Origin of the sequence: Streptomyces microflavus (assembly GCF_014650075.1) — a bacterium.
GTDB lineage: Bacteria > Actinomycetota > Actinomycetes > Streptomycetales > Streptomycetaceae > Streptomyces > Streptomyces microflavus.
Window position 1 is genome coordinate 56,211 of record NZ_BMUG01000017.1, and the last position, 56,635, is coordinate 112,845.

Here is a 56,635-nt window from a genome sequence, read left to right on the forward strand (position 1 = left end):
CTGACCCGCCCCGGGCCCGGTGCGCACCTTCCCCGCACCGGGCCCGGACAGCCCCAGAAACGAGGTCCCATGGCCACCGTCCTGTCGGTCTCCGGCAGCCCCTCCGCCACCTCCCGCACCGCCCGGCTGCTGCGCCACCTTGACGCCGACCTGAGCGCCCAGGGCCACGAGGTGATACCCCTCGACGTCCGTACGCTGCCCGCCGAAGCCCTCCTCGGCGCCGACTTCGCCCACCCCGAGATCGTCCGAGCCACCGAGCTGTTCGCCCGCGCCGACGGCATCGTCATCGGCACACCCGTCTACAAGGCCGCCTACTCGGGCCTGCTCAAGACCCTCCTGGACCTGCTGCCCCAGTACGCGCTCACCGGCAAGACCGTGCTCCCGCTGGCCACCGGCGGCTCCACCGCCCATGTCCTGGCGCTCGACTACGCCCTGCGCCCGGTGCTCTCGTCGATGGGGGCCGCGCACATCGTGCAGGGCTGGTTCGTCCTGGACCGGCACATCACGACGGGCGAGGACGGTTCGGTCGTCCTCGACCCCGCATCCGCTGCCCCGCTCGACCAGGTGGTCGCCCAGTTCGCCGCCGCCCTGGACCGGACCGCCCCGGTCCCCGCCACCCGCTGACCCCTGTCCGTACCGCTATCCGTACCGCTCCTGGAGGCAGGCCGTGACCGCGCCGACCCGACGACCACCCATCACCGCGCGGGTGATCCGCGACGACGCCGAGGCCCTGCGCACCGCCGCCGGACTCGCCGGGGAGTTCCGCGCAGGAGCGTCCGGGCGGGACGCCCGCCGTGAGCTGCCCCGCGCCGAACTCGACCGCCTCACCGCCACCGGCCTCCTCGCCATCACCGTCCCTGCCGAGCACGGCGGGGCCGACGTCTCCGCCGTCACCCTCGCGGAGGTCTTCCGGCTGCTCGCCTCCGCCGACGCCAGCCTGGCGCAGATCCCGCAGAGCCACTTCGCGTACGTCAACGTGCTGCGGCAGCAGGGCAGTCCGGAGCAGCAGGCCTTCTTCTTCGCCGAGGTGCTGGCCGGCCGCCGCTTCGGCAACGCCCAGTCCGAGGCCGGGACCAAGCACCTCCAGGACATCCGCACCCGGCTGGCGGACGCCGGGGACGGCTCGTACCTCCTGACCGGGGTGAAGAACTACTCCACCGGCGCCCTGTTCGCCGACTGGATCCCCGTCCTCGCCCGCGCCGAGGACGACCTGCTCCATGTCGCGTACGTCCCCGCCGACGCCCCCGGCCTCACCGTCGTCGACGACTGGGACGGCATGGGGCAGCGGACCACCGCGAGCGGCACGGTCCGCCTGGAGTCCGTCCCGGTCCCCGCGGCCCACGTCGTCCCCCACCACCTCACCTTCACGGGCCCCCAACTCCACGGCGCGATCGCCCAGTTGCTGCACACCGCCATCGACGCGGGGATCGCGGCCGGGGCGCTGGCGGAGGCGGTGGACTTCGTACGGACCCGGAGCCGGCCCTGGTTCGAGAGCGGATACGCGAGCGCCGCCGAGGACCCCCTCCTCATCCAGCGTTTCGGTGAACTCGCCGTCCGCCACCGGGCCGCCGACGCGCTGCTCGTGGCCGCCGCGCGGGCCGTGGACACCGCACGGGCCGGTCTGGACGACGACAGCGCGGCCGAGGCGTCGATCGCCGTGGCGGCGGCGAAGGCGTACGCCGGGAGCGCGGCGCTGGAGATCGCGGACGCGCTGTTCGAGGTCTCCGGGACGCGCGCCGCCCTCGACAGCCTGAACCTGCACCGGCACTGGCGCGACGCCCGCACCCACACCCTGCACGATCCGGCGCGCTGGAAGATCCAGCACATCGGGCGGTACGTCCTCAACGGCACCCGCCCGCCCCGCCACGGCCTGCTCTGAACCACCATCCCCTGCGGCTTCCTTCGGAGAAACGATGTCCCTCACCTTCCACTGGTTCCTGCCCACCAACGGCGACAGCCGCCATGTCGTCGGCGGCGGCCACGGCACCCCGGTCACCGCGGCGGGGGGCGACCGGCCGCCGACGGTCCGCTACCTCGCCCAGATAGCCCGCGCCGCCGAGGACGTCGGCTTCACGGGCGTGCTCACCCCCACCGGGGCCTGGTGCGAGGACGCCTGGCTCACCACCGCGATGGTCAGCCAGCACACCGAGCGGCTGAAGTTCCTGGTCGCCTTCCGGCCCGGCTTCATCTCGCCGACGCTGGCCGCCCAGATGGCCTCCACCTACCAGCGGCAGACCGGGGGCCGGCTGCTGCTCAACGTCGTCACCGGCGGCGAGAGCCATGAGCAGCGCGCGTACGGGGACTTCCTGGACAAGGACGCCCGCTATGCCCGCACCGGCGAATTCCTGCAGATCGTCCGGCAGTTGTGGGACGGCAAGACCGTCGACCTGGACGGCGACCACCTCCATGTCGAGCAGGCCCGGCTGACCCAGCTCCCCGACCCCGTACCGGAGGTCTACTTCGGCGGCTCCTCCCCGGCCGCCGGACGCGTCGCCGCCCGCTACTCGGACGTCTACCTCACCTGGGGCGAACCGCCCGCCCAGGTCGCGGAGAAGATCGCCTGGATCAGGGGGCTCGCCGCCGAGGAGGGCCGTACCGTACGGTTCGGGATCCGGCTGCACGTGATCACCCGGGACACCTCGGAGGCGGCCTGGGCCGAGGCGGACCGGCTGCTCGCCGGCTTCGACCCGGCGGCCGTGCGGTCGGTCCAGGAGGGCCTGGCGCGCAGCGAGTCCGAGGGGCAGCGGCGGATGCTGGAGCTGCACGGCGGCGGCCGGGACGGCCTGGAGATCCACCCCAACCTGTGGGCGGGCATCGGCCTCGTCCGGGGCGGCGCGGGCACCGCCCTGGTCGGCAGCCACGCGGAGGTCGCGGACCGGATCAGGGAGTACCACGCCCTGGGCATCGACGAGTTCGTGCTCTCCGGCTACCCGCACCTGGAGGAGGCGTACTGGTTCGGCGAGGGCGTCCTGCCCCGGCTGGCCGAGGAGGGCCTGTGGACACACCCGGCGGGCCCGGTCCGGCCGGGCGGCGCCACGGAGATCCCGTTCGCGGGCGGGGCGCGGTGAACGGCCTCCCGGCCGCCGGAGCATGCGCGTGCCGGGGCACGCGAGCCCGCCCTGATCCGAACGAAGGGCCCTAGGGCCTGTCGTCAAACTGCCGCCTGCCGGGCGACGCCTGGCACGCACGCTCGCGGCGTTGCCGAAATGGCCAAGTAGCTCCTTCCCCAAGCTCTCAACTGCGTTCGAGCAGGGGAGACCCCATCCGAGACCATTCCGGCGCCTTGCGATCGCACGCACCAGACGCCGCCCGGCCGCCCTTCGGGCGACGACGGCAGTTTGACGACAGGCCCTAGAGGCTGACCACCAACCTCCGTACCTCCTCCGCCAGTTCCGCCGCCGAGGTGGTCAGCACCATGTGGTCCGCCTCCGGCAGCACCACATGCCGGCCGGGCGGTGACTGCCGGGCCCGGAACGCGTGCGAGACCGTCGCCCGCTCCCGTACGGACTCCGGCATGCCCACCGACGTCCGCCCCGCCGACACCACGGTCACCGGCAGCCCCGCGAGGCCGGGCGGGTTCTCCAGCAGCGCCCGCAGGTCGCCCGCCGCGTCCTCCAGCTCACGGCCCCGGGTGCGGGTCATGGCGACCGTGTACCCCTCGGCCCGCATGTCGGCGGCGGCGTCGGGCGGCAGGGCGGCGGTGAGGGAGCGGTAGGCGCGGCCCAGCAGCCCCAGCCGGGCCATCAGCACCGTCGCCAGCTGCCCGACCCGCTCGGCCCGCCGCATCGAGGGCTGGAACAGCAGGTCGCACGCCTCGTCGGAGGGGTCGACGAGCACCAGCCCGGCCACCCGCGCGGGCCGGGCGGCGGCGGCCAGCCGCACCAGGGGGCCGCCCCAGCTGTGGCCGACCAGGACGTAGGGGCCCTCGGGGCCGAGGTGGTCCAGCAGATCGCCCAGGTCCTCGGCGAGCGTGTGCAGCCGGCGCGAGACCCCGGCCGGGGCGGCGGGGCTGCGGCCGAGGCCGCTGCGGTCGTACACCACCGTGGGCGCGACATCGGTGAGCGCGGCCTGGACGGGGGCCCAGTACGAGCGTCCGGCGGCGAGCCCGCCCTCGAAGACCACGGTGGGTACGGCCTCCGCTCCGGCCGGGCCCGCCAGCCGCTGGTAGTACAGCTCCCGCCCGTCGCGGGTGCGCGCGATCCCCGGTTCGCCCTGGCTGTGGGCGGGGGTGACGGCTCCGCCGCGTCCCGTCCCGTGCTCTGTCGGACCCATTCCCGCGCCTCCCGCACACACTCGGTCGTGGACGCACCGCCGGGCGTCAAGTAAGGCAAGGTTAACCTAAGTTGGCATGCGAGGCGCTCCTGGCTTCCGGGCAAGGCGTAACACGATGAAAACCTGAACTCCCCTCCCTGACGGAACAATCCAGCTACCCATCACCACCGGATGTCCGTCATTGAGGAGCGCCATGCCCGACCCGACCCCGCCCACCCCGGACGAGCCCACAGCCCCGGACGAGCAGCCGACCACCCCGCCGGACGGGCCCACCGCCCCCAAGGCGCCAACTCCTGCTCCGGGCAGTGCCGTCGACCGCTACTTCGCCATCACCGCCCGGGGCTCCACCTTCGCGCGCGAGATACGCGGCGGATTCGCCACCTTCTTCACGATGGCCTACATCCTGGTGCTCAACCCGATCATCCTCGGCTCGGCCGAGGACAAGTTCGGCGCCCAGCTCTCCGGACCCCAACTGGTCACCGCCACCGCCCTGGTGGCCGCCGTGATGACCGTCATCATGGGCGTCGGCGGCAACCTGCCGCTCGCCCTCGCCGCCGGACTCGGCCTCAACGCCGTGGTCGCGTACCAGATCGCCCCACTGATGAGCTGGCCCGACGCCATGGGCCTGATCGTCCTGGAAGGGCTGCTGATCTGCGTCCTGGTCGTCACCGGCCTCCGCGAGGCGGTCATGCACGCCATCCCGCCCGCCCTCAAGCAGGCGATCAGCGTCGGCATCGGCCTCTTCATCGCGTTCATCGGCTTCGTCGACGCCGGATTCGCCACCCGCATCCCCGGCGAGACCGGCTCCGTCCCCGTCCAGCTCGGCGCCACCGGCCACCTCTCCGGCTGGCCGGTCCTGGTCTTCTGCCTCGGGGTGCTGCTCACCGTCGCCCTGCTGGCCCGCAAGGTCCGGGGCGCGCTGCTCATCAGCATCGTGGCCATGACCGTGGTCGCGATCGTCATCAACGAGATCGCCGACATCGCCCCGGGCGCCTGGGGGCTGACCGTCCCGGCCGTACCCGGTGACATCGTCGCCGCCCCCGACTTCGGGCTGCTCGGCGCCTTCAGCCTCTTCGGCGCGTTCCAGCAGGTCGGGATCATCACCATCGTCCTGCTCGTCTTCACCCTGCTCCTCAGCGACTTCTTCGACACGATGGGCACCGTCGTCGGCGTCTCCAGCGAGGCCGGACTGCTCGACGAGAACGGCAAGGTGCCGAACCTCGGCCGGGTGCTGCTCATCGACGGGGCCGCCGCCGTCGCCGGAGGGGCGGCCTCCGCCTCCTCCAGCACCTCCTACATCGAGTCCGCCGCCGGGGTCGGGGAAGGCGCCAGGACCGGGTTCGCCTCGCTGGTCACCGGCGGCCTCTTCGCCGTCGCCCTCTTCCTCACCCCGCTCGCCACCGTCGTCCCCGCCCAGGCCGCCGCCCCCGCGCTCGTCGCCGTCGGCTTCCTGCTGATGGCGCAGGTGCGGCACATCGACTGGGAGCGGTACGAGATCGCGATCCCGGCGTTCCTGACGATCGCGGTGATGCCGTTCACGTACTCGATCACCAACGGCATCGGGGCCGGATTCCTCGCGTACGTCGTCATCCAGACCGCCCTGGGCCGGGCCCGCCGGGTCCACTGGCTGCTCTGGGCCTCCTCGGCGCTGTTCGCGCTCTACTTCGCGATCGACCCGGTCGAGCAGCTGCTGGGCGTGAAGTAGCGGTGCGCCGTACGGGGGCCGGTGCGCGCGGTCACCGGCCCCCGTCATCGGCTCACCGCTCCAGCGCCGCCTTCATCATCTTCTGCGCGATCGGCGCCGCCAGGCCGTTGCCGCTGACCTCGGAGCGGGCCGAGCCGGAGTCCTCGACGATCACCGCGACGGCGACCTCCTTGCCGCTGCTGTCGTCCTTCGCGTACGAGGTGAACCAGGCGTACGGGGTGTTGCTGTTGTCCACGCCGTTCTGCGCGGTCCCCGTCTTTCCGCCGACCTCGGCCCCGGCGATCCTGGCGTTGGTGCCGGTGCCCTCCTCGACGACGGTCACCATCGCGCTGCGGAGCTGCTCGGCGGTCCTCTCTCCCACCACCCGCTTCGTCTCCCCGTCCTCGGTCTCCTCCAGCGCGGAACCGTCCCCGTCGGTCACCGACGACACCATGTGCGGCGCGGCCAGCTCACCGCCGTTGGCGAGGGCCGAGGTGACCATCGCCATCTGGAGCGGGGTGGCGGTGACCTCGAACTGGCCGATGCCCGTCAGCGCCGTCTGCGCCTTGTCCATGCCGGTCGGGTAGACGCTCTTCGACGCCCGCACCGGGACGTCCAGCTTCTCGGTGTCGAAGCCGAACGCGTCCGCCATCTCCTTGACCTTGTCCTGGCCGAGGTCGGCGGCCGCCTTGGCGAAGACGTTGTTGCAGGAGTACTGGAGGGCGGTGCGCAGGGTCGCGTTCTCGCAGGGGGCGGAGGCGTTCTCGTTGCGCAGGACGGTCCGGGTGCCGGGGAGGGTGTACGGGTCGGGGCTGTCGGTCGCCTCGTCGACGGAGCCGTACAGCCCGTTCTCCAGGGCCGCCGCCGCGACCACCAGCTTGAACGTGGAACCCGGCGCCAGCGGCTGCCGCAGCGCCCGGTTGACCAGCGACTTCTCCTTGTCGTCCAGCAGCTTCTTCCAGGCGTCGCCGTTGTCCGTACCGCTGATCTTCGAGGGGTCGTACGAGGGTGTGGAGACCATGCCCAGGATGCGGCCGGTCTTCGGGTCGATGGCCACGGCCGCGCCCTTGTCGTCGCCGAGCGCCTCGTAGGCCGCCTTCTGGACGCCCGGGTCGATGGTGGTGAGGACGTTGCCCGGGGAGGCCTGCCTGCCGGTGATCAGGTCGGCCGGGTTCTTCAGCCGGTCGTCGGTGCCGTCCAGGACGTCGCTGTAGATGCCTTCGAGCTGGGTCGCCCCGTACGCCTGCGAGCTGTAGCCCGTCACGGCCGCGTAGAGCTCGCCCTGCGTGTAGGTCCTCTTGTACCGGAGGTCGCCGCCACTGGTCCCCTTCGATCCGGTGACCGGCGAACCGGCCACGATGATGTCCCCGAGCGGCTGCGCGTACTGCGCGATGGTGTTCCGCCGGTTGTGCTCGTCGTCTGCGAGCGCCTTGGCCTCGTAGCCCTGCACCCACGTCGCCCGCACCAGCAGGGCGAGCACCATGAGCAGACAGAAGACCGAAGCGCGCCTGATTGTCTTGTTCATCCCGCTGGAGGGACGAGCGGGGGCGTTCCGCCCGTTCCCGGTTGTGCCGCTTCTCACCGATTTCTCACGTGGCCCACAGGGCTGTGAAGGCCGGGTTCGGGGCCCCGGGCTCAGCCCGGCGTGATGAACCCGGACTCGTACGCCGCGATGACCGCCTGCGTACGGTCCCGGGCACCGGTCTTCGCGAGGACCGCCGCCACATGGGACTTCACCGTCGCCGGGCCCACCGCCAGCCGCCCCGCGATCTCCGCGTTGGTCAGCCCCGCCGCCATCAGCCGCAGCACGTCCGCCTCCCGCCCGGTCAGCCGCGCCACCCACGCCGGGGCGCGCGCCTCCCGCCGGCCGGCGTGTTCGGCGGCCAGGGTGCGTACCGCCGCCGGGTAGAGGAGCGAGTCGCCGCACGCCACCAGGCGCACCGCCTGCACCAGCTCCTCGGCCGCCGACCGCTTCAGCAGGAACCCGGCGGCTCCGGCGTGCAGGGCGTCGTACACGTACGCGTCGTTCTCGAAGGTCGTCACGACGACGATCCGCGGCGGGTCCGCCAGGGTGGCGAGGATCTGCTCGGTGGCCCGGATCCCGTCGATCTCCGGCATCCGCACGTCCATCAGCACCACGTCGGGCCGCAGGGCGCGCACCACGGAGACGGCCTCCGCCCCGGTGGCGGCCTCCCCGACCACCTCGATGCCCTCCTCGGCGCCCAGGATCGCGCGCAGCGCCGTACGCACCATCTCCTCGTCGTCCGCGACCACGACCCGGACGGGCGTTCCGCTCACGATCCCTCCTCGCCGCGTGCCGTCAGCGGCAGCCGGGCGGTCAGCCGCCAGCCGCCGTCGTACGGCCCCGCCTCGCTCCGGCCGCCCAGCAGCGCCGCCCGCTCCGCTATGCCGCGCAGCCCCCGCCCGCCGCCGGGACGGACCACCGCAGGCCGCTCGCCCAGGGGGTTCTCCAGCACGATCTCCAGCTCCCTCTTCCGTGCCGCGATCAGCAGCCGTACGGGGGAGATGCCGCCCCCGCCGTGCCGCAGGACGTTGCTCAGCCCTTCCTGCACGATCCGGTACGCCTCCCGCGAGACCACCGGCACCACGCTGCCCGGGTCGCCCTCCCGCTCGTACGCCACCGGCACCCCGCAGTGCTTCAGCAGCCCGTCGAGCGCGTCGAGCCCGGGTCCGTACGCCGCCCCCTCACCCTCCGTCTCCCCGCTCCCCGGCTCCCCGTCCCGGCGCAACAGCCCGACCACGGAGTCGAGTTCACCGACCGTCCGCCGCGTCGTCTCCTCGATCGCGGTCAGCGCCCGGCGGACGAACTCCGGATCGTGGTCCAGGACCCGACGGGCCGCCCCCGCCTGGAGGGTCACCGCGCTCAGGGCGTGGCCCACCGAGTCGTGCAGCTCCCGGGCGAGCCGGTTGCGCACGGCCAGGTCCGCCGCCCTGCGCTCGGCAGCGGCCAGCCGGTCCTCGGGTGCCGGTCCGAGCAGCGCCGGCACCCACCGGGCCAGCAGCTCCCCGGCGGCTGCCGCGACCAGCGCCATCGCCGCCAGCATCGCGAGCCCGGCGAACGGCGCGAGGGCCAGGGCCCAAGGCTCCAGCAGCATTTCGGGACCGGCCGCCCGCCAGGAGTCGCGCAGCGCCGCCGAGAAGGGGAGCCCGGCCACCGCGACGGCGAACGGCGTCAGCGCCAGCGTGATCCCGCTGATGATGCCGCCGAGCGCCAGATGCACCGTGAACCAGGCGGCGGCCCGCACCCGGGCCTGCCGGGTCCGGGCGGGCCCCTCGGCCAGCAGCGCGGGCGGGACCCCGCAAAGGGCCCGGGCCGCGGCCACCGACAGCGGCCGGACGAGCGGGAAGAACCCGCTGACCGCCACCATCGGCAGGGCGCAGGCGAACGCGGCGAACTGGGCGCGCGGGGACGAGAAGAGCTGCTCCCCGCCGCCCAGCATGCTCACCAGGACCGTGCCGACCAGGAAGTACGGCATCAGCAGCGCGCCGCCGATGATCAGATGCAGCCAGCGCAGCCGCGCCCGCCGCCCGATCAGCGGTGCGAGCGGCCTCACGCGCGGGTGCCGGAGGTCTTGGGGGCCGCCGCGCGCTCCGCGAGAAGGTGCGCGACCGGCAGCGCGATGAGGGTCCCGACCAGCATCTGCACAGCGTAGATCAGCACCATCGCCGTCGTCGGCCGATCGGAGACGTCGCCCGCCCCCACCAGAGCGGCCAGGCTCAACCACCCTCCCCAGCAGGCCACTTGCGCCGATCCGGCCCAGACCAGGACGAGCGGCACCCGCAGCGGAAGCCGGCCGCCGCGCCGGAACGCGAGCAGCAGCGCCCCGGCGACGGCGACGGCCACGAAGAGCGCGTTGACGGCTTCGACCACGTAGAAGTCGCTGGTGCGCTCGGCCACCAGGCCCGCATTGAGCCCGGAGGTCCACCCGGCGGCCCAGAACAGATGGGCGAGGCCCGGGGCGAGGGCGACCAGCGCCGCGGCCACGGCGGTGACCCGCAGCACGGGGGGGCCGGAGTCCCGGGAAGGTCCCGCAGCCGGCCCTGCCAGAGGTGGCCCCAGCGCTCCTTGGCGTACAGAACGAAGAGGGTGCCCAGCGCGACCCCCTGGATGATGAAGCCGCCGTAGACGACACCGAAGACCCACGGGTCGAGGAACGGATCACCGCCGCCCCCGGTGCCCCCACCGCTTCCGCCGAGCAGCCGGACGGCCATCTGCAACGGATAGGCCGTCATGACCGGCAGCAGCAGACCGCTCGCCACCCACATCGGCACCACCAGCAGCCAGGCGGGCACCCGCAGCCCCCAGGGCCGGGTGAGCAGCAGGGCGAGGACGACGACGCAGGCGTCCATCAGGACCGTGACCCCGTTGCCGACGACCAGCAGGGCGCCGCCGTCCAGCAGCGGGCTCCCGTCCGGGATGCCGACCCGACTCCCCGCCATCCAGGCGGCCTTGAGGCCGACGTAGGGCACGCAGGACACGATGGCGAGCACCCGCGCCACGGTCCGGACCCGGCCGATGCGGTACGGGGGTGGGTGCGGGGCGGAGGTCCGGTTCGCTGTCATGGCGCCCACGCTTCCGCGGAACCCGGCCCCGCACGTCCTGCTGGCCGACGATCCGTCTCCGCCGCGCGGGGGAGAGGAGGCGCTCCGTGGATGATCTGTTCCAAGGGGTCGGTGAGCGTTGCTCGTCTCCGCAGGCCCCCCTTGGACCACACCACCAGGAGGATTCAGTGGCATACCCGCAACAGCTCACCCCCGAGGAGAAGCTCGCCGACGCGAAGAAGCTGTTGAGCCTCCCGCGTATCGTGGTGATCTGCGGCTCCACCCGCTTCATGCCGGAGATGAACGAGGCCGATCTGCGGGAGACCGAAGCCGGAAGGATCGTCGTCAAACCGGGCTGTGACCTGAAGTCCCCGCACGAACTCTGGTCCGATCCTGTCGAGGCCGAGGCGCTGAAGGCCCGACTCGACGATCTGCACCGGGCGAAGATCCGGCTCGCCGATGAGGTGCTCGTGGTCGGCGACTACATCGGAGACAGCACCCGGTCCGAAATCGCCTACGCCCGGTCGCTGGCCAAGCCCGTGCGGTTCACGCACCCCGAAGTCGACCCTGACGCCTGATCGCGCCAAGACGCCGCCGGGCACTGCGCGGATCCGCGCCCCGTGGGCGTCGAACGCGGCGCGCTTGCAGGAGCAGGGCCGACCCGCGACGTGCGGGAGCTTGCGCGCGCTCGCCGGTGTCCGGGTCAGAGCCTGCGCGTGGCGAGCGTGAGGCGGTCGCGGGCGTCCAGCAGGGCGTCCTTGACCGTCTGTTCGTGGCCGGGGGTGAGGCGCGCGACCGGTACCGAGCAGCTGATCGCGTCGCGGGCGGGGGTGCGGTAGGGGATCGCCACGCCGAAGCAGCGCAGGCCGAGGGTGTTCTCCTCGCGGTCCACCGCGTACCCCTGCTCGCGGACCAGGCGCAGCTCCTCGATGAGCTTCTCCCGGTCGGTGATGGTGTGTTCGGTCAGCGCGGGCAGCGTCTCGGGGAGCATCTTGCGGACCTGCTCGTCGCTGTGGGTGGCCAGCAGCGCCTTGCCGAGCGAGGTGGAGTGGGCGGGCAGCCGACGGCCGACCCGGGTGAAGGGGCGCAGATAGTGCTGGGACTGGCGGGTGGCGAGGTAGACCACGTTCGTCCCGTCGAGCCGGGCCAGGTGGATGGTCTCCGTGGTGTCGTCGGAGAGCCGGTCCAGGGTGGGCCGGGCGGCGGCCACGACCTCGTCGCCGTCGATGTAGGAGGTGCCCACCAGCAGGGCGCGCACCCCGATCCCGTACCGCGTGCCCGTCGCGTCCGTCTCCACCCAGCCGAGCTCGACCAGGGTGCGCAGCAGCATGTAGAGGCTGGACTTGGGGTAGCCCACGGCCTCCTGGACGGCGGCGAGCGAGTGCATGCCGGGGCGCCCCGCGAAGTATTCGAGCAGCTCCACCGTCCGTACCGCGGACTTGACCTGTGCCCCACCGGACTCGGCGACCGACATCGCCCCACGCTCCTTCTTCGGCCTTCGGCCATTGCCAACACGGAAGGCCCGGAAATAGAGTCCGAGCACGTTCACGATCAGGAACTCTGTTCAGAATACCGAACGTCTCTGGCCGGTGTTCCAGGACCCGAGGGGAATCATGGTGAGTGCAGCACCAGTCTGGAGTGTCGACCCCCGAAGCGGGAAGCCGCGCGAGCAGGTTGCGGTGGAGGCTACCGCCGAGGAGGTCGACCGCGCGGTCCGGGCGGCCCACTCCGTACGCGACGCCCTGGCCGACCGCACGGCACGCGCCGCGTTCCTGCGTACGGCGGCGGAGCTGCTGGAGGAGTCCGGCCCGCACATCATCGAGGCCGCCGACGCGGAGACCGCCCTCGGCCCGGCCCGGCTCACCGGGGAACTCGCGCGCACCGCAGCCCAGTTGCGGGCCTTCGCGGAGGTCGTCGACGAGGGCGCCTACCTCGACATCCACATCGACCACGAGGACGGCTCCCGCACCCCGCCCTGGCCCGACCTGCGCCGCTACAAGATCCCGCTCGGGGTCGTCGCCGTCTACGCGGCCAGCAACTTCCCGCTCGCCTTCTCCGTCCCCGGCGGCGACACCGCCAGCGCCCTCGCGGCCGGCTGCCCGGTCGTCGTCAAGGCCCACCCCGGCCATCCGGCCACCTCCGAACTCTGCGCCTCGGTGCTCCGCCGCGCCGCCGCCCGCACCGGGCTGCCCGAGGACGTGGTGACCCTGGTCCACGGGTTCGACGCGGGCGTCGAGCTGGTCCGCCACCCGCTGGTGAGCGCGGCGGGCTTCACCGGTTCCGTACGCGGCGGACGCGCCCTGTTCGACGCGGCGGCCGCCCGCCCCGCCCCCATCCCCTTCCACGGCGAACTCGGCTCGCTCAACCCGGTCGTCGTCACCGCGGCGGCCGCCGCCGAGCGGTCCGAGCAGATCGGCGCCGGGCTCGGCGCCTCCATGACCCTGGGCGTCGGCCAGTTCTGCACCAAGCCCGGCTTCGTCCTCGCCCCGTCCGGCGACGCGGGCGACCGGCTGGTGAAGGCCCTCACCGGGACGGTCAGCGACACCGGCTCCGGCGTGATGCTGGACCACCGGATGCGGGACGCCTTCCTCGCAGGCGTACGCGAACGGGCCGCACTCCCGGGCGTCGAGGCCCCCGTCACCCCCGGCGCGGGCAGCGAGCACACGGTCTCGGCCGGCTTCCTCACCGTCCCGGCCGCTCTCCTCACCGCCGAGGGCCCGCACGACGCGCTCCTGGAGGAGTGCTTCGGCCCGGTCACCGTGATCGCGCGCTACGACTCCGAGGACGAGGTCACCGCCGTCCTGTCCCGGCTCCCCGGCAACCTCACCGCCACCCTCCAGACCGCGACCGGGGGCGACGACCCGGAGGCGGCCGCCCTCCTCACCGCCCTCACCCCGCTCGCCGGCCGCATCCTGGTCAACGGCTGGCCGACCGGCGTCGCCGTCGCCCCCGCCCAGCACCACGGCGGCCCCTACCCGGCCACCACCTCCCCCTCCACCTCGGTCGGCGCGACGGCCATCGAGCGCTGGCTGCGCCCGGTGACGTACCAGAGCACCCCCGACCCGCTCCTCCCGCCGGAACTGCGCGAGGCCAACCCCCTGGACCTGCCCCGCCGCGTGGACGGCCGCCGCGCATGAGCCTGCACTTGGACGGCCGCCCTACATGACCCTGCACCTGGACGGATTCCGCGTATGACCCTGCACCTGGACGGGCTCCCCTTCGCCCTGGCCCCGGAAGGCCCCGACGGCCGCTGGACCCACGCCGATGGCATCCTGACCGGCCGCGCGGGCCCCGGCCAGGACCTCTTCGTACCGCCGTCCGGTGAAGCCCTGGATTCGGCGACCGACGCGCCACGCCTGCTCGGCGCGGTGGGGGACAGCGACTTCCGCCTCCTCGCCCGCGTCCGCCCCGGCCTGGTCGCGGCGGGCGACGCCGGGGCGCTCCACCTCCACCTCGGGGACCGCGACTGGGCCAAGCTCTGCCTGGAGCACTCCTCGGGCCTGGCGACGATCTGCAGCGTCGTGACCCGGGGCCACTCCGACGACGCCAACGCGTTCGTGGTGGAGGAGGACAGCTACTGGCTCCGGCTCAGCCGCACCGGCAACGTCTACGCCTTCCACGCCTCCGCCGACGGCGAGACCTGGACCTTCGTCCGCGTCTTCACCCTGGGCACTGAAAAGGAACGCGCGGCCGCCCGCGTCGGCTTCCTGGTGCAGTCGCCGACCGGCGAGGGGTGCGGCGCGGTCTTCGACCGGATCGCGTTCGCGGCCGGGGGAGTGGAGGACCTGCGCGACGGGCGGTGACGTACGGGAGCTGTCGAGGCAGGGCGCTGCCCGGGTTCCGAGAAGGCGTCGCGAGGACGGAACCGGTGGCGGGCGGACCACCCGTACGGGCCGTAGCCCGAACACGTGAAGATCGTTTCCAGGGCATGAATCGTACGCGCCGTATCGCAGCGGCCATGCTGCTCGCCCTCGCCGGCCTCACCTACGCAGCCCCCGCGCAGGCTGCCGACCAGCCTCCGGCCTGCACTCAGGAGGGGTTCCACCCCCACCCGGACGACAAGGCCCGCTTCTACCGCTGTGTGGACTTCTCGGGCGAGGGCGAGGAGTTCACGCGCTTCGACTTCCAGTGCGGGCCCGGCACGCTCTACCACCCCGAGCTGGTGACGTGTGTCCACCCGTGGCAGATGCCTCCCTCCTGACGCGCCCGCTCCGGGCAGGAACCGGGGAACTTCGCGGATGCGTTCCTGACCGCCCCACGGGGGGCGGTGTCGCGCGCACGTCCAGCCGCCCGATGCGGCCGGACGTGCGCGCCTTCGTCGTTCCGGCTCCGGGAATCACCTGGTCAGGTTCGGTGTTCGACCGAGAGGTCCGTCCCTGTGGGGCGGCCCCCGTAACCCGTCCCTGCGGGGCGGCCTCCGCACCCGTCCGTGACCCCTGGAGAGAAGAAGAGTCATGCGCGTCGAGATCTGGTCCGATATCGCTTGTCCCTGGTGCTACATCGGCAAGGCCCGCTTCGAGAAGGGCCTCGCCGAGTTCGCCCACCGGGACGAGGTCGAGGTCGTGCACCGCTCCTTCGAGCTCGACCCCGGGCGGGCCAAGGGCCAGACCGAGCAGGTCATCGACATGCTGGCCACCAAGTACGGGCGGACCCGCGAGGAGGCCGCCTCGATGGAGGCCAATGTCGCGGCCAACGCGCAGGCCGAGGGGCTCGGTTACCGCACCGAGGGCCGGGACCACGGCAACACCTTCGACATCCACCGGCTGCTGCACCTGGCGAAGGCCCGCGGCCGCCAGGACGAGCTGCTGACCCTCGCCTACCGGGCCAACTTCGCCGAGGAGCGGTCCGTCTTCGACGACGACGTGCTGCTCGCCCTCGCCGTGGAGGCCGGGCTCGACGCCGACGAGGCGCGTGCGGTGCTCGCCGACCCCGAGGCGTACGCCGACGAGGTCCGGGCCGACGAGCGCGAGGCGTCCGAGCTGGGCGCCAACGCGGTGCCGTTCTTCGTGCTCGACCGGCGGTACGGGATCTCCGGGGGCCAGCCCTCCGAGGTCTTCGTCCAGGCGCTGGAGCAGGCCTGGAAGGACCGCCCGGTCACCACGCTGACCACCGTCGGCGGCGACGCGGCGGCCTGCGACACGGACGGGGCCTGCGAGGTGCCCAAGGGCTGAGCGCTCGTATAAGAAAGCCTTGGGTGTCCCCCGCGAATTCTGGCAATTGACTATGAGACACGGGGGCTCCAGGCTGGGCGCATGACGATCTCTCCGCTCAGCCAGGCGGCCGCCGCCGAGTTCGCGCCCGAGGTCACGTACCTCAACACCTCCAGCTGGGGGCTGCTGCCCCGCCGGACCATCGCCGCCGTCAAGGCCCTCGCCGACGAGAACGCCGCCGGCCGCCGGATCGGCGCGGGCAGCTTCGACGCGGTGGAGGCGGCCCGGGTCGGCTTCGCCCGGCTCGCCGGGGTCCGGCCGGACCGGGTCGCCACCGGCAGCTCCGTCACCGTCCATGTCGGGCTGATCGCCGCCTCACTCCCGGCGGGGGCCGAAGTCCTGGCGCCCGAGGGTGAGTTCACCTCCGTCGTCAGTCCGTTCGCGCTCCGCGGCGACCTGCGCATGCGGTACGTGCCGCTCGCCGGCCTCGCCGAAGCCGTACGGCCCACCACCGCGCTCGTCGCCTTCTCCTCGGTCCAGTCCGCCGACGGCCGGGTCGCCGACCTCGCCGCCGTCCGCGCTGCCGCCGCCGCACACGGCGCCCGGACCCTCCTGGACGCCACCCAGTCGGCGGGCTGGTTCCCGCTGGACGCCGGGGCGTACGACTACACCGTCACCGGCGGCTTCAAGTTTCTGCTCTGCCCCCGGGGTACGTCGTTCCTCACCGTGACCGAGGAGGCGCAGGCCACCCTGCCGAACCTCTTCGCGGGCTGGGTCGCCGCCGGTGCGCCTTGGACCAGCAACTACGGTGCGCTGGAGCGCGTCGCCCCCGGCGCCCGGGGGTTCGACGAGCCGCCGGCCTTCCTCTCGTACCACGGGGCCGAACACTCCCTCGCGCTGCTCGGGGAGATCGGCACCGAGGCCCTGTACACCCACGCCACCTCCCTCGCCGCCCGGCTGCGCTCGGGGCTGACGGAGCTGGGGCACACGGTGGTTCCGGGGGAGTCGGCGATCGTCTCCGTGCCGGGGCTCGACGGCCGCGAACCTGAGCTCGCGAAGGCCGGGATCGCGGTCTCGACGCCCGCCGGGAACCTCCGGATCTCCTGCCACCTCTACAACACCGAGGTGGATGTCGACCGGGTGCTGGACGTGCTGGCCGCGTAAGCCACACGTACCGGGACCACCGGGACCACCGGGACCGTAACCGCACGTACCGGCCGCTCGGGGCCGAGAGCCCCTCAGCCCCGTTCCGGGCACCCCTCCGTCTCCTGGCAGAGGTTCGCCTCCACCTTCGCCAGCAGCCGCGTCAGCTCCGTACGCTCATCGCTCTCCAGCCCGGCGAGCGTGTGCTCCTCCAGGCTGCCCCACGCGTCCCGCACCGCCGTGTGCAGCTCGCAGCTCCGGTCCGTCGCCTCGACCAGCACGGCCCGCCGGTCGTCCGGGTCGGGGCGGCGGCGTACATGACCGGTCTGTTCGAGGCGCTGGAGCATCTTGGTGACCGTGGACGGGTCCAGGTCCAGGGTCCTGATCAGCTCCGACTGGCGGACCGGCCCCGCGTCCCACAGATGCATCATCAGGAGCTCCTGCCCCGGGTAGAGCCCCAGCCCCTTGAGGAGCTTCCCCGCCGCGATCCGGTGCAGCCGGGCGACGCGCGAGACGGCATGGCTCACGGGCCCGCTGAGCGCTGCTCCGGGCAGCGCGTCGGTACAGGCGGCTTCCGCGGTGGTGGCGTTGCCGGTGTTCATGGCGGGGCTCCTCGGTGCTGCTCCGGGTGGGGCTTCGATGATGCCCGGCGGCTCTTGCCCACACTTTACCTTGGTCGGCCAAGTAATGAGCTACAGTGACGCCAGCGCCAATGATTGGCCGACCACATACTTTGTCGGCCGGTCCCGTACGCCTTGCCCCATATTCTTTGGAGAGCCCGCATGACCACCGCTTTCGACCCGATCGACCTGTCCGGCACCCCGCTGGCCAACCGCATCGTGATGGCCCCGATGACCCGGAGCCGGGCGGGCGATGGCGGTACGGCCACCGAGCTCACGGCCGCCTACTACGCCCAGCGCGCCTCGGCCGGGCTCGTCATCACCGAAGGCATCCAGCCCTCCGTCGTGGGCCAGGGCTACCCCTTCACCCCCGGGCTGCACAGCCCCGAGCAGGTCGCCTCCTGGCGCAAGGTCACCGACGCGGTGCACGCCGAGGGCGGCCGGATCTTCGCCCAGATCATGCACGCGGGCCGCATCGGCCACCCGGTCCTGCTGCCCGAGGGCCTGACCCCGGTCAGCGCTTCCCCGGTCAGGGCCGCGGGCCAGATCTACACCCACGAGGGACCCAAGGACTTCGTCGAGCCGCGCGAGCTGACCGACGACGAGATCCGGCAGACCATCGCCGACTTCGCCGCCGCCGCCCGCAACGCCATCGACGCCGGGTTCGACGGCGTGGAGCTGCACGGCGCCAACGGCTACCTCATCCACCAGTTCCTCGCGCCCAACACCAACCTGCGCACCGACGAGTGGGGCGGCTCGGAGGCGGCGCGCATCCGGTTCGCCGTGGAGGTCGTCAAGGCGGTCGCGGCCGAGATCGGCGCCGCCCGCACCGGGCTGCGCATCTCGCCCTCGAACCCGTACAACGACATCGACGAGCCCGCCCCGGACGCCGTCTACACCGCGCTGGCCCAGGAGATCGAGCCGCTCGGCCTCGCCTATCTGCACATCCTGGAGGACGCCCCGATCCGCGAGCTGACCCTCGCGCTGCGGAAGGTGTTCACCGGCACCGTCCTGATCAACGTGCACTCCGACGGGCCGACCGGGCCGGACGACCACACCGTCATCGACGACGGGATCGCCGACCTGATCTCGTACGGCGTGCTCTTCCTCGCCAACCCCGACCTCCCCGCCCGGCTCAGGGCCGGGGGCCCCTTCAACACCCCCGACCCGTCGTCCTTCTTCGGCGGCGACGCCAAGGGCTACACCGACTACCCGGCGCTCGACGCCGTCTGATCCTCCACCGGCCGCCCGTCCCACCGCCACGACGTGCGGCGCGGGTGGTCCGGCAGTGCGGTGCGGCCGGTGGCCCAGAGCAGAACGGTCCACCGGTCGCCGCCCGCCGGGGCGTCGGGGAAGAGCCGGGCCAGCACCCGGTCGCAGAGCGCGCCGGGCGGCGTCCACTCCAGCCCGAGGCCCTCGGCGAGGTCATGGGTGTGCACCAGGGTCTCCAGCACGCCCATCGCGGCGAAGCCCTCCGGGTCGGAGATGCCGAACCCGTGGTACGAGCGGACCCCGGGCGGTGTCGTCCGGGCCATCGAGGCCAGCAGCGCACCGCTCGCCTCCAGGGTCGCCAGCAGCCCGGCTGGTCCGGCAGCGCGGTCGGCGAAGACCGCGTTGTGGGGCCCGCCCTGCCTCTCGGGCGCCCACCGGTAGGGGACCTCGCCGTCCAGCGGAGGCGTACGCGGGCCCAACTGGACGGCGTACGCGAACAGGTCGTCGCTCAGGTGCTCGACGGTCTCCCAGCAGGTCCACTCCAGGGTCCCGGCGGGCGCGTCCCAGCGGTCCTCCGGGGCTCCGGCCAGCACATCCGCCGCGAGCCCGACCGCGCGGGTCACATCGTCGGCGGTCACCGGCAGCCGGGTCCCGGTCAGCGCGGCCCGCTCGGCGGCGGAGCACTCCACACAGAACTCGTTGCCCTCGGGGTCCGCCAGGGTCGCCCAGCCCCGCCCGTTCGGCTTCCGGTGGTCGCCCACCAGGGTCGCGCCGAGTGCGAGCAGCCGCTCCACCTCCTCGTCCCGGGTGCGGTCCTGCGGCTGGACATCGAGGTGGACCCGGTTCTTGGCCGTCTTCGGGTCGGGCCCCTGGACGAAGAGGATCGCCGCGCCGGGCGTTTCGAGCAGGGCTTCCGGATCGCCGGGGAAGTCGTCGTCGGCGAGCGGGGCGCCGAGCACCTGGGACCAGAAGCTGCCGAGCGCGTGGGCGTCGGCGCAGTCGACGGTGATGTGACGTACGTGGGAGGTCATGGCCGCCACCCTCTCCGGTGGCGGGTCCCGGGTCCAGCGAGTTACGCGACGGGGGGCCGTCGAGATACACGGCGGGGCCCGGGACGGCGTACCGTCCCGGGCCCCTCAATACCTGTGTGCCTGCGCCTGCCGTTACTTCACCGGGGTGAAGTCCCGCGCCCCGATGAACTCGGGGCGGCGGATCGGCGCCGCGAACGGCTCCTGCGCCGCGTTCTCCACGCTGTTGAAGACGATGAAGACGTTGGAGCGCGCGTACGGGGTGATGTTGTCGCCCGATCCGTGCATGGCGTTGCAGTCGAACCAGGTCGCCGAACCGGCCTTGCCCGTGAAGAGCTTGATGCCGTGGCGGTCGGCCATCTTCGTCAGCGCCTCGTCGGACGGGGTGCCGGCGTCCTGCATCTGCAGCGACTTCTTGTAGTTGTCCTTCGGCGTCTCGCCCGCACAGCCGAGGAACGACTTGTGCGAACCGGGCATGATCATCAGCCCGCCGTTGGTGTCGAAGTTCTCGGTGAGCGCGATCGACACGGAGACGGTCCGCATGTTCGGCAGACCGTCCTCGGCGTGCCACGTCTCGAAGTCCGAGTGCCAGTAGAAGCCCGTGGCCCCGAAGCCCGGCTTCACATTGATACGGGACTGGTGGACGTACACGTCCGAGCCGAGGATCTGGCGGGCCCGGCCCACCACCCGCTCGTCGCGGACCAGCGCGGCGAAGACCTCGCTGAGCTTGTGGACCTCGAAGACGGAACGCACGTTCTGCGACTGCTTCTCGATGATCGAGCGCTCGTCGGCGCGGACCGCCGGGTCGGAGACCAGCCGGTTCAGCTCGGCCTCGTGGACGGCGACCTCGTCCGGGGTGATCAGCTGGTCGACGGTGAGAAAGCCGTCGTGCTCGTATCCCTGGAGATCCTTGGCGGCGATCGGGCCCGGCGCGCCCGGCGCGGACCAGATGACCGGGTCCTGGCGGGGAGTGGTCATCTCGGCGGCGCCGCGCGAGGGGTACAGATCGGCGCGTACTTCGGTGGTCATACGGTTCAGGCCTCCTCGGTCAGCAGTGGGTAGACACCGTTCTCGTCATGGTCCTCCCGTCCGGTGACGGGAGGGTTGAAGACGCACACGCAGCGGAAGTCGGTCTTGGGCCGCAGGGTGTGGCGCTCGTGCCCGTCCAGCAGGTACATCGTGCCCGGGGAGATCCAGTGGGTCTCGCCGGTCTCGTCGTTGGTGAGCTCGGCCTCGCCCTCGGTGCACAGGACCGCCTCGATGTGGTTCGCGTACCACATGGAGGTCTCGGTGCCCGCGTAGAGCACGGTCTCGTGGAGCGAGAAGCCCACCTTCTCCTTGGCGAGCACGATGCGCTTGCTCTCCCAGGTGCCGGACGCTGACTTCACATGCCGGTCGGTGTTCTCGATGTCACTGAACGATCGGACGATCACGGTGAGCGGTGCCTTTCTCTGGTGCTCCGCCCGGGCCTCGCGGCCCGGGCTTCTCTTCTCGCCTGCCCCGGCAGCGCCGGGTCAGGCCGTCTCGCGGACGCAGCGGGCCAGCGTGCGCAGGCCCTCGTCCAGCTCCTCGGTGGTGATGGTCAGCGGCGGCAGCAGCTTGACGACCTCGCTCTGCGGGCCGGAGGTCTCCAGCAGGAGCCCCAGCTGGAAGGCGCGGGCGCAGACCGCCGAGGCGCGTGCCGGGTCCTGGAACTCCATGCCCCAGACCAGACCGCGGCCACGGAACTGCGCGGTCGGCTCCTCGGCGCAGATGGCCAGCAGCGCCTGCTCGACCTGCTCGCCGCGGGCCCGGGTCTGCTTCTCCATCTGGCCGTCGGCCCAATAGGCGTCCAGCGCGGCGGCGGCCGTGACGAAGGCCGGGTTGTTGCCGCGGAAGGTGCCGTTGTGCTCGCCCGGCTCCCAGATGTCCAGCTCGGGCTTGAACAGGCACAGCGACATGGGCATGCCGTAGCCGCTGATGGACTTGGAGAGCGTGACGATGTCCGGGACGATCCCGGCCTCCTCGAAGGAGAAGAAGCCGCCGGTACGGCCGCAGCCCATCTGGATGTCGTCGACGATCAGCAGCATGTCCTGGCGGTGGCACAGCTCCTGCAGCGCCCGCAGCCACTCGGCGCGGGCGACGTTGATGCCGCCCTCGCCCTGGACCGTCTCCACGATCACGGCGGCGGGCTTGTTGAGGCCGGATCCCTGGTCCTCGAGGAGACGCTCGAACCAGAGGAAGTCGGGGACCGTACCGTCGAAGTAGTTGTCGAACGGCATCGGGGTGCCGTGCACCAGCGGGATGCCGGCCCCGGCCCGCTTGAACGCGTTGCCGGTGACGGCGAGCGAGCCCAGCGACATGCCGTGGAAGGCGTTGGTGAACGAGACGACGGACTCGCGGCCCTTGACCTTGCGGGCCAGCTTCAGCGCCGACTCGACGGCGTTGGTGCCGGTGGGGCCGGGGAACATCACCTTGTACGGAAGGTCGCGCGGGCGCAGGATGACGTTCTGGAACGTCTCCAGGAAGGCGCGCTTGGCGGTGGTCGCCATGTCCAGGCCGTGGGTGATGCCGTCGCGCTCGATGTAGTCGATCAGTGCTCGTTTCAGCACCGGGTTGTTGTGGCCGTAGTTGAGCGAGCCGGCCCCGGCGAAGAAGTCCAGGTAGGTGTGGCCGTCCTCGTCGGTCAGCCGGGCGCCCTGCGCGCGGTCGAACACGGCGGGCCAGCCGCGGCAGTAGCTACGGACCTCCGACTCCAGGGTCTCGAAGACGCTCAGTGCGGGCGGGGTGATGGTCACAGCGGATCTCCTGCGTGAGGGGGTGTGACGGGCAGTGGTCGGTGCTCCCTGCCGCACGGAGGCGGCCGGGACCGCGCCGGGTGGTCGGCCGGCGCGAAAAGTCGTGGGTGACCGGGCGGCGAGGAACCGGACGGCGAGGAACCGGGCGTACGGGTCAGGTACGCCGGGCCGTGAACGGGGGGCTCACAGTGCCGCTCAGGCGGCGAACGGGCCTATCCGGTACAGGACCTCCGGCAGGTGCGTCCCCTCCGGGAACAGCCCCCCGTCGAAGAGGACCTCCTGCTCCAGCGCGACGTCGTGCCGCTGGGCGTAGGACGTGAACAGCCGGTCGGACGCGGTGTTGTCCGGGGTGATCGTCGTCTCGACGCAGGAGAGTCCCTGTTCGGCGGCGACCCGGGCGGTCAGCGCGTCCAGCAGGGTGGCGGCCAGTCCCTTGCCCCGATGCGCCTGGTCGACGGCCACCTGCCAGACGACGAGGGTCTCGGGGCGGTCGGGCCTGATGTAGCCGGTGACGAAGGCGATCGGCTCGCCGTCCTCGCCACGGGCGACGGCGGACGTGGCGGCGAAGTCACGACACCACAGCAGGTAGCTGTACGAGGAGTTCAGGTCCAGGACCTCGGAGTCGCGGGCGATGCGCCAGATCGCGGCTCCGTCCTCCACTCGTGGCGTGTCGATACTGAGGAATTCGCTTCGGGCACGGGCAAAATCTGCTGGTGCGGCGGTCATGCGAATTGAATTTACCCAGCAAATTTCTAAATTGCATCGAGCTGAAGGGTTGGGTGGCGCGCCTCTCTGTGTTATCAGGCGTGCGCGAGAATCCCCCCGATCCGGGCACGATTTCACGCTCTTTGTACCGAATTTTTCGGGCATAACGCTGCCCGTGTGGAGTCGGTCACAGGGTTGTAACTCCTCTGAGACGTGTCCGAATCATGGAGTTCGAGCCCCGAAAAAACTTCTGCGTTTACGGGGCGGGAAAGCGGGCAGAAGAATGCGGGGAGCTGCTTTCGATAAAGCAGCTCCCCGCATTATGAATATCAGCGGCCCGGCCAGGTTTCCGCAACCGCGCGGCGGGCAGCTTCGAAGTCGACCTGCCGGCCCGTATCGGCCAGCGCCGCCCCCAGAGCCGCGAGCGAGGACAGCACCGCGTTCCGCGTCGCATCCGCCCCGTAGTGATTGACCCGGATCATCTCCTTGGAGAGCGCCCCGCCGCCCGCGATCAGCGGCAGCGAGGGCTCCAGCTCCAGCGCCCGCGCGACCAGCGCGGCGGCGTCGGTCCCCGCCGGGGCGCGCAGCGTCGTGGCCACCGGAGCGGCGTCCCGCGCCTGCAGGACGTACGGCTCCAGACCGCCGCCCAGCGCCACCGCGCCCGCCCGGGTCGCCGCGGCCGCCGAGGCGTGGCGGGCCATCACGGTGTCCGGGCCGTTCGCCTCGATCCGCTCCAGACACGCCTCCAGGCCCAGCATCTCCAGCTGCGCCGGGGCGTGCGGCAGCGCCTTGCGGCCGCCGTCGATCCAGCGCTCCTTCCAGTCCAGCAGCGAGAGGTACGAGCGGCGCGGGGCGGCCGGGTTGGCGGCGATCCGCTCCCAGGCCCGCTCGCTGACCGACACCGCCGACACCCCGGCCGGACCGCCCATCGCCTTCTGCGCGCCGATCACGCACAGGTCGACGCCCCAGACGTCCGGCAGCAGCGGCTCGGCGCCCACCGAGGCGACCGCGTCCAGCATGAACAGCGCCCCGTGCGCCCGGACCACCTCACCGATCTCCGCGACCGGGTTGGTGTTGCCGGTCGCCGCCTCCGCGTGCACCAGCGAGACGAAGTCGATCTCCGGGTGCTCGGCGAGCGCCTCGGCGACCTGGGCGGCCGTCACAGCGGTGTGGAAGGGGACCGTGAGGTCGACGACCGTGGCCCCGCAGTCCCGCAGCCAGTTGCCGAAGGTCTGCCCGTACGGTCCGGTGACCACGTTCAGCGCGGTCGATCCGGGCCGGGCGCCGCCGCGGATGCAGCCCTCCAGCGGCAGCAGCGCCTCGCCCTGGGTGATGACGACGTCCTGCTCGGTGGCGAGGAGCGCGGCCACCCGCCGCTCGATGGCCGCGAAGTGCGCGGCGGTCAGCGGGGGGAGGTCGAGGAAGGGGTGCGTCACGGTGGGGCTCTCTCCGGGTCGGGTCGGGCGGGGGCTTCCTTCTGGCCGGGCGGCGGGTCCCGCTCGCGGCCGACGCCCCCCTCGCAGCCTACCGAGGGCCTCGTACAGTGCCGCCTATGAGTGATCAGGTGCGTGACCGGGACGGGCAGCGGGTGCTGCGGGTGAAGGGACGGGTCCTCGTCGGCCCGGACGAGGTGCGCGACGAACTGTGGGCCGTCGACGGGCGGATCACCTACGAGCGCCCGCCCGGCGCGGACCGCGCGCAGACCGTCACGGGCTGGGCGCTGCCCGGCCTCGTCGACGCGCACTGCCATGTGGGCCTGGACCGGCACGGCCCGGTCGACGCGGCGACCGCCGAGAAGCAGGCGCTCACCGACCGGGAGGCCGGGACCCTGCTCATCCGGGACGCGGGATCGCCCTCCGACACCCGGTGGATCGACGAGCGCGAGGACCTGCCGAAGATCATCCGGGCGGGCCGCCACATCGCCAGGACCCGCCGCTACATCCGTAACTACGCCCACGAGATCGAGCCCGGCGACCTCGTCGCGTACGTCGCCCAGGAGGCCCGGCGCGGCGACGGCTGGGTCAAGCTGGTGGGGGACTGGATCGACCGGGACGCCGGGGACCTGACCGCCTGCTGGCCGCGCGGCGAGGTCGAGGCGGCCATCGCCGAGGCGCACCGGCTGGGCGCCCGGGTCACCGCGCACTGCTTCGCCGAGGAGGCGCTGCGCGATCTGGTGGAGGCGGGCATCGACTGCATCGAGCACGCGACAGGACTCACCGAGGAGACCATTCCGCTCTTCGCCGAGCGGGGCGTGGCGATCGTCCCGACGCTGGTCAACATCGCCACGTTCCCCGACCTCGCGGCGGGCGGCGAGGCCAAGTTCCCCCGCTGGTCGGCCCATATGCGGCAGCTGTACGAGCGCCGCTACGACACCGTGCGCGCCGCGTACGACGCCGGCATCCCCGTCTACGTCGGCACCGACGCGGGCGGCTCGCTCGCGCACGGCCTGGTCGCGGGGGAGGTCGCCGAGCTGGTGAAGGCGGGCATCCCGCCCCTGGAGGCACTCTCCGCGACCGCGTGGGGGGCCAGGCGGTGGCTGGGGCGGCCGGTGCTGGAGGAGGGCGCTCCGGCGGACCTGGTCGTGTACGACGAGGATCCGCGCGCGGACGTCCGGGTGCTGGCGGCTCCGCGCCACATCGTGCTGAACGGGCGGGTGACCGGGTGACCGGGTGGAGCGGTGCTGTGTTGACCGGCAGTTACGGACCAGGCCCCGGCTCGTTGATGCACTTCTGCGCACGCTCCGGCGCAGTCGTACGGCGTTCGGCTCGCGCCGTGTGAAACGGGTGACGCCAGGGAACGCACGTGCCGAAATATTCGAATGTGCGCGCGGAAACCCCCCTTTGGGGTGAACTCACGTCAGGTATCCGCCAGTTCACCCTCAGTGCGTAAAGATTCACGGAGTCGAGGCCACCGGTGCACGCGATGTCCCCCATTGACGGCATCCGGTGGCTCCATGTCTCTTGTGGGGGTTCCACCATCTTGAACAGCAACACCTTCCGTCGCGCTGCCCTGGCGGCCGTCGCCGCTCCCGTCGCCCTGTTTGCCGCCGTCCCCGCGCAGGCAGCCCCGGCGACACCCGCCACCGGCGGTGAGGGCAGGGCGAGCGCGGTCGTGCTCCGCACCGGGCTCGACGTCTCGCTCCTCAACAAGTCCGTCCACGTGCCCCTCAAGGTCACGCTCAACGAGGTGCAGGCGCCGGCCAGCGCCGAGAAGACCGCGCTCACCGTGAACCTGGACGGGGTGGCGGGCGGCCGTCCGGTCAGCGTCCTGCGCGCCGATGTGGCCACCGCGAACGCCACCGTCGACAAGAACAAGGCCGAGGGGTACACCAACCTCGCCAAGGCCCGGGTCCATGTGCCCGGACTGCCGCTGCTCTCGCTCATCGAGGTCGAGAAGGTGACCTCCAAGGCGCTCTGCGAGGTCGGCAAGGAGCCCGTGGCGGAGTCGAACGTGCTCGGCCACGTCAAGGTGCTCGGCAAGAAGGTGACGCTCTCCGCGGGCGGGCCCACCCGGGTCGCGGTGCCGGGCGTCGGTGAGGTGAGCCTCGACCTCTCCAGCACGGAGACCACCTCGCGTACGGCCGCCGCGACGGCACTCCGGCTCAAGGTCTCGGTGAACCCGCTCAACCTCAACGTGGCCGAGGTGGAGGGCGACATCACCCTGGCCGAGGCGACCTGCGAGACCCCGAAGGCGCCGAAGACGCCCGAGAAGCCCGAGAAGCCCGAGCAGCCGGGCGGCAGCGACGGCGGTTCCACGGACGGCGGTTCCACCGGTGGTGACACGGGCGGCGACGCCCCCGATGTGAAGCCGCAGACCGGATCCGACGCCGGTAAGGCCCCCACCACGGCCAACCTCGCCGAGACCGGCGGCAGCTCCACCACCCCGTACCTCGCGGGCGGCGCGGCCCTGCTGCTGGCGATCGGGGCGGGCGCCACGGTGGTCGCGCGCAGGCGCGGCAGCCAGGGCTGATCCCGGCCCACCCACAAGGCCCGGGGGCGGCGTTCGTACGACGGAACGCCGCCCCCCGGGGCTCCCTCAGCGCCCGGTCCGCGCGGGCAGCGCCTGGACGGCCTGGTCCAGGGCCTGGAGGAAGCGGTTGGTCGTCGCCCGGTCGCGCACGGCGAGCCGCAGCCACTGCGGCCCGAGCCCCGGGAACGTATCGCCGCGCCGGGCCGCGAAGCCCAGCAGCCGCAGCCGTTCACGGATCTCCGCCGCCCGCTCCAGCTGGACCAGGACGAACGGACCCCGGGCCTCCTCGACCGCCCGCACCTCGCTGAACTCCGCGAGCCCGGCCAGCAGATGGGCCCGGTCCACGGTGATCCGGTCCGCCGCCTCCGCCGCCTCCACCAGCGCCCTCGGCTCCATGCACGCCTCCGCCGCCGCCAGCGCCGGGGACGACACCGGCCACAGCGGCTGCGCCTCGGCGAGCAGCGCGACGGTCTCCGGGTCGGCCAGGACGTAGCCGATCCGCAGCCCGGCCAGCCCCCACGTCTTGGTGAGGCTGCGCAGTACGACAAGCCCCGGGATGTCCGTCCGTCCGCACAACGCCTCGCGCTCGCCCGGCACGACGTCCATGAACGCCTCGTCGACCACCAGCGTCCGCCCCGGTCTGGCCAGCCGCTCCAGCAGGGCCGCCGGGTGCAGCACGGACGTCGGGTTGGTCGGATTGCCGACCACCACCAGATCCGCCTCGTCGGGGACCGCCGCCGGGTCCAGCCGGAAGCCGTCCTCCTCCCGCAGCAGCACCCGCCCCACCCCGTGCCCGGCCGCCCGCAGCGCCGCCTCCGGCTCGGTGAACTGCGGATGCACGACCACCGGACAGCGGGCCGGCAGCGCCCGTGCGATCAGGACGAACGCCTCGGCGGCACCGGCCGTCAACAGGACGCGCTCAACAGGCAGTCCGTGCCGCTCGGCGACGGCCGCCCGGGCCGATGTGCCGTCGGGATAGGCGGCAAGTGAGACCAGGGACGCCGCTATCCGCTGGCGCAGCCACTCCGGTGGTGTGTGGGTACGGACGTTCACGGCGAGATCGGTGAGGTTCTCGCCGCGCACCTCCGCGTCGCCGTGGTGGCGCAGGTCGGGCCCGGCACTCTCGATGTCTCGCGTGGGGGGATGCGTGGGGGGATTCATGGCTGTCATGGTGAACGGCCGGGGGCCTTCCGTCACGAGTGGGGTGGAAGTTTTCTCGCCGGAAACAGGGAATGGCGTGAGGACGGCCGGAAACCGGCGTGCCACCGCGCACGTCGCGAGCCCCTTGCCGCCGGACTTCTCCACCACCAGCTCGTCCGCCTCGATCAGAGCCGCCGCCTCAGCGACCGAGGGCGTCCCCACCGCCCTGTCCGCCGCGTCCGACGGATTCGGCACGCGCACCCCGGCCAGCGCCGCCGCCGGATACGTCACCACCGGGACCCCGAGCCGGGCGGCGGCCCCCACGATCCCCGGCTCGTCCGCCTTCGCGTCGACGGTCGCCACCTCCACCACATCGGCGGTACGCAGCCCCGCCCCGCGCAGCGTCTCCTCGATCAGGCCGAGCACCTCGTCGAGCGGGGCGCCGCGCCGGGCGCCGACCCCGACGACCAGTTTCCGCGCGCCGGGTTCGGGTGTGGGGGTCGTCATGGCGGAGCCTGCCTTTCAGATCACGCGGTGGGGGGTGGAGCTGTGCCGTATACGGTCACGGACCCGGCGGCCGTACGGCTCACGGACCCGGGCGTACGGGTGGGTGCGGGCGACCCCGGTAAGGACACCCTGAGATGCGGCCGGAGGGGTCGATCGACTAGCAAGAGCCCATGGCGGTGTTCGTCGCGCTCGGCGCGTTCCTGATGACTCTGGCCGGCGGCTGGGTCGCGCAACGCGTCACGGACCGCCGCCACCTGGTGCTCGGCTTCGCGGGCGGGCTGATGCTCGGCGTGGTCGGCCTGGACCTCCTGCCGGAGGCGATGGAGGCCGCGGGCGACCCGGTGTTCGGGGTGCCGGCCGCCCTGCTGCTCTTCGTCGGCGGCTTTCTGGTGGCCCATCTGGTCGAGGGGCTGCTCGCCGTACGCCAGGTGGCACACGGGGCGAGCGGCGAACGCGTACCGCAGGTGGGGCTGACGGCGGCCGCCGCGATGGTCGCCCACAGCCTGATGGACGGCATCGCGCTGGGCGCCGCCTTCCAGGTCAGCGGGGCCATGGGCCTGGCCGTCGCGCTGGCGGTGATCAGTCATGACTTCGCCGACGGATTCAACACGTACACCCTCACGAGTCTTTACGGGAACGCCCGCCGCAAGGCGCTCCTGATGCTGTTCGCGGCCGCGGTGGCGCCGGTCGTGGGCGCCGCGACGACGCTGCTGTTCACCCTTCCGGAGGTACTGCTCGGCGGCTATCTCGGATTCTTCGGCGGAGCCCTGCTCTACCTGGCCGCTGCGGAGATTCTTCCCGAGGCACACCACACCCATCCCGCCCGTTCCACCCTTCTCTGCACCATCGGGGGCGTGGGCTTCATCTGGCTGGTCGTGGGCATCGCCGAGTGAGCCCGCGTACGCCCTCGCGTGCCTCTGTGCGCCTCACCGCGCCCGGCAGTGCTCCACGAAGCGGTGGGCCACCGAGGGGGTCGCCGCCCAGTGGGTGTGCAGATAGCTGGCGTGCACGCCCCGCTGGACGTACCCCTCCACCCGCCGCTCCGGCTGGTGCATCCCCCAGGCGGGCGTGGTCCCCGCCCCCGGCTCCAGCACCGTCCGGTGGAACTCGTGGCCCCGCATCCGGGTCCCGGCGGCCGCGAGCGGGCTGTCGGAGACCGCCACCGCCTGCCGGTACCCGAGCGTGAGCCGCTCCGACATCCGGGCCTCGGCGTCCAGCACCCCGCACATGGGCTTCCCGTCCAGCTCCCGCGCCAGATACAGCAGCCCCGCGCACTCGGCCGCCACCGGGGCGCCGCCGACGGCCAGTTCGGTGACCGCCCGCCGCAGCGGCTCGTTGGCCGACAGCTCGGGGGCGTACATCTCCGGGAACCCGCCGCCGATCACGAGCCCCGCCGTACCCGTCGGCAGCTTCTCGTCCCGCAGCGGGTCGAAGACCACGACCTCCGCACCGGCCGCCGTCAGCAGTTCGGCGTGCTCCGCGTACGCGAAGGTGAACGCCGCCCCGCCGGCCACGGCGACGACGGGCTTCATAGCGCCGGGCTCCGGGGCGTACGCCGGCTCCCACGCCTCGTCCGCCAGCGCCGGCGCACTGCGGGCCAGCGCCATCAGCGCGTCCAGGTCGCACCCGGCGAGCACCCGCTCACCCATCGCCCGTACGGCGTCCACCGCGTCGCCCTGCCGCTCGGCCACCGGCACCAGACCCAGGTGGCGCGAGGGCGTGGCGACCTGGGGCGCCCGGCGCAGCACGCCCAGCACCGGCAGCCCTGACTCGTCCAACGCGTCCCGCAGCAGCGCCTCGTGCCGGTCGGAGGCCACCTTGTTCAGGATCACCCCGCCGATCCGCACCTCCGGGTCCCAGGAGGCGAACCCGTGGACCAGGGCCGCCACGGACCGGGACTGCGAGGAGGCGTCCACCACGAGCGCCACCGGCGCCCGCAGCAGCTTGGCCACCTGAGCGGTGGACGCCAGCTCCCCCTGCCCCGAGGCACCGTCGTACAGCCCCATCACGCCCTCGACCACGGCGAGGTCGCACCCCGCCGACCCGTGCGCGAAGAGCGGGGCGATCAGATCCGTCCCGCACATGTACGCGTCGAGATTGCGGCCGGGGCGGCCCGTCGCCAGCGAGTGGTAGCCCGGATCGATGTAGTCCGGGCCCACCTTGTGCGGCGAGACGGCGAGCCCGCGCGCGGCGAAGGCGGCCATCAGGCCGGTGGCGACGGTGGTCTTGCCGCTGCCGGAGGCCGGAGCGGCGATGACCAGACGGGGCACATTCACCACTCGATGCCCCTCTGGCCCTTCTGCCCCGCGTCCATCGGGTGCTTGACCTTCGACATGTCGGTCACCAGGTCGGCGGCCTCGATCAGCTGGTCGGGCGCGTTGCGGCCGGTGATCACCACGTGCTGGGTGCCGGGCCGGTTCCGCATCACCTCGACGACCTCGTCGGTGTCGATCCAGCCCCAGTGCATCGGGTAGGCGAACTCGTCGAGCACGTACAGCTTGTACGTCTCGGCCGCCAGGTCGCGCTTGACCTGCTCCCAGCCCTCGCGGGCCTTCTCCTCGTTGTCGAGCTGGCCGTCCCGCTGGACCCAGGACCAGCCCTCGCCCATCTTGTGCCAGTCGACGGTGCCGCCCTCGCCGCTCGCGCCCAGCACCTTCAGCGCGTTCTCCTCGCCGACCTTCCACTTCGCCGACTTCACGAACTGGAACACCCCGATCGGCCAGCCCTGGTTCCAGGCCCGCAGCGCGAGCCCGAAGGCGGCGGTCGACTTGCCCTTGCCTATGCCCGTGTGGACGAACAGGAGCGGGCGGTTGCGCCGCTGACGGGTGGTGAGCCCGTCGTCCGGCACCGATGTCGGCTGTCCCTGCGGCATTAAGCGGCCCTCCCGGCTGCGGTGACGTCCTTGACGAGCCCGGCGATCGAGTCGGCCCGCAGCTCGTCGAGCGTGACGGCGGTGCCTCCCAGTTCCCGGGCCAACTCCCCGGCGAGACCGAGGCGTACGTACCCCGACTCGCAGTCCACGACGACCGAGGCCGTCCCCTCGGCCCGGTGCAGCCGCGCCGCCCGCCCCGCGAGCGCCACCGGCTCCGGACCACCGGTCGCCCGGCCGTCCGTCACCACGACGAGCAGCGGCCGCCGCGACGGATCGCGCAGCCGCTCCACCCGCAGCACGTCATGGGCCTTGAGCAGCCCGGCGGCGAGCGGGGTGCGCCCCCCGGTCGGCAGTGACTCCAGACGGGAGGCGGCCGCGTCCACGGACGAGGTCGGCGGCAGCGCCACCTCGGCGTCCTTGCCCCGGAAGGTGACCAGACCGACCTTGTCCCGCCGCTGGTAGGCGTCGAGCAGCAGCGACAGCACGGCCCCCTTGACCGCGCTCATCCGCTGCCGGGCCGCCATCGACCCGGAGGCGTCCACGACGAACAGCACGAGGTTGCCCTCACGCCCCTCCCGGGTCGCCTGCCGCAGATCGTCCCGGCGCACCACGAGCCCCCGCCCGGAACGCCCGCGCGCCCGCTGGTGCGGGGCGGCGGCCTGCACGGTCGCGGCCAGATGCAGCTTGGTCAGCGCCCCCTGCGGCCGCCGCGCACCGGTCGTACGCCCGTGCTCGGTACGGGCCCGGGAGCGCCGCCCGGCAGCCCCCTCACCGAGCCCCGGCACGCTGAGCATCTTCGTACGGAACGGCTCGGCGGACGCCACCGGCTGCTGCTCGGCCCCGGCGGACCGCCCGGGCGCGTCGGGAGCGCCCTCGGGAGCCTGGGACGGCGTGTCGTCCGAGCCGCCTTCCCCCTGGGACGGCGTACGGTCCCCGTCGGCCTGCGGCGGTACGCCACCGCCGCCACCTCCGTCGTCGTTCCCGCCCCCATCAGGATCGGGATCGTCGTCGTTCCGCCCCTCGTCGCTCCGCCCCTGGTCCCCGGCGGCCTCGTCCAGGGTCTGGTCGAGCTTGTCCTCGTCCAGGCCCGGCGCGTCGAACGGGTTGCGGCGGCGCCGGTGGGGGAGCGCCAGCAGAGCGGCCTGCCGTACGTCGTCGGCGGTCACCTCCTCGCGCCCGGCCCAGGCCGCGAGCGCGGTCGCGGTACGGGCCATCACGATGTCGGCCCGCATCCCGTCGACCTCGAACGCGGCGCAGGTGGCGGCGATCTGGCGCAGCACGCCGTCGCCTAGGAGTACCTGGGGCAGCAGGGCGCGCGCGGTGGCGATCCGCTCCCGCAGTGCCGACTCCTCCGCGGCCCAGCGCGCGGCGAAGCCCTCGGGATCGTCGTCGTACGCGAGCCGGCGCCGCACGACCTCGACCCGCTCGTCGGTGTCCCGGGACGCGGCCACCTCCACGGTCAGCCCGAACCGGTCGAGCAACTGCGGCCGCAGCTCGCCCTCTTCCGGGTTCATCGTCCCGACCAGCAGGAACCGTGCCGCATGCCGTACGGAGACGCCTTCGCGCTCGACGTACGAGGCACCCATGGCGGCCGCGTCCAGCAGCAGGTCCACCAGGTGGTCGTGGAGGAGGTTGACCTCGTCGACGTACAGGATCCCGCGGTGCGCGTCGGCCAGCAGCCCCGGCTCGAACGCCTTCACGCCCTCCGAGAGCGCCCGCTCGATGTCCAGCGCCCCCACGAGCCGGTCCTCGGACGCCCCGACGGGCAGCTCCACGGTCCGCGCGGCCCGCGACACACCGGCGGCGTCCGCGTGCGGCCCATCAGGACACGCCGGATCGGGGGAGCCGGGATCACAGGAGAACCGGCACCCCGGCACGACGGAGACCTCGGGCATGAGCGCGGCCAGCGCCCGGACGGCGGTGGACTTGGCGGTCCCCTTCTCGCCCCGCACGAGCACACCGCCGACGGCCGGACTGACAGCGTTCAGCAACAGCCCGAGCCGCAGGTCGTCCTGCCCGACGATCGCGGTGAAGGGATACGGCGTACTCACTTGGCCTCCTGGTCGACATGAACAACAGCAATCTCAGGCCCGGCGGACCGGCCCACATCAAGCCCCTGGGGCTTCGCTTCCGCATCAGGCCCGTGGGACTTCCGGGCTTCTCCCAGTGCCTCCGGGCGAGCCATTTCAAGCCCCTCCGGCGATTGAGGAGCGGGGTCCGGGGCAGCGCCCCGGCTCTCCGCCGCACCCGGCACGGCGGGCGGCGCCCCCGGCGGCACGAACGGCAACCCCCCAGGCGCACCCCCCTCGATCAACCGCCACAACGCATCCGTATCCGCATGCTCCTCCACCAGATCCCCCAGCCGATCCAGCTGCTCCTCCCGCAACACCCCGAAACTCGTGTCCGGCGCAGGAACGAACCGCCGCCCGGCGGCCCGCGCCACCTCCACCAGGAACCGCCGCCGGAACCCGTCGCTCTCCAGCGACCCGTGCCAGTGCGTCCCCCACACTGCCCCCACCCGGCACCCGTCCAGGAACGGCTCCCCGCCCCGCACATCGGCCACCCCGTGATGGATCTCGTACCCCTCCACCGGCTCACCCAGCGCCGAACCCACCGGCCGCGCCAGCGTCTTGGCCCGGTCGAAGCGCACCCGTACCGGCAGCAGCCCGAGCCCGTCCACGACCCCGGCCCGCGACTCCACCTCGTCCTCGATCCGCTCCCCGAGCACCTGGAACCCGCCGCAGATCCCCAGCACCGGCCGGCCCTCCGCCGCCCGCCGCACCAGCGCGTCCGCGAGGCCCCGCTCCCGCAGCCAGGCCAGCGCCTTCACCGTGCCGCGCGTGCCGGGCACGATGACCAGGTCCGCGTCGGCCAGCTCGTCGGCCCGGTCCACGAACCGCACGACGACACCCGGTTCGGCGGCCAGCGCGTCCACGTCCGTGAAGTTCGACATCAGCGGCACCGCGCAGACCGCCACCCGCAGCACCTCCTCGCCGTGCGGGGGAGCCACGACCGACTCCCGCACCGCACCCCGCATGGAGACCCGCAGGCCGTCCTCCTCGTCGATGCCGAGCCCGTGGGTGAACGGCAGCACCCCGTACGTCCGCCGCCCGGTCAGCCCGTACAGCATGTCCAGGCCCGGCTCCAGCAGCGAGACGTCACCCCGGAACTTGTTCACCAGGTACCCCGCGACCAGCGACTGGTCCTCGGCGCTCAGCAGCGCAGTCGTCCCGAAGAACGAGGCGAAGACCCCGCCCCGGTCGATGTCCCCGACCACCAGCACGGGGAACTTCGCGGCCCGCGCGATCCCCATGTTCACGATGTCCGTGCGCCGCAGATTGATCTCGGCGGGGCTTCCGGCCCCCTCGCAGATCACCGCGTCATAGGTCGACCGCAGCTGCTCCAGGCAGTCGGTGACCGTCCCGAGCAGCGCCTCCTGCCGGCCCCCGTGATAGCCCCGGGCGCTCATCTCTCCCACCGGCTTGCCCATCAGGACGACCTGGCTGGACCGGTCGCTGCCCGGCTTCAGCAGCACCGGGTTCATCAGCGCGGTCGGCTCCACGCGGGCGGCCTGCGCCTGCATGGCCTGGGCGCGCCCGATCTCCGCGCCCTCGCGGGTGACGAAGGAGTTGAGGGACATGTTCTGCGCCTTGAAGGGCGCGACCTTCACGCCCCGGCGCACCAGCCAGCGGCAGATGCCCGCCGTGACGACACTCTTGCCCGCGTCCGATGTGGTCCCCGCGACCAGCAGCCCGCCACCCATGCCCGCTCCCGTTCCCGTACCGCGTTCTCCGGACCCGCTCATTCCCGTCCCCGCTTCCGTCCCGCGACCAGGTGCCCCACGGCCGTCCGGCCCACCACGCACACGCCGAGGGCCAGCAGACTCACCCGGCGCGACAGCCGCACCGCGCGTTCGATGTCCGCACTCCGCACATCCCGCCCGGACTCCCCGTTCAGGACCGGCCGGTGCTCGACGCGCCCCGCGTACGCCAGCGTCCCGCCCAGCCGTACACCGAGCGCCCCCGCGAACGCGGCCTCCACCGGCCCCGCGTTCGGGCTGGGGTGGCGCCCTGCGTCCACCTTCCAGGCGCGTACGGCCTCCGAGGGCCGCCCGCCCGCCACCACGGCCAGCGCGGCCGTCAGCCGGGCACCGGGCCACCCCGCGAGGTCGTCCAGGCGGGCCGAGGCCCAGCCGTAACGGCGGTGGCGGGGCGACTTGTGGCCGACCATCGCGTCGAGCGTGTTCACTGCCCGGAAGCCGACGAGCCCCGGCACCCCGCCGATCGCCCCCCACACCAGCGCGCCGACGACGGCGTCCGAGGTGTTCTCCGCGACCGACTCCACGACCGCGCGGGCGATCTGTGACCCGTCCAGGGAGTGCGGATCGCGCCCGCACAGATGCGGCAGCCGCTCCCGGGCCAGATCGAGGTCCCCGGCGGCCAGCGCGCCCCCGATGGCACGGGCCTCCCGGCCCAGCGACGTACCGCCGACCACCGACCAGGTGGCGGCGGCGGTCAGCGCGACGGCGAGCGCGGGGCGGTTCCGTACGGCGCGGGCGGCCAGCGCGGCGGCCCCCACGGCGCCTCCGGCGCACAGCAGGGTGTGCAGCGCGCCCCGGCCCCGGTCGTCACGCCACAGCAGGGACTCCACCCGGGCGGCGGCCCGGCCGAAACCGGCGACGGGATGGCCCCTGCGCGGGTCGCCGAGAGCGGCGTCGGCGATCAGCCCGGCGGTGGCGCCGTACGCGAAGACGCGGTCGACACGCACGGATCAGCCCGCCGCGGGGAGAGGCGTTCCGGCATGGAGAGGCACAGGATGCGGCGCACGGCGGCCGGGCATGGCTCATGTCCTCACTCAGGGTCCGCGCCCTGGTTCGACGTGACCGGCGACGAGAGTCTCCTGGCTTCCGGATCCGCACTTCCCCCGGCCTTCCAGCCCGTGTGACGAGGGCCGTGACATCCGGTGTGGGGGAGTGCTCCCCGGTGACAGTGGCGGGACCGCGCCGGATTCGCACCGGCTTCCTCTGCTGTCGCCGTAAATGGCTCCGGCAGTCCACCACGCTGCGAGAACAGCCGTCAACTTGCTGTTGACCTGCGGAGCTCCAGTGTGCGCAGACGCACATCGGGCCGGACACACGGTGGTGTGTCCGGCCCGAGGGAGTGCGGTGGGTGCGTCAGGCGACGATCAGATAGATGCCGTACGCGACCGCCGCCACGCACGCCGCGAAGCAGGCGTACGCGCCGGTGCGCGCCAGTGCGGCCGATCCGCCGGAGGCGCTGCCGCCGGCCGTGGCCGACAGCTTGGAGAGGGAGACGATGCCCACGGTGAAGAGGCCGACCAGCGCGACGGTGACCACGAGACTGACACCGAAGACGGAGGCGAGAGCTGCCCAGTCGATTTTCATACGGATCTGTCCTTACACCGTGGCCGAGGGCCGCGCCGTGTCGTCGGGCGCTGCGGCCGGAGCCGGGATGGTGGTCATGAGGTCGGTGGGGTGGGTGCCGATGGGCGGCGGCTGGACCGCCGCGATGGCGGTGGTGACGACACCCTGGGGCTCGTCTCCACCGGCCGTCTCGTTGACGTTGGTGTGGTCGACCGGCTGGCGGCGCGAGGCCAGCCAGATGGCGAAGGAGCCGCCGACCAGCAGGGTCGCGGTGACGGCGATGCCCCAGGGGCCCTGCTTGGTGAGGAACTCGGCACCCGCGCCGACCAGGCCCGCGGCCGGGAGCGTCAGACCCCAGGCGACGAACATCCGGGTGGCGGTGGACCAGCGGACCACGCCTCCCTTGCGGCCGAGGCCCGCGCCCATGACGGCGCCGGAGCAGGACTGGGTGGTGGAGAGCGAGAAGCCGAGGTGCGAGGAGGCCAGGATGACGGTCGCCGCACTGGTCTGGGCGGCGAAGCCCTGCGGCGGCTTCAGGTCGGTCAGGCCGCTGCCCATGGTGCGGATGATGCGCCAGCCGCCGAGGTAGGTGCCGAGCGCGATGGCCAGACCGGCGGAGACGATGACCCACATCGGCGGGTTGGAGCCGGGGGCGAGGACGCCGCCGGTGACCAGGGCCAGGGTGATGATGCCCATCGTCTTCTGGGCGTCGTTGGTGCCGTGGGCGAGCGAGACGAGACCGGCCGAGGCGATCTGCCCGGCCCGGTAGCCCTTCGCCGTCGACTTGAGCTGGTTCGGGTCGGTGACGTTCCGGTTGATGCGGTACGTCAGCCGCGTGGCCAGCATCGCGGCGAGACCGGCGACCAGCGGGGCGGCGATCGCGGGCAGCAGCACCTTGGTGACGACGGTGCCGCCGTTGATCGAGGACCAGCCGGCCGACATGACGGCGGCGCCGATCAGGCCGCCGAACAGGGCGTGGGAGGAGCTGGAGGGCAGGCCGACCAGCCAGGTCAGCAGATTCCACAGGATGGCGCCGACGAGCGCCGCGAAGATGACCTCGGTTCTGAGGCCGTCCTCGTTGACGATCCCGCCGGAGATCGTCTTGGCGACCTCCACCGACAGGAACGCGCCGATCAGGTTGAGAACGGCGGACATGGCCACCGCTGTCTTGGGCTTCAGGGCGCCGGTCGAGATGGTGGTAGCCATCGCGTTGGCGGTGTCGTGGAAACCGTTCGTGAAATCGAACACGAGAGCTGTCACGACCACAATCGCGAGCAGCAGCGTGATGTGTTCCATTTACCCAGGCAATCGTTCGACGTCAGTGGCTCGTGGACCGTAGGCAACCTGGGTGAACGGAAGATGAACTGAGCGGGGCGCTGTGGTGACCCCAATCGGGGCTGAGTGATTCCGCTTGTGTGCGGGTGGGGTTGGAGGAGGCCCGTGGGGCACCGGCTGGGCTGCCCTTTGCCCCTCATTGGCGAAGTTTTTGACGGGCACATTCACCCCGGAAGAGATCCCGGTCACTCCGAAGGTGACGTTCCGGTTTCGGGCCCCCGCGCCTACGCTCGCCCCATGAGCGAGCAGCAGCCGGAATCCGTCGCCCGGGCCTGGCGGGAGGTGGTCGACACCGCCCGCCGGAGCGCCGCCGACGGCCTCGTCGTCGGCACCTCCGGCAATGTGTCGGCCCGCGTCGGGGAGCTGGTCCTGGTGACCCCCAGCGGGGTGCCCTACGACCGGCTCCGGCCGGACGACGCCGTCGGGGTCGACCTGACCGGGCGCCAGGTCCTCGGAGAGCTCAGGCCGACCAGCGAACTCCCCCTCCACCTCGCGGTCTACCGGGAGACCGGCGCCGCCGCCGTGGTCCACACCCACGCCGTGCACGCCACCGCTGTCTCCACCCTCGTCACCGAGGTGCCGCTCGTGCACTACGCGGCCGCCATCCTCGGCGGCCCCGTCCGCACCGCCGCCTACGCCCGCTACGGCACCCCCGAACTGGCCGACGCCATGCTCGCCGCCCTCCGGGGCCGCACCGGCTGCCTGCTCGCCAACCACGGCACCGTCACCTACGGCGCCACCCTCGACCAGGCCTACGAGCGCACCGCCCAGCTGGAGTGGCTCTGCTGCCTCTGGCTCACCGCGAGCGCCGTCCCCGGCCACCGGCCGGCCCTGCTGACCCCCGCCCAGCTGGACGAGGTGACCGAGGCGCTCAAGGGGTACGGGCAGCCGGGCTGAGCACCCGGCCCCAGGGCCCCGGCCAGGACCGTCGCCGGCCCCGCGTCTGCTCCCCGCCCCACCGGACGGCCCCCGCCCACTGGCACCGCGCCGCCCGCCCCACGACACTGAAGCGGTGCGCCCGGCAACTGCGACGGCAACGGCCGTCACCACCCTCCTCGGCGCCGGTGCGGCAGCGGTCGCGGCCGGCCGGTACGCCAGCGACGCCGCCCTCAAGGCGGCGCCCGGACGTCCCCTCCCCACCGACCGCAGACTCACCGTGCACGCCACGGCGGTCCGACAGATCACCCTGACCCGCTCCCTCACCGCGCTCCGCCCCGGCACGTACGGGATCGAGGGCCCCGGCGTCCACGCCGTGGTCGGCCCCGTCGTGGAAGGGGCCGAGTCCACCGCCGACACCGTCGTACGCAGCCTGGAGCGGATCACCCACGGCACCCTGGAACCGGGCGCCAAGGTCCGCCTCACCCCCGAGCTGTACCGCGGGGACCCGGGCAGCGCCCTCGGCCTGGAGTACCGGGAGGTCGAGATCCCCGGCGAGCTCGGCGGACTGCCCGCCTGGTGGGTGCCCGGTGACCGCGACACCTGGGTCATCACCGCGCACGGCCTCGGCACCACCCGGGAACACCCCATGAACCTGATGGGCTTCCTGAGCGGACAGCAGCTCCCCGTGCTGGACATCACCTACCGGGGAGACGCCGGAGCCCCCCGCTCCGCCGACGGCCTCGGCCACCTCGGCGCCTCCGAATGGCGCGACCTGGACGCCGCGATCCGCTTCGCCGTGCGCTACGGCGCCCGGAACGTCGTCCTGCACGGCTGGTCCACCGGCGCCTCCATGGCCCTGCACGCCGCGGCCGGCTCCCCGCTCCGCGACCGCATCAGCGGCCTCGTCCTGGACTCCCCGGTCCTGGACTGGCAGACCACCCTGCGCGCCCTGGCCGCCGCCCGCGGTGTCCCCGCAGCCCTGCTGCCGCTGGCCGTCCGCGCCGCCCAGGGCAGGACCGGGATGACCTCGGCCCCGCTCCTGGACACCGCCCTGGCCGACGCGCTGCCCGCCCCGACCCTGATCCTGCACGGCCCGGACGACACGATCGCCCCCTGGGGCCCGTCGCGGGCGCTCGCCGCCCGCCGCCCCGACCTCGTCAGCCTCCACGCCGTACCCCAGGCTCCGCATGCGTCGATGTGGAACGCCGATCCCGGCCGCTACGAAGAGACCCTCAGGCGCTTCCTCACGCCCCTGATGTGAGGTGATGCGGGGATCGGTCCCTTTGGTCACCGGGGTGCGGGAAACGGCGCGGGTACCGGTGAAACACCTTCCGTTTGGGCTTTCGGGCCGACAGAGGCAAGACTGCTCCCGTGACGTCCCGTACCCCGCGCGACTCCAGGCTGCGACTTGTCCGCCCGCGACCCCTTGCCACCGCCCGCAGGGCCGTGTCCACCCGGCGTACCAGGCCGGCCCCCCGCCCCCCCGAGGGCACCCCGCCCCGCACGGAACTGGCCCGCCAGGCCCGGGCGGTCCTCGCCGACGCCGTGCGCATCGCCCACTGGGCGGCCGGCGCCCCCGCCCCCGGGAGTGCGGCACCGCTCGCCACCCAGGCGCTCGAACGGGCCGCGACGGCCCTGGAACTCTCCCCGGCACAGGTACGTGCGGGCTGGGACCGGGCCCGGCTGGCCGGCCTCATCGAGCTGCACGGCGACACCGCCCGCCCCGGCTGGCGGCTGCGGGCCTGGGACCGGGACGACTCGGCCGTGCTGCGCGGCTGGGTGGCGCTCTTCGACGCCTGGTCGCTCGTCCACGCCGCACCCGAGGGCATCGAGACCGGCGCGGTCGCCGAAGCCGTCGAGGCCGTGCCCCAGGTGCTCTCCCTCCTCCAGCTCTCCGCGGGCCCGGTCTCCGTACCCGCCCTCCTGGACCTCCTCGCCCAGCGCATCGCCGAGCTCCACGAGGAGCGCTGCGAAGTGCCGTACGGCGCGGGCAGGACCGCCGGTGACGGCGATCAGGCCGCCGGACGCCCCACACCCGCCCAGGACCGCGGCGCCGACCTCGACGCCCTCCTGCTCGACTGGGCCCTGGAGGGCCTCGCCGCCGTCGGCGCGCTGACCCTGGGCAACGGGCACGCCACCCTCACCCCGCTCGGCAACTGGGCGGTCTGGGTCAAGCTGGAACAGATCTGCGTCGCCGCCCAGAGCCCGGCCGGGAACATCGAGCAGTCCGCCGCCGACATGCTGCTCGGCTGCGCCCGGCTCACCCCCGGACCGGCCCGCGACGAATACCGGGCCTGGCTCGCCGCCCGTACGGTCGGCAGCGCCGTCGCCGAACTGCTCGCCGTCGCCCGGGGCGAGGACGCGCTGCTGCGGGGACTGGCCTTCGAGGCGCTGCGGGTCGTCGGAGCCCCCGCCGAGCCCGAGGTCCGCGCCGTCGTCACCAGCCCGTCGCTGCGGCCCTACGCGCTGCTCTGGCTCGCCGAGTACGAGGGAGCCGACCCGGACGACGCACAGGAGATCCTCAGCCGTGAGGAGGCCACCTGGCTCTGGGTCGACACCGCGGCCGCCGTCGCCGACCACGGCGAGACCGGGCTGCTGGTCCGCCACCTCGACTCCGCCGTCCAGGGCACCGTCCCGGCCCTGCTCGACGAGGTCAGAGCCGTCGGCCACCCGCGCACCGTGCAGGTCCTGGTCGCGCTGGCCGCCGCGCACCCCGACCCGGCCCTGGCCAAGGCGGTCCGCCGGGCCGCGTTCCAGGTCCACACCGGCGGAGCCTGACACCTGCGCCCCCGGGGTCCGCCGCTCAGCCTGCGGACCCCGGGGCGTACGTCCCGAAGCTCCACACGTTGCCCTCGGCGTCCCGCGCCATGTAGTCCCGTGAGCCGTAGTCCTGGTCCGTCGGCTCCATCAGGATCTCCACGCCGAACTCCCGGGCGCGGGCGCAGTGCTCGTCCACCCGCTCCACCACCACGTACACCCCCGCCGGGCCCGCACCGGCCATCGCCCGGGCGAACACGCCCTCCCCGCCCTTGGAACCGAGCATCACCCTGCCGTTGCCGCAGGACAGCTCGGCATGCAGCACACTGCCGTTCTCGCCCTCGTAGACCGCTTCCTCGGTGAAGCCGAAGCCCTCCGTCAGCGTCCTGATCGCCGCCCTCGCGTCGTCGTAGAGGACCGTCGGATACATCGTCGGAACGCCCTTGGCCGCGCCTGCCATCGCACTCACCTCTCACTGACCCACGTACTGCCGGTTGTGATCTGCGTCTCAGTCTTCCACCGGGCACTGACAATGCCCTCCCGAAGGCGTTCCGGCTGCTCAGGCGAAGGTGTCGCACTGCCCCATGTCGCCGCTGCGGAACCCGGTGGAGAACCACTGCTGGCGCTGCGCGGACGAACCGTGCGTCCAGGACTCCGGCGTCACCCGGCCCTGGAACCGCTCCTGGATCCGGTCGTCCCCGACCGCCGCCGCCGCGTCCAGCCCGTCCCGGATGTCCGCCCGGGTCAGCTCCGTGATCAGCGGCCGGCCCGTCGACTCGTCCGGTGTCGTCGTCGCGTGGTGCGCCCAGACCCCGGCGTAGCAGTCGGCCTGCAGCTCCACCTTCACCGCGTTGCTGTCCGCGCCCTGCCGCCCGTCCTGCGACCGGCCCAGCGTGCCCATCTGGTTCTGCACGTGGTGGCCGTACTCGTGCGCCACCACATACGCCTGGGCGAACGGCCCGCCGCTGGAGCCGAACTTCGTCCGCAGCTCGTCGAAGAACCCGAGGTCCAGATAGACCTTCCGGTCACCGGGGCAGTAGAAGGGCCCCACCGCCGAGGTCGCCGCCCCGCAGGCGGTGCCCACCCGCTCGCTGAACAGGACCGTCGGCGCGGCCGCGTACCGACCGCCCCGCCGCTGGAACTCCTGACGCCAGAAGTCCTGCACGCTGTTGACCACCGCCACCGTCCGGCAGTCGTCCCGGCTGTTGGCGTCCTGGCCCTTCAGACAGCTCTCCTGCACCCGCGCCGCCGACGAGGAGGTGGCCCCGGGCTCCGTATCGCCCGACGAGAGGCCGAGCTGATCGGGGCCGACCCCGAACAGCAGCCCCAGGACCAGGGCGATCACGCCGACGATGCCGCCCCCCACGGTGGCCCGCCCGCCCGGGATCCGGCTGCCCCGCACATCCTGGACCTCGGACGTGTCCAGATCGGCGTCGTCGTCGAACTGCACGGGCGCACCACCCTCGGCTCGGGGCGGGCGGCGCGGCGCCGCCCTGCGCCGAGTATCGGACGGTTCGTCCCGGCGGGCACGCGGAAAAGCAGTTGCACACCGCCAGTAGAATGGGGGCTATGGCCATTCTCCTTGCGCATTAGCGGCGTCGAGAGACCTCCGCCCTCGTCCCTCCGCCGTCCATCCTGCCCTGGAGTTTTTCCGTGATCACCGCTTCCGGCATCGAGCTGCGCGCCGGCGCCCGCATCCTCATCGAGTCCGCCTCCTTCCGTATCGCCAAGGGCGACCGCATCGGCCTGGTCGGCCGCAACGGGGCGGGCAAGACCACCCTCACCAAGTGCCTCGCGGGCGAGGGCACCCCCGCGGGCGGCACCATCACCCGGTCCGGCGAGGTCGGCTACCTCCCGCAGGACCCGCGCACCGGTGACCTGGAGATCCTCGCCCGCGACCGCATCCTCTCCGCCCGGGGTCTCGACGAGATCCTGCGCAAGATGCGCGAGAACGAGGAGCGGATGGCGAACGGCAAGGGCGCCACCCGCGAGAAGGCCATGAAGAAGTACGAGCGCCTGGAGACGGAGTTCCTCACCAAGGGCGGGTACGCCGCCGAGGCCGAGGCCGCCACCATCGCCGCCGCGCTCAGCCTGCCCGACCGGGTGCTCGGCCAGCCCCTGCACACCCTCTCCGGCGGTCAGCGCCGCCGTGTCGAGCTGGCCCGGATCCTCTTCTCGGACGCCGACACCCTGCTCCTCGACGAGCCCACGAACCACCTCGACGCGGACTCGATCGTCTGGCTGCGCGACTACCTGAAGACCTACCGCGGCGGCTTCATCGTGATCTCCCACGACGTCGACCTCGTCGAGACCGTCGTCAACAAGGTCTTCTACCTGGACGCCAACCGCTCGCAGATCGACGTCTACAACATGGGCTGGAAGCTCTACCAGCAGCAGCGCGAGGCCGACGAGAAGCGCCGCAAGCGCGAGCGCCAGAACGCCGAGAAGAAGGCCGCGACCCTCAACGCGCAGGCCGACAAGATGCGCGCCAAGGCCACCAAGACCGTCGCCGCCCAGAACATGGCCAAGCGCGCCGACCGGCTGCTCTCGGGCCTGGAGGCCGTACGGGTCTCCGACAAGGTCGCCAAGCTGCGCTTCCCCGACCCCTCGCCGTGCGGCAAGACCCCGCTGATGGCGGAGGGCCTCTCCAAGTCGTACGGCTCGCTGGAGATCTTCACCGACGTCGACCTCGCCATCGACAAGGGCTCCCGCGTCGTCATCCTCGGCCTCAACGGCGCGGGGAAGACCACGCTGCTGCGCCTGCTCGGCGGCGCCGAGAAGCCCGACACCGGCGAGATCATCGAGGGCCACGGCCTCAAGCTCGGCTACTACGCCCAGGAGCACGAGACCCTCGATCCGGACCGCACGGTCCTGGAGAACATGCGCTCCGCCGCGCCCGACCTCGACCTCGTCGCGGTCCGCAAGACGCTGGGCTCGTTCCTCTTCTCCGGCGACGACGTCGACAAGCCGGCCGGGGTGCTCTCCGGCGGCGAGAAGACCCGGCTCGCCCTGGCGACCCTGGTCGTCTCCTCCGCCAACGTGCTCCTGCTCGACGAGCCGACGAACAACCTCGACCCGGCCAGCCGCGAGGAGATCCTCGGCGCGCTGCGCACCTACAAGGGCGCCGTCGTCCTCGTCACCCACGACGAGGGCGCGGTCGAGGCGCTCCAGCCGGAGCGCATCATCCTGCTCCCGGACGGCGTCGAGGACCTCTGGGGTGCCGACTACCGGGACCTCGTCGCCCTCGCCTGACCCCCTCCCCGGAGCGCGCCGGCCCTCTCCGGACGGATCACCGGTCCCCCTCCGGATAGATCATTCGGCCTACGCGTGATCCACCATCTGTGTGAGGACGTCTCGTACCCCGGTACTGCGCCCGGCGCTCACCCGCCGCGCGCCCCTTTCCGGGGTCTCACTCCCCGTACGGCTCTGACCTGCCGGTTCTTTCGCCGGTAGGTGCCGTACGCCCCTGTGGCCCCGCGGAATCAGGGGTTCCGTATCTGTCGGAGCACTCTCCGGTCCGGAATCCGGTCGTACCGACCTTGCCGAATGGGTGGCCAGGAAGCGCGGGAGGGGTGATCATGAGAGTCCAGAGCGCACTTCCCATAGAGGAGGCACGGGTGGCCGAGACTCTGAAGAAGGGCAGCCGGGTGACCGGCGCCGCGCGTGACAAGCTCGCGGCAGACCTGAAGAAGAAGTACGACTCCGGTGCGAGCATCAGGGCGCTGGCCGAGGAAACCGGCCGCTCCTACGGGTTCGTCCACCGGATGCTCAGTGAGTCCGGAGTGACGCTGCGAGGCCGCGGCGGAGCCACACGAGGCAAGAAGGCCGCTTCGGCCTGAGTGCCCCGGAGGCATACAGGGCTCATCGGAATTCGGGGTGGCCACCCGGCTGACCGTGAGGTCGTCCGGGTGGTTACTGTTCAGTCACTTAGTTTCTGAGTGCTGACTGCACCCGATCCGGAGGCGCCCCATGACCTCGCTCGACCCTGTGCTCGACAAGGACGGCGTACGGCTCACCGTCGAAGACGCGGTCGCCACGGTGACACTCACCAACCCGGCCAAGCGCAACGCCCAGTCTCCCGCTCTGTGGCGGGCGTTGACCGAGGCCGGACGGGTGCTGCCCGGCGATGTCCGGGTCGTGGTGCTCCGCGGCGAGGGCAAGTCCTTCTCCGCGGGCCTCGACCGGCAGGCGTTCACCCCCGAGGGGTTCGACGGCGAGCCGTCCTTCCTCGACATGGCGCGCGGCCCGGAGGCCGAGCTCGACGCGACCATCGCCGAGTACCAGGAGGCGTTCACCTGGTGGCGCCGCAACGACCTCGTGTCGATCGCGACCGTCCAGGGCCACGCCATCGGCGCCGGCTTCCAGCTCGCCCTCGCCTGCGATCTGCGGATCGTCGCCGACGACGTGCAGTTCGCCATGCGCGAGACCAGCCTCGGTCTCGTCCCCGACCTCACGGGCACCCACCCCCTGGTGAGCCTCGTGGGGTACGCGCGCGCGCTCGAGATCTGCGCCACCGGGCGGTTCGTGCACGCCGAGGAGGCCGAGCGCACCGGCCTCGCCAACCTCGTGGTCCCCGCCGACCAGCTCGACGCCGCGGCCCGCGACCTGGCCGCCGCGCTGATCGCCGCCCCCCGCGACGCCGTCGTGGAGACCAAGGCACTCCTGAACGGCGCGTCCTCGCGTACGTACGAGGAGCAGCGCATCGCCGAGCGGGCCGCCCAGGGCCGCAGGCTGCGCGACCTGGCGGGCATCACCGACTAGGGCCTCTCGTCCGGCCTGTCCGGCGGATCCCGACCGGCGGGGCCGCGACATCCGGCACGCTCTAGGGCCTCTCGTTCGGATCATGCCGGGCTCGCGGGCCCCGGCACGCACATCTGCGGCGTTGTCGTCGGTCGCCAATGCTCCGCAGTGACTCCCTCCTCCGCCTTGCAGCTGCACGCACCGGACCCCGCTCCCTGATCCGGCCTGATCCGAACGAGAGGCCCTAGCCGGACCGCGCCTCACCGGGCGCCTCCACCACATCGGTGACCAGCACCGCCACCGGCAGCCGGTCCGCCGTGGCCGCCGACACCGCCGTACGCACCGACCGGGCCACATCCAGGGCCCGGTGGTCCGCGGCCGTCGCCACCTCGATCCGGATGTGGTCCTCGGCGGTGTGCACCGCACTGCCCAGCACCCGGGTCAGCGAGACGACACCCGGCACCGCGGCGGCGGCCACCGCCGCCGGCCCCTCCGCCTTCGCCACCGGGACCGAGGGGGAGCCGGAGGGCGGGGCCGTCACCTGATCGGGTGCACCGTCGTCGAGCAATGCCGTCACCCGCAGGTCCACCTCCGCGACCTCCAGGCCCAGCCGGGCGGCGGCCGCCGTGACGAGCGCCGCGCGCAGGGCGGCCGCCGCGTCGGGCAGCGGGCGGTCCCCGGCCGCCCGGAACTCCGCCTCGATCCGCAGCGGCCCGGGCGGCAGGGCGCTCGGCGGCGCCGGTGGCACGGCCGGGTCCGCCCCGGCCGCGCCGGCCGGTTCCGCCCGGGCAGCCGTATCGACGGCCGCCGTGGCCGGCCCGATCCTCAGCGTCCCCAGCACCGCGCCCGGCACGCTCGCCCCGCGCAGCACCGAGGCCGCCGCCGTCTCCGCGATCCAGGCGCCCTCCACGGCACCACCCAGCGGGAGCAGCCGGCCGAGGCCCAGCCGTTGCCGTACCGCAGCTGTCCATCCGTCGGCCCTCTGCGGGCTCTGCTCCGTCGTCATCGCCCCAGCCTGCCGTATCCACGGCGCGGGACCGGGCAAGCGCACTTAACGTGGGCAGGGAAGTCCCCACCCCGCCCCGAAGGGAAGAGCGGCGATGACTGAGACCCCCCAGCGCAACAGCCCCGACAGCGGTTCCGGCAAGCCCCTGAGCAAGCGCGGCGGCGGCGACCCCGGCACCCGCGGCCGCACCACCATCGCCGATGGCGTGGTCGAGAAGATCGCCGGAATGGCCGCACGCGATGTGGTCGGCGTCCACGCGATGGGCAGCGGCCTGTCCCGGACCTTCGGCGCGGTCCGCGACCGCGTCCCCGGTGGCACCAAGTCCGTCACCCGCGGTGTGAAGGCCGAGGTCGGCGAGTCCCAGGCCGCCCTCGACCTGGAGATCGTCGTCGACTACGGCGTGGCGATCTCCGACGTCGCCCGAGATGTGCGCGAGAACGTCGTCGCCGCGGTCGAGCGCATGACCGGCCTCGAAGTCGTCGAGGTCAACATCGCGGTCAGCGACGTCAAGCTGCCCGACGAGGACGACGACGAGGACGACGACGGTCAGCAGCGTGTCCAGTAGGTTCCGCGTTCCCCGCCGCAAGGCAGTTGAGGAGAGACGATGAGCATGGCTGTGGCCGGTCTGCTGGCCGGCATGGCACTCGGGTTCGCCGGGTATTTCGGCGGGTTCGGAGCCTTCGTACTGGTGGCCGCGCTGGGCGCGATCGGCTTCATCGCCGGCCGCTTCCTGGACGGCGACCTGGAACCCGGCGACTTCTTCCGGAGTCGCGAGCGCGGCGACCGGCGACGGTGACCGCGGTGGCCGGGCGGGTCGCCGCCGGCGAACGCGGCGAGACCCGGATCGCCGACCGGGTCGTCGCCAAGATCGCCGCGCAGGCGGCGAAGGAAGCCGTCGTCGATCCGCCCGAGAACGGCGCCTCCCCGCGCGCCACGGTCACCGTGCACCGTGACGCCGCCCGCGTACGGGTCAGCCTGGAGCTCGGCTACCCCTGCGACATCGGCCGCCAGTGCGGAGCCGTACGCAACCGGGTCGCCCAGCGGGTGAAATCCCTGGCGGGCATGGAGGTCCCCGAAGTGGCCGTCCAGGTCGAACGGCTGCACCCGGCCACCAGCGGAACCCAGGGGAGGATCCGATGACCGAACCCGGCGACCCCACCGGCTCCACCCGGCGGATGCCCACGGTGGACCCGGCCGGCGGCGACCCGCACACCCCCGGCCCCGCCACGCCCTCCGCCCACGATCCGGTCCCCACCCTGGAGCAGGGCGGCGGCCGGGCGGGCCGCTTCTGGTCCGCGCGCCGGGTACCGGCCGCGCTGCTGGCCCTGGTGCTCCTGGGCGCCGCCGGGCTGCTGCTCTACGACATCGCCGCCGTACGGGCCGGGCACCCGGCCATGCAGTGGCGGCGCTCCCTCGCCGACGGCCTCGCCGAACGCCACCTCGACGACGTCGCGGTGCTCGTCGGGGCGGGGATCGCGGCGGCCGTCGGCCTCTGGCTGCTCCTGCTCGCCCTCACCCCGGGGCTCCGGGACCTGCTGCCGATGCGCCGCGACCGGGCAGGCGTGCGCGCCGGACTCGACCGCACCGCCGCCGCGCTGGTCCTGCGGGACCGGGCCGTGGAGGTGCCAGGGGTGCAGTCCGTCCGGGTCCGGATGGGCCGGAAGAAGGCGAAGGTGCGGGCCCTCTCGCACTTCCGGGAGCTCGACGACGTACGGAACGATGTGGACGCCGTACTGACCACGGCCGTCCGGGAACTGGGCCTGGCGAAGCCGCCCGGTCTCTCCGTCCAGGTGCACCGTCCGGCGAAGAAGGGATGAGCGGCATGCGCTCCACCGTCAACCGGGTCCTGCTGGCCCTGGCCGGGCTCCTGCTGGCCGTCGTCGGCGGAGCGGTGCTCGCCGTCGGCCTCGGCGCCTCCCTGCCGTCCTGGTGGCCCTGGGACGGCAAGAACGATGTGCTGCTCAGCACGGCCGACCGGGGGCGCTGGCGCGACGAGGGCTGGTGGTGGCCGGTCGTGATCGCCGTCCTCGCGGTGCTGGTCGTCCTCGCCCTGTGGTGGTTCCTCGCCCAGCTCCGGCGCGGCCGCCTCGCCGAGCTGCTGGTGGACAGCGGCGACGGCGAGGGCGCGCGGGTGCGCGGCCGGGCGCTGGAGGGTGTCATCGCCGAGGAGGCGGGCGAGGTGGACGGAGTGGCGCGCGCCCAGGCGGCCCTGACCGGCCGCCGGACCGCGCCGCAGGCCCGGATCCGGCTGCTGATGGAGCCGCACGCCGCCCCCGAACAGGCGCTGAACGCGGTGGCCGACGGGGCGCTGGCCCACGCCCGAGAGTCGGCGGGTCTGGACGAGCTTCCGGCAGAGGTACGGCTGCGGGCCGTCAAGCACCGCGCGGAGCGGGTGTCCTGACGGCCCGTGGGCGTACGGGAGCGGAGGCGGCTAGAACCCGCGTCGCGACCCGCCGTCGACCGGCACCATGATCCCCGTCAGATACGAGGCGGCGGGGGAGAGCAGGAAGGCCGCGGTCTTCCCGAACTCCTCCGGCGTCCCGTAGCGCCGCAGCGGGATCCGCGCCTCGTTCGCCGTACGGGCCGCCTCGGCGTCGCCCGAGAGCGCGTCCAGCTCGCGGACCCGGTCGGTGTCGATCCGGGCGGGCAGCACCCCGACGACCCGGATGCCGCGCGGCCCCAGCTCGTCGGCGAGCGACTTGGCGAAACCGGCGAGACCGGGGCGCAGCCCGTTGGAGATGGTCAGTCCGGCGATCGGCTCGTGCACCGAACCGGAGAGGACGAAGCCGATGACGCCGCCCTCGCCCAGCGCCGCCGCGGCCGTCCGGGCGAGCCGGACCGCCCCGAGGAACACCGACTCGAAGGCCGTCTGCCACTGGTCGTCGGTGTTGTCGGCGACGAAGCCGGGGGCGGGCCCGCCGACGCTGATGAGAATGCCGTCGAGCCGCCCGAAACGCTCCCGTGCCGTGTCCACCAGCCGCTGCGCGGCGCTCGGGTCGGCGTTGTCGGCGGCGAGACCGACGGCGTCCGGCCCCAGCTCGGCGGCGGCCTCCTCGGCGCTCTTCGCGTCCCGGCCGGTGACGATCACCTTCGCGCCGTCGGCGGCCAGCGCCCGCGCCGTGGCGTTGCCGAGGCCCCGGGTCGCTCCCGTGACGATGTACACGCGGTCCTTCAGTCCAAGATCCATGGCCCTATCCTGCCGGGTCCTCCCCGGTGAGGTCGACCGCGGAGTTGACCAGTCCGATATGGCTGAACGCCTGGGGGAAGTTGCCCAGCTGCCGGCCGGCCGTCACGTCGTACTCCTCGGCCAGCAGCCCCACGTCGTTGCCGAGCGACAGCAGGTGCTCGAACAGCTCCCGTGCCTCGCCGGGCCTGCCGATCCGCTGCAACGCGTCCACCAGCCAGAACGAGCAGGCGAGGAACGCCCCCTCGTCGCCGGGCAGTCCGTCGACGGAGGCGCCCTCGGTGCTGTACCGGCGGACCAGCCCGTCGCTGCCCAGCTCGGCGCGGACCGCGTCGACCGTGCCGACGACCCGGGGGTCGTCCGGCGGCAGGAACCCGGTCCGCACGATGAGCAGCGTCGCGGCGTCCAGCTCCCGAGACCCGTAGGACTGGGTGAAGGTGTTCCGGACGGGGTCGTACCCCTTCTCGCACACCTCGGCGTGCACGGCGTCCCGCATCGCCCGCCAGCGGTCCGCGTCACCGGGCAGTTCGGGGTTCTCCTCCAGCGAGCACACCGCCCGGTCGGCGGCGACCCAGGCCATCACCTTGGAGTGCACGAAGTGCCGGCGGGCGCCGCGGATCTCCCACAGCCCCTCGTCCGGCTCGCGCCAGCTCGACTCCAGGAAGCCGAGCAGGCTGAGCTGGAGGTTCCAGGCGTGCGGCTTGTCGTCCAGACCGGCGACGCGGGCGAGCCGGAGCGCGTCGATGACCTCGCCGTACACATCGAGCTGGCGCTGGCGGACCGCCGCGTTGCCGGTGCGCACCGGGCGGGAGTTCTCGTACCCGGCGAGCCAGGGAAGCTCCATCTCGGGGAGCCGGCGCTCGCCCGCCAGCCCGTACATGATCTGGAGGTCCGCCGGATCCCCGGCCACGGCCCGCAGCAGCCAGTCGCGCCAGGCCGCCGCCTCCTCCAGATAGCCGGCCGAGACCATCGCCCCGAGGGTCAGGGTGGCGTCCCGCAGCCAGCAGAAGCGGTAGTCCCAGTTCCGTACGCCGCCGATCTCCTCCGGCAGCGAGGTGGTCGGGGCCGCCACGATGCCGCCCGTCGGGGCGTACGTCAGCGCCTTCAGCGTGATCAGCGAGCGCATCACGGCCTCGCGGTACGGGCCCTGGTAGGTGCACCGGTCGGTCCACTTCGCCCAGTCCTGCAGCGTGTGCTTCAGCGCCTTGTGCGGGTCGATCAGCTGCGGCCGCTGCGAGTGCGAGGGGTGCCAGGTGAGGACGAAGGCCACGCTCTCGCCCTCGGTGACGGTGAACGAGGAGCAGGTGCTGAACTGCTGGCCCCACGTCTTGACCGGCGGTTCGCTGCGCAGCCAGACGGAGTCGGGACCGGCGACCGCGACCCGGTGGCCGTGCGAGCGGCGTACCCAGGGCACCACCGATCCGAAGTCGAAGCGCAGCCGCAGGACGGAGCTCATGTCGACGGTGCCGCTGACGCCTTCGACGATCCGCATCACATCGGGCGACTTGTCGCGCTGCGGCATGAAGTCGGTGACCTTGACCGTGCCGGTCCGGGTCTCCCAGTACGTCTCCAGGACCAGCGAATCACCCGCGTAGCCCCGCCGGGTGCAGGTGTCCGTGGGCCCGGCGCCCTGCGGGGCGATGCGCCAGTGGCCGTTCTCCTCGGTGCCGAGCAGCGCCGCGAAACAGGCGCCGGAGTCGAAGCGGGGCAGGCAGAGCCAGTCGATCGAACCGTTCCTGCCGACGAGCGCGGCGGTCTGGAGATCGCCGATCAGGGCGTAGTCCTCGATGCGTGGGGTCACGCTCTGGCGTCTTCCCGAACCGGACCCTCGTCAACCAGCCGTTCTGTGTGCCGGAGCTCTCAGGGGCTGCCCGGGGTGGAGTTCAGGCGCTCGCGGGTTCCGGCTGCCCGGCGGTGTCGGCCGGCTCGCCCTTCGCGGCGGCCTCCTCACGGTCGCGCTTCTCCCGCCGTACGAGGATGATCCAGCCGACCGGAACGGCGGCGACGAACAGCCACCACTGGACGGCGTACGCCATGTGCGCGCCGATCGAGCTGTCGTCGGGGGAGGCGATCTGCTCGGGCAGTCCGCCCGAGGGCTCCGGGGCGGTCTGCTCGATGTACCCGCCGAGGACCTCCCGGGACAGCAGATGGGACTGCTGCTCGCTGTTGATCAGCATCACCTGGCGGTCCGGCAGCCCCGCCAGGTCCTTGATGCCGCTGCTGCCGGTCGTCTCGTCCGCCTTGAGCCGCCCGGTGACGGTCACTTCGCCCCGGGGGGCGGGCGGCACGTCCGGGTACGCCGTCTGGTTCGGCGCGGCGGGGACCCAGCCCCGGTTGACCAGGACGGTGGAGCCGTCCTTCAGGTCCAGCGGGGTCAGCACATGGACGCCGATCCGGTCGTCGTCCGAGGTACGGCGGCGGACCACCACCTCGTGCTCGGTGTCGAACGTGCCCGTCGCGGTCACCGCCCGCCAGTAGTCGGCGCGCGGGACGGTGTGCCCGGGGGAGGTGAGGTCGGTGACCGGGAGCGGCTCCGCCTTGAGGTTCCGCGAGATCAGCTCGTTCTGCGCTACCCGGTGCTGATGCCGGTGCAACTGCCAGAAACCCAGCTCGACCATGGTCGGCATCAGTACGAGAGCGAGGAGGGTGAGGATCACCCACTGCCGGGTCAACAGGAAGCGGTACACCCCATGACCGTACAACCGGGGACATGGGGTGCAGCACTCAGGGGTGCTCCCGGGGTGGCCCGGCAGCGGAACGATCCGTCACACTTTGTCCACGATGCCCGCCTTCCCTTCGGCGCGGGCGCAGTGGGCGCCGCAGTACCAGTGCCCCTCCACCTCGACGCCCTGCCCGATCACCTGGACCCGGCAGTGCTCGCAGATCGGCGCCATGCGGTGGATGGCGCAGGAGAAGCAGTCGAAGACGTGCACCGCGCCCTGCGCGTGCACCTCGAACGACATGCCGTAGTCGTTTCCGCAGACCTCACAACGTGCCATGCGCCACAGGGTGGGACGCACGGCGGCGACGGGCGAGCGGACGCCGGGCGAGTCGCGCCCGGTTCACTCCGATGAGGGCGGGGACGCCTGGTGCGGCAGCACGGCCCCCTCGGCGGGCGCCACATCGCGCAGCAGATGGGTGAAGGCGCTCTCCTCCAGGATCGGCGTCCCGAACGACTTCGCCTTCTGCGTCTTGGACGTCGCCGCGTCCGGGTCGTTGGTCACCAGCAGACTGGTCAGCCGCGACACGCTGGTCGCCACATGCAGCCCCGCCTCCACCGCCCGGTCCTCCAGCAGCTCCCGGTCGATCGAGGTGTCCCCGGAGAACGCCACCCGCATCCCCTGCTTCAGCGGCCGCTCCTTCTCGTACCGCCCCGGGTTGGGATACGGGCAGGCCGGCCGCTTGCGCGAGGGCCGCCAGCTGTTCTGCTGCCGCGCGGGCTGATACCCGACGCGCGGGGTGACGGGGGAGTCGGACCACTCGGTCAGCGGCCGGCACTCCAGCAACGGCAGCCGCACCCCGCCCCGGGCCGCCGCGTGCAGACTCGGCCGGAACGCCTCGGCCAGCACCCGGGCGTCGTCCAGGGCGTGGTGGGCGTTCTGCTGTACGACGCCGAAGTGGGCGGCGAGCGAGGCCAGCTTGTGGTTGGGCAGCGGCAGCCGCAGCTCCTTGGCGAGCGCGATCGTGCAGAGCCGCTGCTCGACCGGGGCGATCACCGAGGCGCGGGCGTACTCCCGGGCGATCATCGACCAGTCGAACGCGGCGTTGTGCGCGACGAGCACCCGGTCCGCGAGCCGCGCCGACAGCTCGGCGGCGACCTCGGGGAAGAGCGGGGCGCCTTCCAGCACATCGCTGGTCAGCCCGTGGATCCAGACGGGGCCGGGGTCCCGCTCCGGGTTCACCAGGGTGTACCAGTGGTCCTCGACATTGCCCAGGGCGTCGAGCCGGTAGACGGCGGCGGAGATTATCCGGTCGTCGCGGGCGAGGCCGGTGGTCTCCACGTCGACGACCGCGTACCCCTGGGGGTAGGCGGTCGGCCATGGTGCGGCTGTCTGGCGGTCGTCGAGCATGGTCACAGAGAATACGGGCCGCGACTGACAGTCCCCTATTCGGCCGGGTGCGGGCTCAGCGGATCGGGCTCAGTGGGTACGGACGATGCGCTCGGGTGGGAAGTGCTCGGTTCCGGTGACCTTGGTGCCGTAGGCCAGTTGGACCGTCAGGTTCGCGCAGCCGGCGAGGGGGGTGAGGTCGAAGGGTTCCCCGCCGTAGAGGGCGAGTGTTTCGAGGGACGGCAGCTCGGTGAGCGGGGCGAGGTCGGGGGCCGTGTCGCCCGGGAGCAGGAGGAGTTCCCGCAGTGCGGTCAGCGGCGCTGTCAGCCGCAGATCGAGGTCGGGTATGGCGAAGAAGCGCAGGGTCTCCAGTCCGTGCAGGGCCGGCATGCGGTTGAGCTGTCGCAGATGGGTCGCGCCGTACAGGGCCAGCGCCCGCAGGCTCGTCCAGCGCTCCAGGCCCTCCAGACTCATGTATCGGGTCTCGCTCATCAGATCGAGTCCGGTCACCTGATCGCAGACGGGCAGTGCGCCGATGTTCTCCACGAGGAAGGGGTGACCGAGCCCCAGGTGCCGCAGATCCGGCATGTCCGTGAGGGGCGACGGGTCGAGCGAGGGGTGGAGTTCGGCCAGGGAGAGCCACTCAAGGCCCGGCCGTGCCAGCGGTGCGATGCTCCGGATCTGCGGGCAGTTGCTCAGGCCGATCTTGCGCAGCCGCTCCATCGCGGCGAGCTGAGCCACGTCCGTGATCCGCCTGTTGCCGGAGACGAAGAGCTGTTCCACCTCCGCCCGGGAGGTCACCCGCGACAGATCGTGGTGATCGCCCGTCAGGTGCACGTTGTGCAGACGCGGAATGTGGCGCAGAGCGGAGAGCTGGGCATCGGTCTTCACCAGGGCGTGCGCGGTGTCCCAGGTGCGGACGGCCATCATCTCCTGGGCGTAGAGCTCCGCGTCGAAGCTCTCCCAGGCCGTCGACACCGCGTTCGCGACCCAGCCCCGGTCGTCGTCGCGGAACTGTTTGACCAGCTCGTACGCGGCGTCGCCGCCCACCGCTGCCGCCGTCCGCACCACGGCCGAAGCGTGCGGCTCCGTCAGCCCCTCCACCATCGACGACAGCAACTCCAGGGCGAGTTCGCCCACCTCGGCCAGTTCGTGGATGCTCCGGTCGCTGTCCGGCGGCAGGAGCCACGCCGTCCGCGCCTCCACCCTCGTCCGTACCCCAGGATCCAGCTCCGGTGCGTGGGCCAGGCTCGCCGCCGCCAGCAGGATCAGCCGGTGCCCGTGCTCCGGCTCCGCGTCCGCGCGCCTCAGCAGGGACGTCAGCAGCGACGCCCGCTCGTCCAGCCGCGCGTGCCCCACCGCCATCTGCACCACGTCGTCCCACTGGTCCTCGTGCGCGTGGCCGACCAGGACGCCGAAGTCGCGGGCCTCCACCGCGGCCTTCGCACCCAGGTAGTCCTGGAACGTCCGGTGGACGAAACCCACCGCGCCCGGGGCGGGTTCGCGGAGGAGGCCACTGCGGTTGAGGAGATGGGCGAAGACCTGGCCGGGGGTGCCCCGGACCTGGGACATGGCGTGCATCCAGTCGGCGACCAGGTCCACCACCTCGTCCTGCCGGGCCTCCGCCAGGTCGTTGCGGATCAGCCAGTACGCGAGGCGC

General features: G+C 72.8%; 55 protein-coding genes, 1 pseudogene and 1 riboswitch (2 of these 57 only partly in view). Of the genes and pseudogenes, 26 read left to right on the top strand and 30 right to left on the bottom strand.

Annotation, left to right across the window (positions count from 1 at the left end; genetic code table 11):
* From IE264_RS34915 to IE264_RS34930, 4 genes are all read left to right on the top strand, one after another.
* Positions 1–4: the end of an acyl-CoA dehydrogenase family protein gene (locus IE264_RS34915; protein ID WP_032756664.1), read on the top strand. It extends 1,214 nt beyond the left edge of the window; only the last 4 of its 1,218 coding nucleotides appear in the window; the start codon falls outside the window, past its left edge; it ends in the stop codon at positions 2–4.
* A 65-nt stretch (positions 5–69) separates the two neighbouring features.
* Positions 70–624: an NADPH-dependent FMN reductase gene (ssuE, locus tag IE264_RS34920; RefSeq protein WP_015607799.1), complete on the top strand. Its 555-nt coding sequence runs from the start codon at positions 70–72 to the stop codon at positions 622–624.
* An 82-nt stretch (positions 625–706) separates the two neighbouring features.
* Complete coding sequence (locus IE264_RS34925) at positions 707–1,879, top strand: SfnB family sulfur acquisition oxidoreductase (RefSeq protein WP_190167871.1); 1,173 nt, start codon at positions 707–709, stop codon at positions 1,877–1,879.
* Positions 1,880–1,913: 34 nt separating this feature from the next.
* A complete protein-coding gene (locus IE264_RS34930) occupies positions 1,914–3,068 on the top strand; it encodes an LLM class flavin-dependent oxidoreductase (RefSeq protein WP_032756666.1) in 1,155 nt (384 codons plus the stop codon).
* A 283-nt stretch (positions 3,069–3,351) separates the two neighbouring features.
* Here the strand turns inward: IE264_RS34930 and IE264_RS34935 are convergent, their stop codons facing one another.
* Positions 3,352–4,272 carry an alpha/beta fold hydrolase gene (locus IE264_RS34935; protein WP_032756668.1) on the bottom strand — a complete coding sequence of 307 codons (921 nt, stop codon included), beginning with the start codon at positions 4,270–4,272 and terminating at the stop codon, positions 3,352–3,354.
* A 193-nt stretch (positions 4,273–4,465) separates the two neighbouring features.
* Here IE264_RS34935 and IE264_RS34940 point away from each other — a divergent pair, with 193 nt between their 5' ends.
* A complete protein-coding gene (locus IE264_RS34940) occupies positions 4,466–5,977 on the top strand; it encodes an NCS2 family permease (protein WP_032756669.1) in 1,512 nt (503 codons plus the stop codon).
* 52 nt (positions 5,978–6,029) lie between these two features.
* Here IE264_RS34940 and IE264_RS34945 read toward each other — a convergent pair whose 3' ends face one another.
* The 4 genes and pseudogenes from IE264_RS34945 to IE264_RS34960 form a co-directional block, all read right to left on the bottom strand.
* On the bottom strand, positions 6,030–7,481 hold the full coding sequence (locus IE264_RS34945) for a peptidoglycan D,D-transpeptidase FtsI family protein (protein ID WP_032756670.1): 1,452 nt from the start codon (positions 7,479–7,481) through the stop codon (positions 6,030–6,032).
* A 110-nt stretch (positions 7,482–7,591) separates the two neighbouring features.
* Complete coding sequence (locus IE264_RS34950; RefSeq protein ID WP_015607793.1) at positions 7,592–8,254, bottom strand: response regulator transcription factor; 663 nt, start codon at positions 8,252–8,254, stop codon at positions 7,592–7,594.
* Entirely contained in the window at positions 8,251–9,531 is a 1,281-nt protein-coding gene (locus tag IE264_RS34955; protein ID WP_032756671.1) for a sensor histidine kinase, read from the bottom strand. The genes IE264_RS34950 and IE264_RS34955 overlap by 4 nt, the downstream gene beginning before the upstream one ends.
* A pseudogene (locus IE264_RS34960) lies at positions 9,528–10,540 on the bottom strand (hypothetical protein). The gene IE264_RS34955 and the pseudogene IE264_RS34960 overlap by 4 nt, the downstream one beginning before the upstream one ends.
* 167 nt (positions 10,541–10,707) lie before the next feature.
* Between IE264_RS34960 and IE264_RS34965 the strand changes: the two are divergent.
* The gene (locus IE264_RS34965; RefSeq protein WP_032756672.1) at positions 10,708–11,097 is read left to right on the top strand and encodes a hypothetical protein; all 390 of its coding nucleotides are present in this window, start codon (positions 10,708–10,710) and stop codon (positions 11,095–11,097) included.
* Positions 11,098–11,222: 125 nt separating this feature from the next.
* On the opposite strand, the gene IE264_RS34970 is transcribed toward IE264_RS34965, so the two are convergent.
* Positions 11,223–11,993: an IclR family transcriptional regulator gene (locus tag IE264_RS34970; protein WP_031125548.1), complete on the bottom strand. Its 771-nt coding sequence runs from the start codon at positions 11,991–11,993 to the stop codon at positions 11,223–11,225.
* A gap of 142 nt (positions 11,994–12,135) precedes the next feature.
* Here IE264_RS34970 and IE264_RS34975 point away from each other — a divergent pair, with 142 nt between their 5' ends.
* The 5 genes from IE264_RS34975 to IE264_RS34995 all read left to right on the top strand — a co-directional run bounded on the left by IE264_RS34975 (position 12,136) and on the right by IE264_RS34995 (position 16,833).
* Complete coding sequence (locus IE264_RS34975; protein ID WP_078657441.1) at positions 12,136–13,656, top strand: aldehyde dehydrogenase (NADP(+)); 1,521 nt, start codon at positions 12,136–12,138, stop codon at positions 13,654–13,656.
* 54 nt (positions 13,657–13,710) lie between these two features.
* Positions 13,711–14,322, top strand: a complete 612-nt coding sequence (locus IE264_RS34980) for a DUF1349 domain-containing protein (RefSeq protein ID WP_032756675.1) — start codon at positions 13,711–13,713, stop codon at positions 14,320–14,322.
* 125 nt (positions 14,323–14,447) lie between these two features.
* Complete coding sequence (locus tag IE264_RS34985; RefSeq protein WP_078618652.1) at positions 14,448–14,720, top strand: chitin binding peritrophin-A domain-containing protein; 273 nt, start codon at positions 14,448–14,450, stop codon at positions 14,718–14,720.
* Positions 14,721–14,973: 253 nt separating this feature from the next.
* The gene (locus tag IE264_RS34990) at positions 14,974–15,690 is read left to right on the top strand and encodes a DsbA family oxidoreductase (protein WP_032756678.1); all 717 of its coding nucleotides are present in this window, start codon (positions 14,974–14,976) and stop codon (positions 15,688–15,690) included.
* Between the two features lie 81 nt (positions 15,691–15,771).
* On the top strand, positions 15,772–16,833 hold the full coding sequence (locus IE264_RS34995; RefSeq protein ID WP_032756680.1) for an aminotransferase class V-fold PLP-dependent enzyme: 1,062 nt from the start codon (positions 15,772–15,774) through the stop codon (positions 16,831–16,833).
* Positions 16,834–16,907: 74 nt separating this feature from the next.
* Here IE264_RS34995 and IE264_RS35000 read toward each other — a convergent pair whose 3' ends face one another.
* Positions 16,908–17,414 carry a MarR family winged helix-turn-helix transcriptional regulator gene (locus IE264_RS35000; protein ID WP_015607784.1) on the bottom strand — a complete coding sequence of 169 codons (507 nt, stop codon included), beginning with the start codon at positions 17,412–17,414 and terminating at the stop codon, positions 16,908–16,910.
* Positions 17,415–17,594: 180 nt separating this feature from the next.
* On the opposite strand from IE264_RS35000, the gene IE264_RS35005 reads away from it, so the two are divergent.
* A complete protein-coding gene (locus IE264_RS35005; protein WP_032756682.1) occupies positions 17,595–18,665 on the top strand; it encodes an alkene reductase in 1,071 nt (356 codons plus the stop codon).
* Here IE264_RS35005 and IE264_RS35010 read toward each other — a convergent pair.
* The 6 genes from IE264_RS35010 to IE264_RS35035 form a co-directional block, all read right to left on the bottom strand.
* Entirely contained in the window at positions 18,641–19,675 is a 1,035-nt protein-coding gene (locus IE264_RS35010) for a VOC family protein (protein WP_032756683.1), read from the bottom strand. The two genes, IE264_RS35005 and IE264_RS35010, sit on opposite strands and share 25 nt — an antisense overlap.
* Positions 19,676–19,807: 132 nt before the next feature.
* Positions 19,808–20,701, bottom strand: a complete 894-nt coding sequence (gene thpD / locus IE264_RS35015; RefSeq protein ID WP_032756685.1) for an ectoine hydroxylase — start codon at positions 20,699–20,701, stop codon at positions 19,808–19,810.
* Positions 20,702–20,706: 5 nt separating this feature from the next.
* A complete protein-coding gene (locus IE264_RS35020; RefSeq protein ID WP_015607780.1) occupies positions 20,707–21,105 on the bottom strand; it encodes an ectoine synthase in 399 nt (132 codons plus the stop codon).
* A gap of 81 nt (positions 21,106–21,186) precedes the next feature.
* On the bottom strand, positions 21,187–22,449 hold the full coding sequence (gene ectB, locus IE264_RS35025) for a diaminobutyrate--2-oxoglutarate transaminase (protein ID WP_032756687.1): 1,263 nt from the start codon (positions 22,447–22,449) through the stop codon (positions 21,187–21,189).
* A 195-nt stretch (positions 22,450–22,644) separates the two neighbouring features.
* Positions 22,645–23,175, bottom strand: coding sequence for a diaminobutyrate acetyltransferase (gene ectA / locus IE264_RS35030; protein WP_078657436.1), 531 nt, complete (start codon positions 23,173–23,175; stop codon positions 22,645–22,647).
* 308 nt (positions 23,176–23,483) lie between these two features.
* Positions 23,484–24,590, bottom strand: a complete 1,107-nt coding sequence (locus IE264_RS35035) for a pyridoxal-phosphate-dependent aminotransferase family protein (protein WP_032756689.1) — start codon at positions 24,588–24,590, stop codon at positions 23,484–23,486.
* Between the two features lie 152 nt (positions 24,591–24,742).
* Between IE264_RS35035 and IE264_RS35040 the strand changes: the two genes are divergently transcribed.
* Positions 24,743–25,819 carry an amidohydrolase family protein gene (locus tag IE264_RS35040; protein WP_032756754.1) on the top strand — a complete coding sequence of 359 codons (1,077 nt, stop codon included), beginning with the start codon at positions 24,743–24,745 and terminating at the stop codon, positions 25,817–25,819.
* A 314-nt stretch (positions 25,820–26,133) separates the two neighbouring features.
* The gene (locus tag IE264_RS35045) at positions 26,134–27,123 is read left to right on the top strand and encodes an SCO1860 family LAETG-anchored protein (protein WP_032756690.1); all 990 of its coding nucleotides are present in this window, start codon (positions 26,134–26,136) and stop codon (positions 27,121–27,123) included.
* A 66-nt stretch (positions 27,124–27,189) separates the two neighbouring features.
* On the opposite strand, the gene cobC is transcribed toward IE264_RS35045, so the two are convergent.
* Positions 27,190–28,770, bottom strand: coding sequence for an Rv2231c family histidinol phosphate aminotransferase CobC (cobC, locus tag IE264_RS35050; protein ID WP_078657438.1), 1,581 nt, complete (start codon positions 28,768–28,770; stop codon positions 27,190–27,192).
* A gap of 170 nt (positions 28,771–28,940) precedes the next feature.
* On the opposite strand from cobC, the gene IE264_RS35055 reads away from it, so the two are divergent.
* Positions 28,941–29,663 carry a ZIP family metal transporter gene (locus IE264_RS35055; protein WP_015607773.1) on the top strand — a complete coding sequence of 241 codons (723 nt, stop codon included), beginning with the start codon at positions 28,941–28,943 and terminating at the stop codon, positions 29,661–29,663.
* Positions 29,664–29,696: 33 nt separating this feature from the next.
* Here the strand turns inward: IE264_RS35055 and IE264_RS35060 are convergent, their stop codons facing one another.
* From IE264_RS35060 to IE264_RS35090, 7 genes are all read right to left on the bottom strand, one after another.
* Entirely contained in the window at positions 29,697–31,049 is a 1,353-nt protein-coding gene (locus IE264_RS35060; RefSeq protein ID WP_032756691.1) for a cobyrinic acid a,c-diamide synthase CobB, read from the bottom strand.
* Positions 31,043–31,642, bottom strand: a complete 600-nt coding sequence (cobO, locus tag IE264_RS35065) for a cob(I)yrinic acid a,c-diamide adenosyltransferase (RefSeq protein ID WP_032756693.1) — start codon at positions 31,640–31,642, stop codon at positions 31,043–31,045. The genes IE264_RS35060 and cobO overlap by 7 nt, the downstream gene beginning before the upstream one ends.
* The gene (locus IE264_RS35070; protein ID WP_032756695.1) at positions 31,642–33,693 is read right to left on the bottom strand and encodes a putative cobaltochelatase; all 2,052 of its coding nucleotides are present in this window, start codon (positions 33,691–33,693) and stop codon (positions 31,642–31,644) included. Before IE264_RS35070 ends, cobO begins: the two co-directional genes overlap by 1 nt.
* Positions 33,690–35,405 (bottom strand): cobyric acid synthase, encoded by a 1,716-nt coding sequence (locus tag IE264_RS35075; RefSeq protein WP_032756697.1) that lies wholly within the window; start codon positions 35,403–35,405, stop codon positions 33,690–33,692. Before IE264_RS35075 ends, IE264_RS35070 begins: the two co-directional genes overlap by 4 nt.
* Positions 35,406–35,443: 38 nt before the next feature.
* Positions 35,444–36,409 (bottom strand): cobalamin biosynthesis protein, encoded by a 966-nt coding sequence (locus IE264_RS35080; protein WP_032756698.1) that lies wholly within the window; start codon positions 36,407–36,409, stop codon positions 35,444–35,446.
* A 125-nt stretch (positions 36,410–36,534) separates the two neighbouring features.
* Positions 36,535–36,666: riboswitch (cobalamin riboswitch) on the bottom strand.
* Positions 36,667–36,815: 149 nt separating this feature from the next.
* Entirely contained in the window at positions 36,816–37,046 is a 231-nt protein-coding gene (locus IE264_RS35085) for a hypothetical protein (protein ID WP_015607767.1), read from the bottom strand.
* Between the two features lie 12 nt (positions 37,047–37,058).
* Positions 37,059–38,321, bottom strand: a complete 1,263-nt coding sequence (locus IE264_RS35090; protein WP_032756699.1) for an inorganic phosphate transporter — start codon at positions 38,319–38,321, stop codon at positions 37,059–37,061.
* A gap of 276 nt (positions 38,322–38,597) precedes the next feature.
* Here IE264_RS35090 and IE264_RS35095 point away from each other — a divergent pair, with 276 nt between their 5' ends.
* The 3 genes from IE264_RS35095 (at position 38,598) to IE264_RS35105 (ending at position 42,017) form a co-directional block, all read left to right on the top strand.
* Positions 38,598–39,257, top strand: coding sequence for a class II aldolase/adducin family protein (locus tag IE264_RS35095; RefSeq protein WP_032756700.1), 660 nt, complete (start codon positions 38,598–38,600; stop codon positions 39,255–39,257).
* Between the two features lie 115 nt (positions 39,258–39,372).
* Positions 39,373–40,500 carry an alpha/beta hydrolase gene (locus IE264_RS35100; RefSeq protein WP_032756702.1) on the top strand — a complete coding sequence of 376 codons (1,128 nt, stop codon included), beginning with the start codon at positions 39,373–39,375 and terminating at the stop codon, positions 40,498–40,500.
* A 185-nt stretch (positions 40,501–40,685) separates the two neighbouring features.
* Positions 40,686–42,017 (top strand): hypothetical protein, encoded by a 1,332-nt coding sequence (locus IE264_RS35105; protein WP_032756703.1) that lies wholly within the window; start codon positions 40,686–40,688, stop codon positions 42,015–42,017.
* 25 nt (positions 42,018–42,042) lie between these two features.
* Here IE264_RS35105 and IE264_RS35110 read toward each other — a convergent pair whose 3' ends face one another.
* Positions 42,043–42,456: a VOC family protein gene (locus IE264_RS35110; RefSeq protein WP_015607762.1), complete on the bottom strand. Its 414-nt coding sequence runs from the start codon at positions 42,454–42,456 to the stop codon at positions 42,043–42,045.
* A 99-nt stretch (positions 42,457–42,555) separates the two neighbouring features.
* On the bottom strand, positions 42,556–43,446 hold the full coding sequence (gene ypfJ, locus IE264_RS35115) for a KPN_02809 family neutral zinc metallopeptidase (RefSeq protein WP_032756704.1): 891 nt from the start codon (positions 43,444–43,446) through the stop codon (positions 42,556–42,558).
* Positions 43,447–43,649: 203 nt separating this feature from the next.
* Between ypfJ and IE264_RS35120 the strand changes: the two genes are divergently transcribed.
* From IE264_RS35120 to IE264_RS35130, 3 genes are all read left to right on the top strand, one after another.
* Complete coding sequence (locus IE264_RS35120) at positions 43,650–45,248, top strand: ABC-F family ATP-binding cassette domain-containing protein (RefSeq protein ID WP_015607760.1); 1,599 nt, start codon at positions 43,650–43,652, stop codon at positions 45,246–45,248.
* A gap of 365 nt (positions 45,249–45,613) precedes the next feature.
* Entirely contained in the window at positions 45,614–45,835 is a 222-nt protein-coding gene (locus IE264_RS35125; protein ID WP_006123601.1) for a helix-turn-helix domain-containing protein, read from the top strand.
* A 130-nt stretch (positions 45,836–45,965) separates the two neighbouring features.
* Entirely contained in the window at positions 45,966–46,757 is a 792-nt protein-coding gene (locus IE264_RS35130; protein WP_015607758.1) for an enoyl-CoA hydratase/isomerase family protein, read from the top strand.
* 223 nt (positions 46,758–46,980) lie between these two features.
* On the opposite strand, the gene IE264_RS35135 is transcribed toward IE264_RS35130, so the two are convergent.
* A complete protein-coding gene (locus IE264_RS35135) occupies positions 46,981–47,742 on the bottom strand; it encodes a hypothetical protein (protein ID WP_032756705.1) in 762 nt (253 codons plus the stop codon).
* Positions 47,743–47,836: 94 nt separating this feature from the next.
* Between IE264_RS35135 and IE264_RS35140 the strand changes: the two genes are divergently transcribed.
* From IE264_RS35140 to amaP, 5 genes are read left to right on the top strand one after another with little or no spacing between them, the layout of a single operon-like run.
* Positions 47,837–48,307, top strand: a complete 471-nt coding sequence (locus tag IE264_RS35140; RefSeq protein WP_032756706.1) for an Asp23/Gls24 family envelope stress response protein — start codon at positions 47,837–47,839, stop codon at positions 48,305–48,307.
* A 39-nt stretch (positions 48,308–48,346) separates the two neighbouring features.
* Positions 48,347–48,538, top strand: a complete 192-nt coding sequence (locus IE264_RS35145) for a hypothetical protein (protein WP_006123598.1) — start codon at positions 48,347–48,349, stop codon at positions 48,536–48,538.
* Positions 48,535–48,882 (top strand): Asp23/Gls24 family envelope stress response protein, encoded by a 348-nt coding sequence (locus IE264_RS35150; protein ID WP_032756708.1) that lies wholly within the window; start codon positions 48,535–48,537, stop codon positions 48,880–48,882. Before IE264_RS35145 ends, IE264_RS35150 begins: the two co-directional genes overlap by 4 nt.
* Positions 48,879–49,559 carry a DUF6286 domain-containing protein gene (locus IE264_RS35155; protein WP_015607754.1) on the top strand — a complete coding sequence of 227 codons (681 nt, stop codon included), beginning with the start codon at positions 48,879–48,881 and terminating at the stop codon, positions 49,557–49,559. The genes IE264_RS35150 and IE264_RS35155 overlap by 4 nt, the downstream gene beginning before the upstream one ends.
* 5 nt (positions 49,560–49,564) lie before the next feature.
* Complete coding sequence (gene amaP / locus IE264_RS35160; RefSeq protein ID WP_190167868.1) at positions 49,565–50,143, top strand: alkaline shock response membrane anchor protein AmaP; 579 nt, start codon at positions 49,565–49,567, stop codon at positions 50,141–50,143.
* A 30-nt stretch (positions 50,144–50,173) separates the two neighbouring features.
* Here amaP and IE264_RS35165 read toward each other — a convergent pair whose 3' ends face one another.
* The 6 genes from IE264_RS35165 to IE264_RS35190 form a co-directional block, all read right to left on the bottom strand.
* Positions 50,174–50,929: an SDR family oxidoreductase gene (locus tag IE264_RS35165; protein ID WP_032756712.1), complete on the bottom strand. Its 756-nt coding sequence runs from the start codon at positions 50,927–50,929 to the stop codon at positions 50,174–50,176.
* Between the two features lie 4 nt (positions 50,930–50,933).
* The gene (locus IE264_RS35170) at positions 50,934–52,727 is read right to left on the bottom strand and encodes a glycoside hydrolase family 15 protein (protein ID WP_032756714.1); all 1,794 of its coding nucleotides are present in this window, start codon (positions 52,725–52,727) and stop codon (positions 50,934–50,936) included.
* 82 nt (positions 52,728–52,809) lie between these two features.
* Positions 52,810–53,613, bottom strand: a complete 804-nt coding sequence (locus IE264_RS35175) for an SURF1 family cytochrome oxidase biogenesis protein (protein WP_032756716.1) — start codon at positions 53,611–53,613, stop codon at positions 52,810–52,812.
* A gap of 78 nt (positions 53,614–53,691) precedes the next feature.
* Positions 53,692–53,925 (bottom strand): metallothionein, encoded by a 234-nt coding sequence (locus IE264_RS35180; RefSeq protein ID WP_078618651.1) that lies wholly within the window; start codon positions 53,923–53,925, stop codon positions 53,692–53,694.
* A 63-nt stretch (positions 53,926–53,988) separates the two neighbouring features.
* Positions 53,989–55,002, bottom strand: coding sequence for a DEDDh family exonuclease (locus IE264_RS35185; protein WP_032756717.1), 1,014 nt, complete (start codon positions 55,000–55,002; stop codon positions 53,989–53,991).
* A 63-nt stretch (positions 55,003–55,065) separates the two neighbouring features.
* Positions 55,066–56,635, bottom strand: the 3' portion of a protein-coding gene (locus IE264_RS35190) for an NACHT domain-containing protein (RefSeq protein ID WP_190167869.1). It continues 1,523 nt past the right edge of the window; only the last 1,570 of its 3,093 coding nucleotides appear in the window; the start codon falls outside the window, past its right edge; the stop codon is at positions 55,066–55,068.

Coding starts and splice junctions, on each gene's coding strand:
- IE264_RS34985 (WP_078618652.1), top strand. CDS start 14,448: ATGAATCGTACGCGCCGTATCGCAGCGGCCATGCTGCTCGCCCTCGCC.
- IE264_RS35005 (WP_032756682.1), top strand. CDS start 17,595: ATGACCACCGCTTTCGACCCGATCGACCTGTCCGGCACCCCGCTGGCC.
- IE264_RS34995 (WP_032756680.1), top strand. CDS start 15,772: ATGACGATCTCTCCGCTCAGCCAGGCGGCCGCCGCCGAGTTCGCGCCC.
- IE264_RS34990 (WP_032756678.1), top strand. CDS start 14,974: ATGCGCGTCGAGATCTGGTCCGATATCGCTTGTCCCTGGTGCTACATC.
- IE264_RS34980 (WP_032756675.1), top strand. CDS start 13,711: ATGACCCTGCACCTGGACGGGCTCCCCTTCGCCCTGGCCCCGGAAGGC.
- IE264_RS35135 (WP_032756705.1), bottom strand. CDS start 47,742: ATGACGACGGAGCAGAGCCCGCAGAGGGCCGACGGATGGACAGCTGCG.
- IE264_RS35140 (WP_032756706.1), top strand. CDS start 47,837: ATGACTGAGACCCCCCAGCGCAACAGCCCCGACAGCGGTTCCGGCAAG.
- IE264_RS35145 (WP_006123598.1), top strand. CDS start 48,347: ATGAGCATGGCTGTGGCCGGTCTGCTGGCCGGCATGGCACTCGGGTTC.
- IE264_RS35010 (WP_032756683.1), bottom strand. CDS start 19,675: ATGACCTCCCACGTACGTCACATCACCGTCGACTGCGCCGACGCCCAC.
- ssuE (WP_015607799.1), top strand. CDS start 70: ATGGCCACCGTCCTGTCGGTCTCCGGCAGCCCCTCCGCCACCTCCCGC.
- thpD (WP_032756685.1), bottom strand. CDS start 20,701: ATGACCACCGAAGTACGCGCCGATCTGTACCCCTCGCGCGGCGCCGCC.
- IE264_RS35090 (WP_032756699.1), bottom strand. CDS start 38,321: ATGGAACACATCACGCTGCTGCTCGCGATTGTGGTCGTGACAGCTCTC.
- IE264_RS34935 (WP_032756668.1), bottom strand. CDS start 4,272: ATGGGTCCGACAGAGCACGGGACGGGACGCGGCGGAGCCGTCACCCCC.
- IE264_RS35055 (WP_015607773.1), top strand. CDS start 28,941: ATGGCGGTGTTCGTCGCGCTCGGCGCGTTCCTGATGACTCTGGCCGGC.
- IE264_RS35095 (WP_032756700.1), top strand. CDS start 38,598: ATGAGCGAGCAGCAGCCGGAATCCGTCGCCCGGGCCTGGCGGGAGGTG.
- cobC (WP_078657438.1), bottom strand. CDS start 28,770: ATGACGACCCCCACACCCGAACCCGGCGCGCGGAAACTGGTCGTCGGG.
- amaP (WP_190167868.1), top strand. CDS start 49,565: ATGCGCTCCACCGTCAACCGGGTCCTGCTGGCCCTGGCCGGGCTCCTG.
- cobO (WP_032756693.1), bottom strand. CDS start 31,642: ATGCCGCAGGGACAGCCGACATCGGTGCCGGACGACGGGCTCACCACC.
- IE264_RS35000 (WP_015607784.1), bottom strand. CDS start 17,414: ATGAACACCGGCAACGCCACCACCGCGGAAGCCGCCTGTACCGACGCG.
- IE264_RS35110 (WP_015607762.1), bottom strand. CDS start 42,456: ATGGCAGGCGCGGCCAAGGGCGTTCCGACGATGTATCCGACGGTCCTC.
- IE264_RS35165 (WP_032756712.1), bottom strand. CDS start 50,929: ATGGATCTTGGACTGAAGGACCGCGTGTACATCGTCACGGGAGCGACC.
- IE264_RS34940 (WP_032756669.1), top strand. CDS start 4,466: ATGCCCGACCCGACCCCGCCCACCCCGGACGAGCCCACAGCCCCGGAC.
- IE264_RS34970 (WP_031125548.1), bottom strand. CDS start 11,993: ATGTCGGTCGCCGAGTCCGGTGGGGCACAGGTCAAGTCCGCGGTACGG.
- IE264_RS35130 (WP_015607758.1), top strand. CDS start 45,966: ATGACCTCGCTCGACCCTGTGCTCGACAAGGACGGCGTACGGCTCACC.
- IE264_RS35085 (WP_015607767.1), bottom strand. CDS start 37,046: ATGAAAATCGACTGGGCAGCTCTCGCCTCCGTCTTCGGTGTCAGTCTC.
- IE264_RS35155 (WP_015607754.1), top strand. CDS start 48,879: ATGACCGAACCCGGCGACCCCACCGGCTCCACCCGGCGGATGCCCACG.
- IE264_RS35180 (WP_078618651.1), bottom strand. CDS start 53,925: ATGGCACGTTGTGAGGTCTGCGGAAACGACTACGGCATGTCGTTCGAG.
- IE264_RS35075 (WP_032756697.1), bottom strand. CDS start 35,405: ATGGGTGGCGGGCTGCTGGTCGCGGGGACCACATCGGACGCGGGCAAG.
- ectA (WP_078657436.1), bottom strand. CDS start 23,175: ATGACCGCCGCACCAGCAGATTTTGCCCGTGCCCGAAGCGAATTCCTC.
- IE264_RS34945 (WP_032756670.1), bottom strand. CDS start 7,481: ATGAACAAGACAATCAGGCGCGCTTCGGTCTTCTGTCTGCTCATGGTG.
- IE264_RS34930 (WP_032756666.1), top strand. CDS start 1,914: ATGTCCCTCACCTTCCACTGGTTCCTGCCCACCAACGGCGACAGCCGC.